This window comes from Methylobacterium sp. 275MFSha3.1 (assembly GCF_900108435.1).
In the GTDB taxonomy this organism is placed as follows: Bacteria; Pseudomonadota; Alphaproteobacteria; order Rhizobiales; family Beijerinckiaceae; genus Methylobacterium.
In genome coordinates this window covers 112,921-169,512 of record NZ_FNWP01000002.1, presented here as the reverse complement: position 1 = coordinate 169,512, position 56,592 = coordinate 112,921, and the positions used below count along the sequence as shown (strand labels likewise).

The 56,592-nt window shown below is 72.3% G+C and carries 54 protein-coding genes (1 of these 54 only partly in view); 22 read left to right on the top strand and 32 right to left on the bottom strand.

The window, feature by feature from the left end; all coding sequences use genetic code 11:
- Positions 1-168 precede the first annotated feature (168 nt).
- The 7 genes from BLW78_RS00765 to BLW78_RS00735 are packed head-to-tail and all read right to left on the bottom strand — an operon-like array spanning position 169 to position 6,781.
- Entirely contained in the window at positions 169-1,137 is a 969-nt protein-coding gene (locus BLW78_RS00765) for a glycosyltransferase family 2 protein (protein ID WP_091675724.1), read from the bottom strand.
- Positions 1,134-1,934, bottom strand: coding sequence for a polysaccharide deacetylase family protein (locus BLW78_RS00760; RefSeq protein WP_042671162.1), 801 nt, complete (start codon positions 1,932-1,934; stop codon positions 1,134-1,136). Before BLW78_RS00760 ends, BLW78_RS00765 begins: the two co-directional genes overlap by 4 nt.
- A complete protein-coding gene (locus BLW78_RS00755) occupies positions 1,931-3,067 on the bottom strand; it encodes a DegT/DnrJ/EryC1/StrS family aminotransferase (protein ID WP_091675721.1) in 1,137 nt (378 codons plus the stop codon). Before BLW78_RS00755 ends, BLW78_RS00760 begins: the two co-directional genes overlap by 4 nt.
- A complete protein-coding gene (locus tag BLW78_RS00750) occupies positions 3,064-4,095 on the bottom strand; it encodes an NAD-dependent epimerase/dehydratase family protein (RefSeq protein WP_020091186.1) in 1,032 nt (343 codons plus the stop codon). The genes BLW78_RS00755 and BLW78_RS00750 overlap by 4 nt, the downstream gene beginning before the upstream one ends.
- Positions 4,079-5,194 (bottom strand): DegT/DnrJ/EryC1/StrS family aminotransferase, encoded by a 1,116-nt coding sequence (locus BLW78_RS00745; RefSeq protein ID WP_091675719.1) that lies wholly within the window; start codon positions 5,192-5,194, stop codon positions 4,079-4,081. The genes BLW78_RS00750 and BLW78_RS00745 overlap by 17 nt, the downstream gene beginning before the upstream one ends.
- Entirely contained in the window at positions 5,191-6,219 is a 1,029-nt protein-coding gene (locus BLW78_RS00740; protein WP_020091188.1) for a Gfo/Idh/MocA family protein, read from the bottom strand. Before BLW78_RS00740 ends, BLW78_RS00745 begins: the two co-directional genes overlap by 4 nt.
- 13 nt (positions 6,220-6,232) lie before the next feature.
- Positions 6,233-6,781 carry an acyltransferase gene (locus BLW78_RS00735; protein WP_026604627.1) on the bottom strand — a complete coding sequence of 183 codons (549 nt, stop codon included), beginning with the start codon at positions 6,779-6,781 and terminating at the stop codon, positions 6,233-6,235.
- A gap of 354 nt (positions 6,782-7,135) precedes the next feature.
- On the opposite strand from BLW78_RS00735, the gene BLW78_RS00730 reads away from it, so the two are divergent.
- The 4 genes from BLW78_RS00730 to BLW78_RS00715 all read left to right on the top strand — a co-directional run bounded on the left by BLW78_RS00730 (position 7,136) and on the right by BLW78_RS00715 (position 13,768).
- The gene (locus tag BLW78_RS00730; RefSeq protein WP_091675716.1) at positions 7,136-8,425 is read left to right on the top strand and encodes a polysaccharide biosynthesis/export family protein; all 1,290 of its coding nucleotides are present in this window, start codon (positions 7,136-7,138) and stop codon (positions 8,423-8,425) included.
- Positions 8,426-8,523: 98 nt separating this feature from the next.
- Positions 8,524-10,896, top strand: coding sequence for a GumC family protein (locus tag BLW78_RS00725; protein WP_091675713.1), 2,373 nt, complete (start codon positions 8,524-8,526; stop codon positions 10,894-10,896).
- Positions 10,893-12,155, top strand: a complete 1,263-nt coding sequence (locus tag BLW78_RS00720; RefSeq protein WP_091675710.1) for a glycosyltransferase — start codon at positions 10,893-10,895, stop codon at positions 12,153-12,155. The genes BLW78_RS00725 and BLW78_RS00720 overlap by 4 nt, the downstream gene beginning before the upstream one ends.
- Before the next feature lie 785 nt (positions 12,156-12,940).
- Positions 12,941-13,768: a LuxR C-terminal-related transcriptional regulator gene (locus tag BLW78_RS00715; protein ID WP_020091193.1), complete on the top strand. Its 828-nt coding sequence runs from the start codon at positions 12,941-12,943 to the stop codon at positions 13,766-13,768.
- Positions 13,769-14,138: 370 nt separating this feature from the next.
- On the opposite strand, the gene BLW78_RS00710 is transcribed toward BLW78_RS00715, so the two are convergent.
- Positions 14,139-15,524, bottom strand: a complete 1,386-nt coding sequence (locus tag BLW78_RS00710) for a UDP-glucose dehydrogenase family protein (protein ID WP_091675708.1) — start codon at positions 15,522-15,524, stop codon at positions 14,139-14,141.
- A gap of 406 nt (positions 15,525-15,930) precedes the next feature.
- Here BLW78_RS00710 and BLW78_RS00705 point away from each other — a divergent pair, with 406 nt between their 5' ends.
- From BLW78_RS00705 to BLW78_RS00690, 4 genes are all read left to right on the top strand, one after another.
- On the top strand, positions 15,931-16,152 hold the full coding sequence (locus BLW78_RS00705) for a DUF6894 family protein (RefSeq protein ID WP_020091195.1): 222 nt from the start codon (positions 15,931-15,933) through the stop codon (positions 16,150-16,152).
- A gap of 100 nt (positions 16,153-16,252) precedes the next feature.
- Positions 16,253-16,480, top strand: coding sequence for a hypothetical protein (locus BLW78_RS00700; RefSeq protein WP_020091196.1), 228 nt, complete (start codon positions 16,253-16,255; stop codon positions 16,478-16,480).
- A gap of 317 nt (positions 16,481-16,797) precedes the next feature.
- A complete protein-coding gene (locus BLW78_RS00695) occupies positions 16,798-17,103 on the top strand; it encodes a hypothetical protein (RefSeq protein WP_020091197.1) in 306 nt (101 codons plus the stop codon).
- Between the two features lie 172 nt (positions 17,104-17,275).
- Positions 17,276-17,578 (top strand): hypothetical protein, encoded by a 303-nt coding sequence (locus BLW78_RS00690; protein WP_234081760.1) that lies wholly within the window; start codon positions 17,276-17,278, stop codon positions 17,576-17,578.
- A 31-nt stretch (positions 17,579-17,609) separates the two neighbouring features.
- On the opposite strand, the gene BLW78_RS00685 is transcribed toward BLW78_RS00690, so the two are convergent.
- Positions 17,610-18,635: a glycosyltransferase family 2 protein gene (locus BLW78_RS00685; RefSeq protein ID WP_091675705.1), complete on the bottom strand. Its 1,026-nt coding sequence runs from the start codon at positions 18,633-18,635 to the stop codon at positions 17,610-17,612.
- 206 nt (positions 18,636-18,841) lie between these two features.
- Here BLW78_RS00685 and BLW78_RS00680 point away from each other — a divergent pair, with 206 nt between their 5' ends.
- Positions 18,842-19,699 carry a glycoside hydrolase family 16 protein gene (locus tag BLW78_RS00680; RefSeq protein WP_091675703.1) on the top strand — a complete coding sequence of 286 codons (858 nt, stop codon included), beginning with the start codon at positions 18,842-18,844 and terminating at the stop codon, positions 19,697-19,699.
- Positions 19,700-20,008: 309 nt separating this feature from the next.
- Here BLW78_RS00680 and BLW78_RS00675 read toward each other — a convergent pair whose 3' ends face one another.
- Both BLW78_RS00675 and BLW78_RS00670 read right to left on the bottom strand, forming a co-directional pair.
- Positions 20,009-20,239, bottom strand: a complete 231-nt coding sequence (locus BLW78_RS00675) for a hypothetical protein (RefSeq protein WP_020091201.1) — start codon at positions 20,237-20,239, stop codon at positions 20,009-20,011.
- 54 nt (positions 20,240-20,293) lie between these two features.
- A complete protein-coding gene (locus BLW78_RS00670) occupies positions 20,294-21,031 on the bottom strand; it encodes a sugar transferase (protein ID WP_091675700.1) in 738 nt (245 codons plus the stop codon).
- 211 nt (positions 21,032-21,242) lie between these two features.
- On the opposite strand from BLW78_RS00670, the gene BLW78_RS31225 reads away from it, so the two are divergent.
- Together BLW78_RS31225 and BLW78_RS00665 are read left to right on the top strand one after the other, a co-directional pair.
- Positions 21,243-21,395: a hypothetical protein gene (locus tag BLW78_RS31225; RefSeq protein WP_020091203.1), complete on the top strand. Its 153-nt coding sequence runs from the start codon at positions 21,243-21,245 to the stop codon at positions 21,393-21,395.
- Positions 21,396-21,569: 174 nt separating this feature from the next.
- Positions 21,570-22,646: an acyltransferase family protein gene (locus BLW78_RS00665; protein WP_091675698.1), complete on the top strand. Its 1,077-nt coding sequence runs from the start codon at positions 21,570-21,572 to the stop codon at positions 22,644-22,646.
- A gap of 20 nt (positions 22,647-22,666) precedes the next feature.
- Here the strand turns inward: BLW78_RS00665 and BLW78_RS00660 are convergent, their stop codons facing one another.
- The gene (locus tag BLW78_RS00660) at positions 22,667-22,888 is read right to left on the bottom strand and encodes a DUF6894 family protein (RefSeq protein WP_020091205.1); all 222 of its coding nucleotides are present in this window, start codon (positions 22,886-22,888) and stop codon (positions 22,667-22,669) included.
- A gap of 555 nt (positions 22,889-23,443) precedes the next feature.
- Here BLW78_RS00660 and BLW78_RS00655 point away from each other — a divergent pair.
- Positions 23,444-24,463 carry a glycosyltransferase family 2 protein gene (locus BLW78_RS00655; protein ID WP_234081757.1) on the top strand — a complete coding sequence of 340 codons (1,020 nt, stop codon included), beginning with the start codon at positions 23,444-23,446 and terminating at the stop codon, positions 24,461-24,463.
- Between the two features lie 4 nt (positions 24,464-24,467).
- The gene (locus BLW78_RS00650; RefSeq protein ID WP_091675696.1) at positions 24,468-25,400 is read left to right on the top strand and encodes a glycosyltransferase family 2 protein; all 933 of its coding nucleotides are present in this window, start codon (positions 24,468-24,470) and stop codon (positions 25,398-25,400) included.
- Here BLW78_RS00650 and BLW78_RS00645 read toward each other — a convergent pair.
- The 13 genes from BLW78_RS00645 to BLW78_RS00590 all read right to left on the bottom strand — a co-directional run bounded on the left by BLW78_RS00645 (position 25,397) and on the right by BLW78_RS00590 (position 39,517).
- Positions 25,397-26,218 (bottom strand): heme ABC transporter ATP-binding protein, encoded by an 822-nt coding sequence (locus tag BLW78_RS00645; protein ID WP_091675691.1) that lies wholly within the window; start codon positions 26,216-26,218, stop codon positions 25,397-25,399. The genes BLW78_RS00650 and BLW78_RS00645 overlap by 4 nt on opposite strands.
- 2 nt (positions 26,219-26,220) lie before the next feature.
- Positions 26,221-27,264, bottom strand: coding sequence for a FecCD family ABC transporter permease (locus BLW78_RS00640; protein WP_091675689.1), 1,044 nt, complete (start codon positions 27,262-27,264; stop codon positions 26,221-26,223).
- Positions 27,265-27,285: 21 nt separating this feature from the next.
- Positions 27,286-28,164 (bottom strand): heme/hemin ABC transporter substrate-binding protein, encoded by an 879-nt coding sequence (locus BLW78_RS00635; protein ID WP_091675686.1) that lies wholly within the window; start codon positions 28,162-28,164, stop codon positions 27,286-27,288.
- Positions 28,161-28,433, bottom strand: a complete 273-nt coding sequence (locus BLW78_RS30855) for a hypothetical protein (RefSeq protein ID WP_139307663.1) — start codon at positions 28,431-28,433, stop codon at positions 28,161-28,163. The genes BLW78_RS00635 and BLW78_RS30855 overlap by 4 nt, the downstream gene beginning before the upstream one ends.
- A gap of 365 nt (positions 28,434-28,798) precedes the next feature.
- Entirely contained in the window at positions 28,799-29,929 is a 1,131-nt protein-coding gene (locus BLW78_RS00630; RefSeq protein WP_091675685.1) for an L-talarate/galactarate dehydratase, read from the bottom strand.
- A gap of 198 nt (positions 29,930-30,127) precedes the next feature.
- Positions 30,128-31,936, bottom strand: a complete 1,809-nt coding sequence (locus BLW78_RS00625) for a SpoIIE family protein phosphatase (protein WP_091675682.1) — start codon at positions 31,934-31,936, stop codon at positions 30,128-30,130.
- 54 nt (positions 31,937-31,990) lie between these two features.
- Positions 31,991-32,836, bottom strand: a complete 846-nt coding sequence (locus BLW78_RS00620; RefSeq protein WP_082557813.1) for a GGDEF domain-containing protein — start codon at positions 32,834-32,836, stop codon at positions 31,991-31,993.
- Positions 32,833-33,222, bottom strand: coding sequence for a DUF1987 domain-containing protein (locus tag BLW78_RS00615; protein WP_012321503.1), 390 nt, complete (start codon positions 33,220-33,222; stop codon positions 32,833-32,835). Before BLW78_RS00615 ends, BLW78_RS00620 begins: the two co-directional genes overlap by 4 nt.
- A gap of 13 nt (positions 33,223-33,235) precedes the next feature.
- A complete protein-coding gene (locus tag BLW78_RS00610) occupies positions 33,236-33,790 on the bottom strand; it encodes a SiaB family protein kinase (RefSeq protein WP_020091215.1) in 555 nt (184 codons plus the stop codon).
- A 200-nt stretch (positions 33,791-33,990) separates the two neighbouring features.
- Positions 33,991-35,850 (bottom strand): ABC transporter ATP-binding protein, encoded by a 1,860-nt coding sequence (locus BLW78_RS00605; protein WP_091675680.1) that lies wholly within the window; start codon positions 35,848-35,850, stop codon positions 33,991-33,993.
- A 2-nt stretch (positions 35,851-35,852) separates the two neighbouring features.
- A complete protein-coding gene (locus tag BLW78_RS00600; protein WP_091675677.1) occupies positions 35,853-36,785 on the bottom strand; it encodes an ABC transporter permease in 933 nt (310 codons plus the stop codon).
- On the bottom strand, positions 36,751-37,710 hold the full coding sequence (locus tag BLW78_RS00595) for an ABC transporter permease (RefSeq protein WP_056524908.1): 960 nt from the start codon (positions 37,708-37,710) through the stop codon (positions 36,751-36,753). Before BLW78_RS00595 ends, BLW78_RS00600 begins: the two co-directional genes overlap by 35 nt.
- A 16-nt stretch (positions 37,711-37,726) precedes the next feature.
- The gene (locus BLW78_RS00590; protein WP_091675673.1) at positions 37,727-39,517 is read right to left on the bottom strand and encodes a peptide ABC transporter substrate-binding protein; all 1,791 of its coding nucleotides are present in this window, start codon (positions 39,515-39,517) and stop codon (positions 37,727-37,729) included.
- A gap of 321 nt (positions 39,518-39,838) precedes the next feature.
- Here BLW78_RS00590 and BLW78_RS00585 point away from each other — a divergent pair, with 321 nt between their 5' ends.
- On the top strand, positions 39,839-41,260 hold the full coding sequence (locus BLW78_RS00585) for a M20 family metallopeptidase (RefSeq protein WP_091675670.1): 1,422 nt from the start codon (positions 39,839-39,841) through the stop codon (positions 41,258-41,260).
- A 12-nt stretch (positions 41,261-41,272) separates the two neighbouring features.
- Here BLW78_RS00585 and phnE (BLW78_RS00580) read toward each other — a convergent pair whose 3' ends face one another.
- The 6 genes from phnE (BLW78_RS00580) to BLW78_RS00555 form a co-directional block, all read right to left on the bottom strand.
- Positions 41,273-42,088, bottom strand: a complete 816-nt coding sequence (phnE, locus tag BLW78_RS00580; protein ID WP_020091220.1) for a phosphonate ABC transporter, permease protein PhnE — start codon at positions 42,086-42,088, stop codon at positions 41,273-41,275.
- Positions 42,085-42,894: a phosphonate ABC transporter, permease protein PhnE gene (phnE, locus tag BLW78_RS00575; RefSeq protein ID WP_091675666.1), complete on the bottom strand. Its 810-nt coding sequence runs from the start codon at positions 42,892-42,894 to the stop codon at positions 42,085-42,087. Before phnE (BLW78_RS00575) ends, phnE (BLW78_RS00580) begins: the two co-directional genes overlap by 4 nt.
- Positions 42,891-43,697: a phosphonate ABC transporter ATP-binding protein gene (gene phnC, locus BLW78_RS00570; RefSeq protein WP_244526695.1), complete on the bottom strand. Its 807-nt coding sequence runs from the start codon at positions 43,695-43,697 to the stop codon at positions 42,891-42,893. The genes phnE (BLW78_RS00575) and phnC overlap by 4 nt, the downstream gene beginning before the upstream one ends.
- Before the next feature lie 20 nt (positions 43,698-43,717).
- Complete coding sequence (gene phnD, locus BLW78_RS00565; protein WP_056524895.1) at positions 43,718-44,740, bottom strand: phosphate/phosphite/phosphonate ABC transporter substrate-binding protein; 1,023 nt, start codon at positions 44,738-44,740, stop codon at positions 43,718-43,720.
- 202 nt (positions 44,741-44,942) lie between these two features.
- Positions 44,943-45,455, bottom strand: coding sequence for a cytochrome P460 family protein (locus BLW78_RS00560; protein WP_170855059.1), 513 nt, complete (start codon positions 45,453-45,455; stop codon positions 44,943-44,945).
- Between the two features lie 65 nt (positions 45,456-45,520).
- Complete coding sequence (locus BLW78_RS00555; RefSeq protein ID WP_091675658.1) at positions 45,521-46,570, bottom strand: alpha/beta fold hydrolase; 1,050 nt, start codon at positions 46,568-46,570, stop codon at positions 45,521-45,523.
- A 203-nt stretch (positions 46,571-46,773) separates the two neighbouring features.
- Between BLW78_RS00555 and BLW78_RS00550 the strand changes: the two genes are divergently transcribed.
- Complete coding sequence (locus BLW78_RS00550) at positions 46,774-48,351, top strand: winged helix-turn-helix domain-containing tetratricopeptide repeat protein (RefSeq protein ID WP_091675655.1); 1,578 nt, start codon at positions 46,774-46,776, stop codon at positions 48,349-48,351.
- Between the two features lie 12 nt (positions 48,352-48,363).
- On the opposite strand, the gene BLW78_RS00545 is transcribed toward BLW78_RS00550, so the two are convergent.
- On the bottom strand, positions 48,364-49,260 hold the full coding sequence (locus BLW78_RS00545) for a LysR family transcriptional regulator (protein ID WP_042671102.1): 897 nt from the start codon (positions 49,258-49,260) through the stop codon (positions 48,364-48,366).
- Between the two features lie 118 nt (positions 49,261-49,378).
- Between BLW78_RS00545 and BLW78_RS00540 the strand changes: the two genes are divergently transcribed.
- The 7 genes from BLW78_RS00540 to BLW78_RS00510 form a co-directional block, all read left to right on the top strand.
- Complete coding sequence (locus BLW78_RS00540; RefSeq protein ID WP_091675653.1) at positions 49,379-50,329, top strand: ABC transporter substrate-binding protein; 951 nt, start codon at positions 49,379-49,381, stop codon at positions 50,327-50,329.
- A complete protein-coding gene (locus BLW78_RS00535; RefSeq protein WP_020091229.1) occupies positions 50,326-51,186 on the top strand; it encodes an ABC transporter permease in 861 nt (286 codons plus the stop codon). The genes BLW78_RS00540 and BLW78_RS00535 overlap by 4 nt, the downstream gene beginning before the upstream one ends.
- Positions 51,179-51,961, top strand: a complete 783-nt coding sequence (locus BLW78_RS00530) for an ABC transporter ATP-binding protein (protein ID WP_020091230.1) — start codon at positions 51,179-51,181, stop codon at positions 51,959-51,961. Before BLW78_RS00535 ends, BLW78_RS00530 begins: the two co-directional genes overlap by 8 nt.
- Entirely contained in the window at positions 51,961-52,875 is a 915-nt protein-coding gene (locus tag BLW78_RS00525; RefSeq protein WP_091675650.1) for a polysaccharide deacetylase family protein, read from the top strand. Before BLW78_RS00530 ends, BLW78_RS00525 begins: the two co-directional genes overlap by 1 nt.
- 15 nt (positions 52,876-52,890) lie before the next feature.
- Positions 52,891-54,702 (top strand): allophanate hydrolase, encoded by a 1,812-nt coding sequence (gene atzF, locus BLW78_RS00520; protein ID WP_091675647.1) that lies wholly within the window; start codon positions 52,891-52,893, stop codon positions 54,700-54,702.
- Positions 54,703-54,817: 115 nt separating this feature from the next.
- Entirely contained in the window at positions 54,818-55,825 is a 1,008-nt protein-coding gene (locus tag BLW78_RS00515) for a dienelactone hydrolase family protein (protein WP_056524875.1), read from the top strand.
- Positions 55,826-56,494: 669 nt separating this feature from the next.
- Positions 56,495-56,592, top strand: the start of a protein-coding gene (locus tag BLW78_RS00510) for a hypothetical protein (RefSeq protein WP_244526693.1). Its footprint extends 430 nt past the window's final position; 98 of the gene's 528 nt are visible here — the first part of the coding sequence; it begins with the start codon at positions 56,495-56,497; its stop codon lies off the right edge, out of view.

Genomic DNA, 56,592 nt, shown 5'->3' with positions numbered 1-56,592 from the left:
TCACCGGTCTGCGTGACGAAGGCCCGCGCGCCGCCGCAGGGGCGGCGGAGCCGCCAGGACCGCGTGGAATCCTGGGCGGCCCGCCGAACACCACAGGGACAGCGCGAGCGCGCTCCGCGGCGCGGGCCCTGGGAGGGTCCGCGCCGCGGAGCGACAGCCTTGTCGGCCTCAGCGCGTCTTCGGCTCGGCGGTCAGCGGCCGGGCGGCCGGCCCGGTGGCCAGGGCCAGCAGGGCCGCGCGCACGCGCGTCGGCCGGAACGCCTGCCGGATCGCCCGGTGCGGCATCAGGCGGAATGCCGTGAGGAACGCTCCCGCGGCGGCGCGGCGGTCGCCGCGGGCCATGTGGGCCTCGGTGGCGTCCAACAGGGCGTCGTAGTAGCCCTGCACGGTCCCGAAATAGAGCCGCAGGGCCGCGAGCCGCGAGACGCCGAGCGCCGGCGCGTGGCGTCGGAAGACCAGGCGGGTGAAGTGGATCCGGCGGGCGATCAGGCGGTCGAAGGTCCCTGCCGGCCGCTGCCGGAAATGCACGCAGGGCGCGGCGACGAAGCCGACGCCGTGGCCGCGGACGGCACGCAGCTGCCAGTCCCAGTCCTGATCGCCGAGCAGGGCTTCGTCGAACAGGCCGATCGCGTCCACGACGGTCCGGCGCACCACCGTCGCCCCGATCTGCGGGAAGTAGCCGCTCAGCATGCGGCGCAGCAGCGCGCCCTTGTCGGTCGGAAGTTCCGGCGGCCAGGGGCCGTAGGTCGGCACGAGGTCGTGGTCGGCGGTGACGATCTGCCCGAACACGACCCCGAGTTCCGGATCGGCCTCGAACAGGCGCAGATGCTCCCGGATGTGCGCCGGCTGCCAGACGTCGTCGTCGTCGAGGAACGCCACGTAGGGCGCGCTCGCCCGGGTCAGGCCGGCATTGCGGGCCGCGCCGGCGCCGGGCCGGTCGACGGGGACGTGGATCGCGCCGAACGCGGCGGCGACCTCGGCGGCGGGGCCCGCCGCGCCGTTGTCGCCGACGATGATCTCGAAGACGAGGTCGGGGCCTTCCAGCGCGCGGATGCTCGCCAGGGCCTCGCGCAGGAAGGCGGGCCGGTTGCAGGTGGGCACCACGACGGAGACGCGGCGCTGCGCGGGTCGGTTCATACCCACTCCTCCCAGGCGTCGTAGGCGCCTCGGAGCAGGGCACCGAAGACCAGATCGTTGTCGAACTGCGTGACGAAGCTGCGCGCCACGGTTCCGGCGGGACGGGTCTCCACCGCCTGCGCGTAGACGATCCGGTAGCCCGCCTCCCGGGCCGCGTGGGCGGCCGCCCGCGTCCAGTTCGCCGACTGCCCCAGGGGGATCGCGAAGGAGTCGGGCAGGACGCCGAGGCGGGCCCCGATGGCGCGCCGGGATTCCTCCAGCTCCTCGGCCGCCTCTTCCGCGCTGAGGCGCCCGAAATCCGGGTGGGTCACGGAATGGCTGCCGATCTCGACCCCGTTGGCCGCGAGCGCCTCGATGGCGCGCCAGCCCAGGATGCCCGGCGGCGCGCTCTCGGGCCGGTCGAGCCAGCCCGACACGATGAACAGGGTCCAGGGGATCCCGAGATCGCTGAGGACCGGCGCCGCCCCGCTGAGGACGCTGCGCCAGCCGTCGTCGAAGGTGATGGCGAGATCCCGCGCGCCGCCGCGCCCGTCGGCGATCGTGGCCGCCGGCACGAAGCGGTAGCCGAGGCTGAGGGCGCGCTCGAGCTGGTGGCGGAAGCGCGCGGGAGAGACGTCGTTGACGCCGCATTCCGACTGGCCGACCGAGTGGTAGCAGAGGATGCGGCCGCCCGGCGCCGGGCGCCGGATCCGGGCGAGGGCGAGCGTCGTGCGCTCGCAGGCCATCCGGGCGGCGGCGACGCGCGGGCGCGTCAGGCCGACCGTCCGGGCGAGGCTCTTGACCGGTGCGGGGATCATCGCAGGGCGTCGCGCAGGCCGTCGACGACCTGGTCCTGCTCCGCCTCCGTCATCGCCGCGTAGAGCGGCAGCAGGATCGCGTGGTCGCGCGCCCGCTCGGATTCGGGCAGCGCGAACCGCCGCGGCGCCTCCGCGTAGGGCGGCTCCAGATGCGCGCACATGATGCCCCGGCGGGTGGCGATGCCCCGGTCGAGCATCGCCTGCATGACCGCCTGCTGGTCCGCGTCGTCCGGGAGGCGGACGCAGTAGCTCTGCCAGTTGCTGCGCAGCCCCATCGGCTCGGGCGGCGGCGTCACCCCGGGGAGATCGGCGAGCCGCGCGCGGTAGCCGTCGGCGAGGTTGCGGCGCCGGGCGATCAGGTCGGGCAGCCGCTTCAGCTGCTCCCGGCCGATGGCCGCCTGCACGTCCGTCATCCGGTAGTTGAAGCCCGCGATGGAGTACGCCTCGACCACCACCTTGGCGCTGCCGTGGCGGGCGATGTCGGAGACGCTCATCCCGTGCTGGCGCAGCAGCCGGAAGGTCCGGTCCCACGCGGCGTTGGCGGTGGTGATCATGCCGCCGTCGCCGGTGGTCAGCACCTTGCGCGGGTGGAACGAGAAGCAGGCGATGTCGCCCGCCGGGCTGCCGATCGGCCGCCAGACGTCGCCCTGGAGCCGCTCGGAGCCGATGGCGCAGGCGGCGTCCTCGATCACCGGGATGCCGGAGCGGCGCCCGATCGCGGCGATCGCCTCCAGGTCGCAGGGCATGCCCATCTGGTGGACGCAGACGATCGCCTTCGTCTTCTCGGTGATCGCCGCCGCGGCGGCGTCCGGGGCCATGTTGTAGGTCGCCGGGTCGATGTCGACGAAGATCGGCGTCGCCCCGCACTGGGCGATGGCGTTGGCGGTGGCGATGAAGCTGTGGCTCACCGTCACCACCTCGTCGCCGGGGCCGACCCCGACGGCGAGCAGGGCGAGATGCAGCGCGGTCGTGCAGTTCGAGACCGCGCAGGCGTGGGGCGCGCCGACGATCGCGGCGAACTCCGTCTCGAAGGCCGCGACCTGCGGCCCCTGGGTCAGCCATCCGGAGCGGACGACGGCGGCGGCGGCCTCGGCCTCGGGGGCGCCGACTTCGGGCTTGGCGATCGGGATCATGCGAGCGCCCGCCGCAGGTGTTCCGAGCGGGACTCGTCCTGCCACCAGGCGACGAGGTCGGCGAGGCCCTCGGCCGCCCCGATCTTCGCCTCGAAGCCGATCAGCTCCTTGGCGAGGCTCGTGTCGCAGAGGCGCCGGGGCACCGGGTTCACGGCCCGCTCGGCCTCGTGGACCAGCGGCGTGCCGTCCCGGCCCATGATCCGGGTGAGGTGGCCGGCGAGGTCGACCAGCGAGGTCTCGACGCCGGTGCCGACGTTGAGCACCACGTCGGTGGCGGGCGAGATCGCCGACAGGATGTTGGCCCGGGCGATGTCGCGGACATGGACGAGGTCCATGGTCTGCAGGCCGTCGCCGAACACGATCGGCGACTGGCCCTCGGCCAGGCGCTGCATCCAGCGGACCATGACCTCGGTGTAGCGGCCGGTCAGGTCCATCCGCGGGCCGTAGGCGTTGAAGTACCGGAGCGCCACGTAGTCGAGCCCGTGCATGTCGTTGAACGAGCGCAGGAGGCCCTCGCCGAAGGACTTGGCGGCGCCGTACAGGGTCCGGTTGTCGTAGGGGTGGTGCTTCTCGGTCGTCGGGAAGACCTCCGCCATCCCGTAGACCGAGGCCGAGGAGGCCATCACGACCTTGGCGACGCCGGCCTCGACGCAGCTCTCCAGCAGGTTGAAGGTCGCGGCGGCCATCACCTCGAAGGCGTGGCGGGGCTCCGCGGCGCACTGCGTGATCCGGAGGGCCGCCTGGTGAAACACCACGTCGGTGCCCTTGACCAGCGTATCCATCAGGGCGCGGTCGCGGATGTCGCCCTGGACGAGGCGGACGCGGCCGGAGCCGAGGGCGTCCCCGAGGTTCTCGGGGCGGCCGCGGATCATGTTGTCGATGGCCACGATCTCGTCGCAGCCGGCCTCGACCAGCAGGTCGATGATGTGGGAGCCGATGAAGCCCGATCCGCCCGTGACCAGGATCCGGGTCCCGCGCAGGTCGCCGCTGAACCGGCTTCCCTTGGTGACCTCACGCAGCTTGGGCATCGGCGACCTCGCAGTAGCTGGCGACGGCCCGGCAGACGGTGTCGATCTGCGCGGACGTCATCTCGGGGAACATCGGGAGGGACAGGGTCCGGGCGGCCAGCCGCTCGGTGACCGGCAGGCGGCCGGCACCGTCGTCGAGGTGGCTGTAAGCGGGCTGCCGGTGGACCGGGACGGGGTAGTGGATGCCGGTGGCGATACCGGCCGCGTTGAGGTACTGGCGCAGCCCCTCGCGGTCCGCCGTCGACACGGCGTAGACATGGAACACGTGGTCGAGGCCGGCGGGGGCCGGAAGCTCCAGGCCGAGGCCCGCGAGCCGCGCCCCGTACTCCGCCGCCGCCGCCTGGCGGGTGCGGGTCCAGCCCTCCAGGTGCGGGAGCTTGACCCCCAGCACCGCGCCCTGGACGCCGTCCATGCGCAGGTTGAAGCCGTGGCGGACGTGGTTGTACTTGCCCTGCTGGCCCCAGTCGCGCAGGCAGCGGGCCGCCTCGGCGAGGTCGTCCCGGTCCGTGACGATGGCGCCGCCCTCGCCGTAGGCCCCGAGATTCTTGCCGGGATAGAAGCTGAAGCAGCCGAGATCCCCGATCGTGCCGGCCTTGCGGCCGCCGCGCTCGGCGAGATGCGCCTGGGCGGCGTCCTCGACGAGGGCGATCCCGTGGCGCCGGGCGATGGCGCCGAGCGCGTCGAGATCGGCCATCCGGCCGTGCAGGTGCACCGGCAGGATCGCCTTGGTGCGGGGCGTGATCGCCGCCTCGACCAGGGCCGGGTCCATGGTCCAGTCGACCGGGTCGATGTCGACGAGGACCGGGGTGGCGCCGGCGTACAGCACCGCCGCCACCGTCGCCACGAAGGTCGACGAGACCGTGATCACCTCGTCGCCCGGACCGATGTCGAGGGCGAGGAGGGCGAGGTGCAGGGCCGCGGTGCCGCTGCTGACGGCGACCGCGTGGCGGGCGCCGCAGGCTTCGGCGAAGGCCGCCTCGAAGGCGCTGACCGCCGGGCCGAGGACGAAGTCGCCGCTGCGCAGGACGTTGAGGACCGCGGTCTCGACGTCGCCGCCGATCGCCGCGTACTGCGCCTTGAGGTCGAGGAAGGGGATCACGAGGCCCTCGCAAGTGGCATGAGGTCGATGGGGGTGCCGTTCTGTCGCAGGGAGCGCATGGCGGCTTCGAGCATCTCGACGACGCGCAGGCCGCTGTGGCCGTCGGTCATGGGCGCGGTGCCGTTCTCGATGGAGTCTGCGAAGTGCTCAATCTCGACGATCAGCGCCTCGCGGAAGGACAAGTGCGGCGACCACATGTCGCCGGTCCGGTAGGAGACCATCAGCTCGGTGATGTCGTCCGAGCCGCCGCCGACGGTGACGCCGCGGTCGTAGACCTTGACCTTCTCGATCGGGTCGAGGTCGTTGTAGACGATCATCTTCTTGCTGCCGCCGATCAGCGTCTGCCGCACCTTCACGGGCGCGAGCCAGTTGACGTTGATCTGCGCGACGACGCCGCGCGGGTAGAAGACGGTCAGGTGGGCCATGTTCTCGGGGCGGCCGCTGAAATGGCCGGTGCCGCTCGCCGAGATCGCCACCGGGGCGAGGTCCAGGATGTGGTCGAGGATGGCGAGGTCGTGGACCGCCAGGTCCCAGATCACGTTCACGTCGCGCTGGAACAGGCCGAGGTTCACCCGGGTCGAGTCGTAGTAGAACACGTCGCCGATGGCGTCGGTCGTGATGAGTTCGTGGATCTTCTCGACCGCGCCCGTGTAGACGAAGGTGTGGTCCACCATCAGCCGCAGGTTGCGCTTGGCCGCCTCCTCGATCAGCAGCCGGGCCTCGAAGGCCGAGGGCGTGATCGGCTTCTCGATGAAGACGTGCTTGCCGGCCCGCAGCGCGTTGATGGCGATCTCGAAGTGCGAGCTCACCGGCGTCGCCACCATGACGGCGTCGATCGCGGGATCGGCCACGAGGTCGCGCCAGTCCTGATGGAGCTGGACGGCGGGGTAGCGCTTGCCGGCCCGGCCGAGCGCGGCGGGCGACTGGTCGGCGATGGCCACCAGCTGGCAGCGCTCGCTCTCCGAGGTGCACCGGGCGAGGTTCGGCCCCCAGTAGCCGTATCCGACGATACCGATCGAGATCATGACTGCATTCCCCTCAAGCAACCTGCAGAGGCTCGGCCGGCTCGGGCCGCGGCGACTGGACGGAACGGGCGCGCGCGGCGCTCTCGGCGCGCTTGGTGCGGGTGTCGCCGACGACCCGCGCGGGGCATCCGGCGACGATGGCGAAGGCCGGGACGTCCCGGGTGACGACGGCACCGGCGCCGACCAGGGCGCCCTCGCCGATGGTGATCCCCGCCACGATGGTGGCGTTGGAGCCGATGGAGGCGCGGGCCTCGACCACGGTCTCGACGAGCTCCCACTCGCCGTCCCGCTTCAGGCTCCCGTCCGCGTTGGTGGCTTCCGGGTAGAGCTCGTTGGTGAAGACCACGCCGTGGCCGACGAACACCTCGGCCCCGATCGAGACGCCCGCGCAGATGAAGCTGTGCGAGGAGATCTTGCAGCGCGGGCCGATCCGGCTGCCGCGCTGGATCTCCACGAAGGGGCCGATGCGCGAACCGCTTTCGATTCGACATCCATAAATATTGACTAGATCCGGGTAGAAGATCCCCACATCCGCCCCAATATCTGCATCGGTAATCGGCATACCCGCCGCTCCTTCCGCCGAACTTCTGTGCGTCAAAACTGCACAGAGCTGCGGACGGCCGGGAACCCAGGCTTTCGATGCGGTTCGTCCGTCGAAAGGCGAACGGCGCCCGTCCGGTGTGACCCCTCCCCGGCCCGGCGCACCGTTCGGGCCAGGGGGCCTACGTCGAAAGGCGAAGCCCCCGCCCCGGCAAGGATGCCCGCGCCCGCCATTTGGAGGAGTCCCGGCTGGCTCGGCCGTTACGCATCATGCCGTCTCAGCCCTCATGAGCCCGTGAGGCCGGCGCGGTCCTGCCGCTCGACCGCCGCGCCCGGGTTCCGAGGGCGAGCCTTAAGGGGACGATGCGTGTCGAAGATGTCGACGAAGACCGCGGGAAGACGCGCAACCACCCGCGCCGGCCGCGCCGGCCTCGCGGCGTGCCTGCTCGCCCTGTCGGCGCTGCCGGCGGCCGCGGAGTACCGCATCGGGCCCGGCGACACGATCGAGGTCACGGCCCTCAGCATCCCGACCTTCAAGCAGGAGGCGACGGTCTCCACCGACGGCACCGTCATGGTCCCGCTGCTCGGGGACGTGCCGGCCGCCGGGCTCACCGTCGCGGAGCTGCGCCAGAGCCTGCAGAAGTCGCTGCCCGCCAAGGCGGTGCGGCAGCGCAACTCCGAGGGCAAGGAATCGATCGCGGTGCTCGAGCCCGACGAGATCGGGGTGCGGATCTCGAAGTACCAGCCGGTCTACCTGAGCGGCGACGTGACCAAGCAGGGCGAGCACCCGTTCCATCCGGGCATGACCGTGCGGCAGGCCATCGCCCTGGCGGGCGGCTACAACCTCCTGCGGTTCAGGATGGAGAACCCCGTCGTCGAGACGGCGAACCTGCGCGCCGAGTACGACAGCACGTGGGCGAGCATCCAGCGGGAATCCGCCACGATCTGGCGCCTGAAGGCGGTCGTCGCCGCGTCGCGGGGCGACAAGTCCCCGCCGCCGGCGGACGTCGCCCCGGGCAGCCGCGCGACCCCGGCGCAGAAGCTCGCCGAGCAGCAGCTCCGGGTGCAGATGACCGACATCGCCAAGGAGAAGGACCATCTGCAGCGCTCCCTCAACCGGACGCAGACGCAGTTCACCAGCCTCAGCGATCAGCAGGTCAAGGAGAAGGAGGGCGTCACCGCCGACGCCGAGGATTACGACACCGTGCGGGCGCTCTTCCAGCGCGGCGCCGTGGTCACGACCCGGCTGACCGACGCGCGGCGCGCCGTCCTGCTCTCCTCGACCCGCGCGCTGCAGACGACGGTCCAGCTCACCCAGCTCGAGCGCGACAAGAGCGACGTCGCCCGCAAGCTCGAGCGGGTCGACGACGTGCAGGCCATGGACGCCCTGGAGAAGCTCCAGGTCGCGGAGAACAACCTGGCGACGTACCGGTCGCGCCTGAACAGCATCAACGACAAGCTGGTCTATACCGGCGCCCTCCGGGCGCAGCTCCTGTCCGGAAGCCGCGCGCAGGCGGCGATCGCGGTCTTCCGGCAGAGCGGACCGGCCAAGACGCAGATCGACGCCGCCGAGGACACGGAGCTCCTTCCGGGCGACGTCGTGGAGATCGCGCTCAAGCCGGATCCCGCCATGCGGGGCGTCGGCGACGGGGCCGGCCAGAACTGACCCACCCGCCCCGGCTCGACGCGCCCATCGGGCCGAGCCGGCGTCCCCTTTGACGGATAGCGCCCCGAGGCGGTGACCGCCGCGGTGAGGAGAGATCCATGAACCGACACTCGACCAGCGCGTCCTTCCTGCCGATCGGTGCGACCCGCCCCGGTGGGACCGGAGCCTGGCGCGGCCAGCCCTTCTCGCCCGAGACGGAGTCCCAGGTCTCGATCCTGACCATCGCGCGGCAGAACTGGCGGTCGATCCTGGCCTTCGCCGCCGTCGGGCTGGTCTGCGCCGGGATCTACGTCGCGACGGCGCCGGCCATCTTCACGGCCCGGGCCCGCGTCTACATCGAGAGCCGCTCCAGCCCGGTGACGGCCCGCGACACGCCCAATGCCGGGACGCCGCTCGAGATCGCCGAGGTCGAGAGCCAGGTCGAGTACATCCGCTCGGAGAAGATCGCGCTCGCCGCCGTGCACCGGCTCGACGAGTCGGCCCTGAAGGATCTGGCGGCGCCGACGCACCCGCTCGTCGCGAAGGTCCGGGAGTTCGTGAAGGCCGCCAAGGCGCTGCCCCTCCGGCTGATCGGGGCCGAGCGGCCGGTCCAGGAACCCGCCCCCGTCAGCCCGGACCTGCGCCAGGCACGGACGCTGCGCGAGAACGTCGAGGCCAGCCGCATCGGCGCCGCCTACGTGATCGAGGTCGGCTACAGCGCGGACAATCCCGCCACGGCGGCCGCCGTCGCGAACGCGGTGGCCGGGGCCTATGTCAGCACCGAGCTGGAGAACCGGGCCCAGGTCTGGAAGGTCGCCGGCGAGTGGATGCTGCCGCGCCTGAAGGAACTCCAGCAGCGCGCCAGCCAGGCCTCGCGCGAGGCCCAGACCTACAAGGCCGAGCACACCATCATCGACCTGGGCAAGCGCGGCCTCGTGGGCGAGCAGCAGGTCGAGGAGCTCAACACCGCGGTGGCCGCAGCCCGGTCCAAGACCGTCGACGCCCGCGCGGTGCGCGATCAGATCCGCGGGCTCCTCGATTCCGACATCGCCGATCCGGGGATCACCGAGGCGTTCAAGGACAGCGTCATCATCCAGCTGCGCCGGCAGTACGTCGACCTCGTGCAGCGCGCCGACGACCTGAAGCGCCGACTCGGCCCCGACCACGAGGCGGTCCAGGCGATCCAGCGGGACATCCTGGCGGCCAAGCAGTCGCTGCGCACCGAGCTCGAGCGCCTCGCCGTGTCCCTCGACCACGATTACGAGGTCGCCAAGGCGCGCGAGGACAGCATGACGGCGGCCTTCGACGCGCTGATCTCGAAGACGCTGATCATGAGCAACGCCCGCGTCAAGGCGCGGGAGCTCGACCGCACCGCCGAGACCTACGACCAGATCTACACCAACCTGCTCCAGCGCTACATCGACGCCGTCAACCAGCAATCCTATCCGCAGCCCTCCGCCCACGTGATCACGCCCGCGACCGTGCCGGAATCCCCGAGCGCGCCTCGCGGCAGCCTGATCATGCTGCTCGGCCTCCTGGTCGGCACCGGGTTCGGCGTGAGCGGCGCCTTCGCGCGGCACTGGTTCGACCGGACGATCCGCACGCCCCGGCAGCTGACCGGACACGGCCTGACCTGCCTCGCCGCCCTCCCCGAGCTGCGGCGCGAGCCCGGCTTCCGGGCGGCGCTGGCCCTGGCGCAGGCCCACGCCAACGAGGCGCAGCGTCCGGCCAGCATCGAGGCGTTCCGGGCGAGCGCCGTGCGGTTCATGCCGCAATCGGTGTTCGTCGAGCGCCTGCACAGCCTCAAGGCGCACGTCCTGGGCAGCGACCGTCGCGGCCCGGTCTTCGCGATCGGCGTCACCTCCGTGGGGGCCGGCGCGGGCAAGACCCTGTTCGCGAGCAATCTCGGCCAGCTCCTCGCCCGCGCCCGCGCGAGCTCCGGGCGGGTGCTGATGATCGACGCCGACGTCCGGCAGGGGACGCTCTCGCGGCTCAGCCAGGCCACCGAGCAGCGCGGCCTCCTCGACGTGCTCGCCGGCCGCTGCGGCGCCACCGAGGCGGTCCGCCCCCAGCCCGGCGAGGTCCGCCTGCTCGCCTGCGGCAACCGCCACCCGAACGATCCCCATTTCAGCGATCTGATGACCCCGGAGGGCGTCGCCGCGGTGCTGGGGGACGGACGCCCCGCCCTCGACCGCCCCGCCCTCGACCGCGTCGTCGTCGACCTGCCCCCGGTGGACGAGCTCCCCACGCTCCGGCCGCTCCTCGACACGCTCGACGGCCTGATCATCGTGGTGGAGGCGGGCCGGACCAGCATCGACGACGTCGCCACCGCCGTGCACGATCTCGAGTCGAGCGGCAGCACCGTCCTGGGCGTCGTGCTCAACAAGACCAACGACGGCCAGACGGTCCGGCGCGGCGGACTCCGCGGCGCGCTGAGCCGCTGGACCGCGGCCCGGCGCAGCGCCCGCGGCGCGACCCAGGCAGCCTCGTGACCGGCCCGCGCGCCGAAGGCCTCGACCGGGTGGCGGCCTTCGCGCCGGCCCGGGCCGCCCCGACCCCGGCCTTCGCGGTTTCCGCGACGGCCTCCGTCACGGCCTCCGAGACCCCGCGCGGTCGCCGCGTCGCCTTCTTCGGGCACGACCGGGCCGAGCCCACGGTCCGGAAGCGGGTCGACGCCATCCGGGACGCCGGGTGGTCGGTCATCGTGTACGCCTTCGAGCGGGACCGCCCCGGCGCGGTGCCGGCCGAGGCCCCGGTGGCCGACGACATCGTCCCCCTCGGCCTGACCGTCGACCGCAACTACGCCCGCCGCCTGCCGCGCCTCGCCGTCGGCATCGCCCGGGCGCTGCGCCGCCGGCGCGACCTGCGCGCGGCGGACGTGATCTACGTGCGCAACCTCGACATGGCCCTCGTGGCCTGGACCGCGGCGCGCCTCGCCGGGAGCCGCGCGCGCCTCGTCTACGAGGTGCTCGACATCCAGCGGCTGATGGTGCGGCCGGACGCGCCGGGACGGATCGCCCGCGCGGTCGAGCGCTGGATCCTCGGCCGCAGCGACCTCCTCGTCGTCAGTGCCCCGGATTTCATCGACCGGTACTTCCGGCCGGTCCAGGGCTTCGCCGGCGCGTGGCACCTCCTCGAGAACAAGGTCATGGGCCACCGCCTCGGCGAGGTGACGACCCGGCTCGACCGCACCCGGACGGCGGAACCGCCCTGGGTGATCGGCTGGTTCGGGACGCTGCGCTGCCGCCGGAGCCTGACGATCCTCGCCGCCATCGCGGACGCCCTCGGCGACTCGGTGCGGATCGTTCTGGCCGGGCGCCTCTCCGAGGAGGACATCGCCCCGCGCGCCCTGGCGGACACGCTTGACGGCCGGCCGAACATGTCGTTCCGCGGCCCCTACGCCAATCCCCGCGACCTTCCGGAGATCTACAGCGGGATCCACTTCAGTTGGGCCGTCGATTACCTCGATGATGGACTGAATTCGGACTGGCTACTGCCGAACCGGCTCTACGAGGGCGGCCTGTGCGGCGCCCTGACGCTGGCGCGCGCCGCGACGGCGACCGGACGCTACGCGGTGTCGGAGCGCCTGGGCTGGGCGTTTCCCGAGCCGCTCGCCGATTCGGTGACGGCGTTCCTGCGGACGCTCACGCCGGAGGCCTACGCGGAGCGACATGCCGGCCTGCTCGGCCGCGACCTCAGCACGTTCGTCGATGTCGGCGGCATGCGCGATCTCCTGGTCCGGCTGGACTAGAGCCGTGCCCGATCGCGTTGCAATCGGGCACGGCTCTAAACCTTTGTCTCGACGCGCTCTCTCACGCCGAACCGGTATCCACTTCGGCGGAGAGCGCTCTCGATCGCCGCCGCGGCGATTCCGGATCCCGACAGGGATCCGCCAGTGATTCGCCCGTCGCGTCGGACGGCGCGCGGGGCGGCCTCTCCTTCCGCGCAGCGTGCCGTTTGGTACAGCGCCGCACCGACGAAATCAGTACTCGGACCCCAACAGGGTAAACAACCGAGTACGCATGTTGCCTTTTAGCCTCAGTCAGGTACAGCGGGCCCTCATCCCTCGAATACTCGCGTCACGAATACCTACATCGCACCGAGATCATTGAATTGCCCTCGAAGTCCCACCGATACGACCACGCAACAAGTAGTTCCGAATAAGACAAAGTTTCGATATTCTTAAAACCGACATCTGAGCGACTACATTCGAAAAGATCTTGAATCGGACCATCACAGACGGCGAATGATCTTGCGAATGCATCTCTCCACCAGCACCGTCGTGCGCAATCAAACAAATCACTATGTACGTACGTAGTGCGCGATGATTGTATTTAGCCCTGCAATTTAAGGGTTAAGATTCAAATAGGGTATTTACAGACGATTTTACGAAAGCTAGCATTGTATCCGTGGTCATCGGCAATCGCCCCAAGGCGACCGGCGCCACCGCGTATCTCAGTGTCACGCCGTCGGCGAGCGCATTGGGTATCCCGTCATCGCTGACATTCGGCTTCCTTCGAAAGGAGGTAATTTTCTATGGCCAGTCTTGGTACTCGAGACGCGCTCACCCTCGTTGAGCGGGACACGGCCGAAAGCCGCCGCGGCTTTTCGGGTGCACATGCCGGTGACAACCCGGTCGTCGTCGAGCAACGGGACCAGTCCCGGGGCCGCGCGAGCCGCATCGTCATCATCGATCGACGCCAGCTCGTCGGCCGATGCCTCGCCGCCTCGCTCAGCGAGGCCGACCGGCAGACGTCGTTCGAAGTCTTCGCGGACATCGAATCGTGGAAGCGGCAGACGCCGTTCGTCGCCGCGAGCGTGGTCGTTCTCTGCCGGCCCGACGGCAACCTGACCGAGACCGAATGGACCGAGATCACGCGGGAACTGGCGTTCCTGCAGGGCGAGGCCGGTGCTCCGCCGGTGGCCGTCATCTCGGACGGCGAGAACCTCGACCAGATCGTGCGGATCATCAAGCTCGGCGTCAAAGGCTACATCCCGACGACGACCTCCGTGGACATCGCCCTGCAGGCGCTCCAGCTCGTGCAGGCCGGCGGCGTCTACATCCCGGCCGAATGCCTCCTCCCCCTGCTGGCCAACATCAAGGTGGACGAGCCGGTCGAGGCCGGGGACGACGACATCTTCTCGCCGCGGCAGCTCTGCGTGGCGCGGGCGCTCCGGAAGGGGACGCCGAACAAGATCATCGCGTACGAACTCAACATGTGCGAGAGCACCGTGAAGGTTCACGTCCGCAACATCATGAAGAAGCTCAAGGCCAAGAACCGGACCGAGGTCGCCTACCTGACCAACAAGTACTTCCTCCGGGAAGATTCCAGCCTGGCGAGCGTGAAGGCCCCGGCGGCCTGATCGCTCGGGCGCCGGCCCCGCCGCGGCGGGGCCGCCCTGGCAGAAATTCGGTCCGGCGCGGCCGGACGGAGCTTCGGGGTCTCCTCGTGGATCGCCTGCCCGGGCGGCCCGCGAGGGGACCCGTTTCGCGTCGGACCGCCCCGCCAAGCGGTCGGCGGATCGGCGCGGCGCCACCGGCCCGGTCCCGACGCCGCGGATCGGCCTCCCCGTCCTCTCGCCGCCACGCGCCGGCGCGGTCCCCGCGGCCGGAGCGGCCGCGCGCCGGGTCGCCCGTACGGGGGATCGTCCAGCGGATCGGCGGGGCTTCCGTCCGCCGCCCTCATCGGCGCCGGGCGACGACGGGCCCGCGTTCCGCGGGCCCGGCCGCGCCTCACGCGGTCCCGGCGACGGCGTCGGCGGGGGGCAGAGCCGGCGGGATCTCGGACTCGTCGCCGGGCTGGTCACCGGGTTCGTCAGGGCGGCCCACGCTGCTGTAGGCGAAGCCGTGCGCCCGGACGTCGGCGGCCCGGTAGACGTTGCGGAGATCCACGAGGACCGGTCGCTGCATCGCCGCCCGCAGCCGGTCGAGGTCGAGGGCCCGGAACGCGTCCCACTCGGTGACGAGGACCAGAGCGTCTGCGCCCTCGGCACAGTGGTAGGCGTCCTCCGCGAAGGCGACGCCGGGCAGGAGCGGGCGCGCCTGCTCCATGCCCTCGGGATCGTAGGCGCGGATTACGGCGCCGGCGTCCTGCAGGCCCGCCACGATCGCCAGCGCGGGCGCGTCGCGCATGTCGTCGGTGTTCGGCTTGAAGGTCAGGCCGAGGAGGGCGATCGTCTTGCCGCGCACCGACCCGCCGCAGGCCTTGATCACCTTGCGCGCCATCGCGCGCTTGCGCTGGTCGTTGACCGCCACCACCGTCTCGACCAGCCGCAGCGGCGTGCCCGCATCCTGCGCGGTCTTGACCAGGGCCAGCGTGTCCTTGGGGAAGCACGAGCCGCCGTAGCCCGGCCCGGCATGCAGGAACTTCGACCCGATCCGGTTGTCCAGGCCGATGCCGCGCGCCACCGCCTGCACGTCCGCGCCCACCGCCTCGCACAGGTCCGCCACCTCGTTGATGAACGTGATCTTCGCCGCCAGGAACGCGTTCGCCGCGTACTTGGTCAGCTCGGCCGTCCGGCGGCTCATCGCGACGATCGGCGCGGCGTTGAGGTAGAGCGGGCGGTAGATCTGCTCCATGACCGCCACGGCCCGCGGCTCGTCGGTGCCGACGACGATGCGGTCGGGGCGCTTGAAGTCGGCGATGGCCGCGCCCTCGCGCAGGAACTCGGGGTTCGAGACGACCGCGAACTGCGCCTCGGGGTTGGTCTCGCGGATGATGCGCTCGACCTCGTCGCCGGTGCCCACCGGCACGGTCGACTTGGTCACCACCACCGTGAAGCCGCGCAGCGCGCGCGCGATGCTGCGGGCGGCCGCGTAGACGTAGCTCAGGTCGGCGAAGCCGTCGCCGCGGCGGGAGGGCGTGCCCACCGCGATGAAGACCGCGTCGGCCTGACCGACCGCCGCCTCCAGGTCGGTGATGAAGGACAGGCGGTCCTGGCGGACGTTCTCGGCGACCAGGGCCTCGAGGCCCGGCTCGTAGATCGGCATCCGGCCGGCATTCAGCGCGTCGATCCGGCCGCGATTGCTGTCGACGCACACGACCGTGTGGCCGAAATCCGCAAAGCACGCGCCAGAGACCAGACCGACATAGCCCGACCCGACCATCGTGATGTTCATGGAATCCTCGCCGCGATCGCACCGACGCTCGGGTCTACGGCGGCCCGACAGGGCCACCAACATCATATCTTAGGCGTACGCGGCTCGGCCGATCGGGCGTAGCGGCGACGATTCGGCCCGACCGGCCCGACCCCGCCGCGGCCCGTCCCGAACCGGCAGCCGGGCCGCCCCGAACCGCGCCTTACATCGCCATCCGGCCATGGCGGCGGCCGGGCGGCTACGCCATTCGGCTGATCCGGCGGCGCCGGTCGACGTTCGCGCGAATATTTTCCCGGCGCATCACCCGAATTGTCAAAGACAGGCTGCTTTTTCCCGACCGCTTTGTCCGGGAGCGCGAACGGCTAAGATGCTAACACCGGTCTATAGAACTGAACTCCCCGAAGAGTTCCGGCGGAGGAGAACCCTGTTGGCGGCGCGTTTCTACTTCGAGATCGCAAATGCCGAGGAGACGATCCACGACCACGTGGGGGTCGAGGCCGCTGGCCTCGAGGAAGCCCTGATCGAGGCGCGTAGCGTGATCGCCGAGATGGCCGACGAGATTACGGGAAACGGCCGGGAGCCGCCCTGGACCCTCCTCGTGCGCAACGAGGAGGGCTGGCTGGTCGGCCGCCTGCCCATCCGGAAGTGACGGCCCGCGCCGCTCGGACGGCGCGGGGGTGCGGCCATTAAGATATCGTTAACGGATCGTCCGGAGGATCGGCTGAGCCCTCGAACCGTGGCCAGCCGGAATGCCCCTCTCCCAGAACGTCCCGCACGCCGCCCGCCAGGCGGACGCGATGGCTGCCCAGATGGCGCTGGCCGCCCACGCGCTGCGGATGCGCGGCGATGTCGGGACCGCCGAGTCGCTCCTCGCGATGGCGCGACACAACCGGATCCTCGCGCTCAAGCTGCGGATCGCGCAGGATCTGGCGCCGGGCCAAGACCGCGCCGAGCGCCGGGCTACCGCCGGCCGTTAACGCCGCGCGCGATCGGCCCGGGACGGTCACGGAGCCCGCGCCGCGCGCGACGGGACGCGTCTCACCACCCGAGCCGGGCTAACCCGGGCCGGCCTGCCGGCGGTCCGTCCATCACTGTGGCGAGGATCGCTGGCAGGCGCGGCGCCCGCGCGCGTCGTGTCGGCGCTCCGACCGGGCACCGACCGCCCCGCCGAGGACCGGCCCACGGTCGACGGGAATCAATGCAGAATCCACATCACCGATCATCGGCGCGGTTGGCGCCGAATAAAGTCCGTGATAGTGTAAATAACTAACATCCGACAGGAAATTCAGTCGTCGTGTCGCCCCCGGACGCCGGACATTCTGAGGTCAGCACGACCCTGGCGCTGGACATGGTGGGGCGCGCCTACCTGGCCCTGGCGCTCCTCTACGAGACGGCCCATCCGGGAGAGTTCGTCGACGTCCAGCAGAAGATCCGCGCGTTCGTCGAGGACAATTTCCGCATCATCCAGGAGACGAGCCGCGACGAGAGCCTGACAACCGGTACAGTTGACGGCGCCCTTCACCTTGTGAACAGCGTTTTGGTCGAGGTCGAGACCAAGATCGCCACAATGATCCGGCCGACGCGGCAGCTCCGCGGCTAGACGAGACCTTGAATTGCCCCCCGCTATTCAGCGACTGTTGCAGTCGAGCCATGGCGCGCGGATAAACGGCCCCGCGCCATAGGGGATCGAAGATTGCAATGGCTCCCGACGTCGACAGTCTTAAGTGGGCATGTTACCCGGCGGACGGGGCAGCAATAAATTATCAAGCACGATGATGGGCAACGATGATTGCGATCGGGGGGCGCGCAGCGCGGATGTCGCGCTCGAGGTTCTCGTCCGAGCCTATCACGCTCTCGCGGTCGTCTACGAGTTGTCCAGTCCCGGTGCCTACACGGCGCTCCACGGCAAGATGATGCCCTACCTGCTGGACGGCTTCCGTCACGGCACGGCGCCGGACGCCGTCGATCCGGACCTGGACGCGACGGTCTCGACGGCCCTGGAGCGGGTCCGCAGCGCGCTGGACGAGGTCCGGTCCGACGTGGCGGCCGTGCGGGCGCGCAGGGAGGAGCGCTGACGCGCCGCTGTCGGCCCGGCCCGGCGCCGGCTCAGCGCGCCGGCTCGAGGCGGCGCTCCGGTCCGAGGAGCAGGCGCGGACCGGTCTCCCGCTCCGGCACGGACGCGGGCACGAGGCGCGCGAGCTTGTCCGCCAGGGTCACCGACAGGATGTGGCGCCACGCCAGGGGCGTGCCGAGCAGCTCCCGCAGGGCCGCCGCGTAGCCCTGGGCGCGCCGCCGGTCGAGGACGCGCCGGTGCTGCCAGCGCCGCGCCGTGGCGGCGCGGTGGGCCCGGAGGGCCACCCGCGCCTCCGGGGCGAGACCCGGCCGGCCCAGCATGGCGTCGTCGAAGGCCAGCATCGCCCCGAGGTCGTCCGTCCGGTGCTGCGCGCTCAGCGAGTTCGACCGCTCGACCGCGACGTAGCCGCAGGGCGCGGTCACGGCGAACACCGCCCCGGCCGCCAGCGCCTCGACGTAGAGGGCGTAATCCTCCCCGAGCCGCAGGCGCGCGTCGTAGCGCAGCCCCTGCCGGTCCAGGAAACCCCGCCGCATGATCGGCTTCAGGAAGCCGAGCTCGCGCCGGCTCGCGCCGGGACGGGGGATGTTGCCGCTCACGAAGGCCGCGAGGGTGAGCCGCTGCGGCCGCCCGGGCCCGGTGACGAGGCCGGCGGCGGAGGCCGCCTCGCGGCCGCGGACCATGACGATGTCGTCGGCGATCAGATCCCAGGTCCGGGGCGCGGAGAGGAGCCGGCCGAGCCGGCCCTCGAGGAAGTAGTCGTCGGCGTCGAGGATGCAGAGCAGCGGGGCGCGGGCGGCCGCGATGGCGCGGTTCCGGGCCTCGGCGGGTCCGACATTCTCGGTGAGCCGGATAATCCGCAGGCGGCCGGTACCGTCGTCGGCCGCCGCGGCGGCCGCGCCGGTCGGGTCCGCGGAGGCGTCGTCCACCACGATGACCTCGGCGACCTCCGGCTGCCGGAGCGCCGAGGCGACGGCGGTCGCGATCGTGTCCGCGGCGTCCCGGGCCGCGATGATGACGCAGACCTCCGGGACGGGGGACGAGGCCTCTAAGCTGCGCACCGGACGACTCCGCGACTCTCCGGCCGGTCCGCGCCGCGGCCGGTCCGCCGGCACGGTAGGGCGATCCCGGCACGGCGCGCGAGATCGTCCGAAAGGAGGGGGCCGGCCCCGGGCCGGATCGTCCGAATGATCCCCGGCCGGAGCCGCCCCCGCCGCTACGATGCGCGCCGCCGCGATCCTGCGGCGACTGGTTTGAGGACGTGCGCATGACGATCTGGTCCGGCCCGGGCCGCCGCCTCTGCGTGGCGGCGACGCTTCTCCTGCAGGCCTATCCCGCGAGCGCGGGCGAGACCGCCGCGCCGCCGGCCGCGGCCCAGGCCGCCTCTCCCGCCGCGGCCCAGGCTGCCCAGGGCGGCGCATCCTTCGTGGAGCTGTTCAGCACCCTGAACGAACGCCGCTGGTACGTCTCGGACGGCTGGGTCAACGGCGACTGGCAGGGCTGCACGTGGTCGAAGCACCGCGCCCGGATCGCGACGCCCGGCGAACTCTCGCTGTCCCTGACGGACATCACCTACAAGGAGCGCCCCTTCAGCTGCGCCGAGATCCAGACCCGCGAGCGCTACGGCTACGGCACCTACGAGGTCCGGATGCGGGCCGGTACCGGGTCCGGCATGGTCTCGGCGTTCTTCACCTATAACGGCCCCGACAACGGCGACCGGCGGACGAACGACGAGATCGACTTCGAGTGGCTCGGCAAGGACACGAGCAAGGTCCAGCTCAACTACTTCGTCGGCGGCGTCGGCGAGCACGTCAGCCTCGACGCCCTCGGCTTCGACGCCGCGACCACCACCGCGGACTACGCCTTCGAGTGGCTGCCCGACCGCCTGCGCTGGTACGTCAACGGACGCCTGCTGCGCGAGGTCGTCGGCACGCCCGACCGGCCGCTTCCCTCCCATCCGAGCAAGATCATGCTCAGCGTCTGGTCAGGACAGGGCCCGGACTTCGCGTCGTGGCTCGGACCGACGGAGTATTCGGGACAGCCGGTCACCGCGCTGTTCGAGCGGGTCGCGTTCACCCGGATGGGCGATCCGTGCGGCTTTAAGGAATCGATCGTCTGCCGCTAGCCGCACCGGCGGGCGGACGCCGCACCGGCGACCGCCCCGGGCATCGGACCACACATGACACCGCGCCGGGCACCGGGCCCTGGAACCGGACCCGACACCGGGCCGGGCTAAATCTTAACGTCTCCGCGGCAGGCTGGGCCCTCGAACGCGCCCGGAGCCACGCGATGCATTGGTCGAGCCTCGTCATCGCCGCGTACGCCGCCGGCTTCGTGGAGTTCTGGCGGCTCTGCCTTCAGGCGCCGGCCGCCGAGGAGGATCCGGCCTGACGTGTCCGCTTCGCCGCGCCGGGCCGCACCGGGCCCGGACGGCTCACCGCTCGTTGGCGATGGGCCGCAGCAGGGCGCCGAGCAGGAAGGCCAGCTGCCCGCAGACCAGCAGCGCCGTCCCGCGCCGCAGGCACGCGCCGGCGCTCAGGTTGTAGACGAGGAGGCCGTAGCCGACCTCGGCCGCGACGATCGGGACGAAGACCAGCAGCCGCCAGACCGAGCCGAAGCGGCCCAGCATCACGCCCAGCAGGGCGTTGAGCATCATGCCCTTCATCGGCGCGCTCCGCGGCGGGCGCGGCGGGCGCGGCGCGGCCGCCCGGTCATGGCCCTAGCGGCTGCCGCGCTGGCTCAGCACGGCCGGAACCGTCTTGAGCAGGATGGCGAGGTCGCGGCGAAGGCTCCACTGGCTGGCATAGGCGCAATCGAGGGCGACGCGCTCGGCGTAGCCCGTGTCGCTGCGCCCGGAGACCTGCCAGAGGCCGGTCAGGCCCGGCGGAACGGAGAAGCAGGCGGTGAAGTCGGCGCCGTAGCGCACGACCTCGGCCTGGACGATCGGCCGCGGCCCCACGAGGCTCATCTCGCCGCGCAGCACGTTCCAGAGCTGCGGCAGCTCGTCGAGGGACGTCTTGCGCAGGACATGGCCCAGCGCCGTGACGCGGGGATCGTGGGTGAGCTTGAAGGACGCCTCCCACTCCGCCCGGGCCTCGGGATTCTCGGCGAAATGCCGCGCCAGCACCGCGTCGCCGTCCGCGACCATGGACCGGAACTTCAGGCATCCGAAGGGGCGCCCGTGCCGGCCGAGGCGCTTGTGTCGGAAGATCGGCGACCGGCCGTCGCTGCCCCAGATCAGCAGGGCGATGAACAGCAGCAGGGGCAGAAGCAGGAAGAGCGCCGTCAGCGCGATGGTCGCGTCGAGGAGGCGCTTCATCGCCCAGCTCACCCGGAGGCCGGGGCCGGCCTGCCGCGGGGCCGGCAATGTCTTGACCAACGCCTCGTTCAGCGTCTCGACCATATCCTGCGGCGTCGACGACTCGATCGGCGTCGGGGTCCCAGCCGGGCGCAACATGTCGGCTCCTTGACTCGGGGTGAGACGGGATCGGAACTTGCGGAGCGACGTGCGCAGCCGGCCGGTTCGGCCAGCCTCGCCGCAGCCGGCTTCGGCGGCGCTCGGCCGGTCCGAAGGGGCGTCGATCGCAGGCGGAACCCCTGCGACAACACTGGGCCCACGACCGGTTCGGCAACAAGACGGCCGCCGATCCATCAATGGAGGTAAGGCGTTGCTGGTCGTGCTGGTGTTCGCTGCACTGATTGGAGGAGCGATCGGTTTCGCGGTTGTTCTACCGAAGGGGTTCCTGCTCGCGCTGCTGGCTGCCCAGGCCGGGGCGGCCGTCGCCGTCGGCCTCGTCGTCCTGCTCATCCGCCGCCGCTGACGGCCCTACCGGGCGGCGGGACCGCTTTCGGGGAGGTCCCGTCCGCCGATCGAGGTAAGGGCCCCCGCGCGGGGGCCGGTCTAAACCGGGCTGCCCGGCCCTCCCGGCCGGACCCGGCCGCGCGGGCGCGTTCTGCCCCGGCGCGGCGCGGTCGATCACCGGACAGGACGCGCCGTGGCCCCTTCAGAGCGCCGCATCAACGGGTTCGACGGCCTGCGGGCCCTGGCGTTCCTGATGGTCTTCGTCAGCCACAAGGCGCCGAGCCCGAGGACCGAGGCCCTCGGCACGGCCGGCGTGTGGCTGTTCTTCGTCCTGAGCGGCTTCCTGATCGTCCGGATCCTCGCCGCGGCCCGCACGGCCGTGGAGGTGGGCGCGTCGACCCCGCTCGGCAGCCTCGGGCTGTTCTACCGGAATCGCGTCGCCCGGATCGTGCCGGTCTACTACGTCTTCCTGTTCGTGCTCTACACGGTCCGGCCCGGCGACCCGGCCAGTCTCGGCAACGACGCGTTCAAGCTCGCGACGTGGTTCTACGTCACCAACATCTACATCGCGCTGAACGGCTGGGGCACCGAGCTCGGCCATCTCTGGAGCCTCGCGGTCGAGCAGCAATTCTACCTGCTGTTCGCGCCGGCGGCCCTGTTCCTGCCGCGGCGCCACCTCGGCACGCTGTGCTGGCTCCTGGTCGGGATAAGCGTCCTGGCGCACGGTGCCCTGTGGCGGGCGGGCGCCGCGCCGCGGTGCTTCGACGTCGACACCCTGGCCAATGTCGGACTGATCGCGCTGGGCGGCCTCGCCGGCCTGCGCACCCGTCCGCTCCCGGCCTGGCTCGCCCGCGACGCCGCCCTGGCCGGCGTGCTGGCCCTGTTCGTGGCCCTGCCGCTCCTGATCGCGCCGACCGGCTGGTGGCTCGTTCTCGGCCGCCTCAGCGGCGTCCTGGCGGCGCTGCTGCTGCTGCAGGTGGTCGAGGCGCGGGAGGGCCGCGCGGTCGCCCTCCTGGAGATCCCGTGGCTGCGCCGGATCGGCGTGATCAGCTACGCCGCCTACCTGTTCCACGTGCCGCTCCACGCGGAGCGCGTGCTGGCCCTCGTCGGCCTCGACGTCGCCGGACCGCGCTCGGTCTCCATGGCGCTCGACCTGATGCTGACGCTGCTGCTGGCCGAACTGTCGTGGCGGCTCCTGGAGCGGCCCGCACGCCGGCTGCTGCGGGCCCCGCGCCGGCGGGTCGGCGCCTCCGCGCTGGTCGGCCCGTAATCCGCTCGCGCGTCCCCGGCTCAGCCCTTGATCGGCACCCGGCCGACCTCCGCGCCGGTGGCGTCGCGCACGACGAGCGTCCACGCGCCGGCCGGTCCCGCGACCTCCAGTTCACCCGCCATTTCGTCGATCACGCTGCGGGCCTCCGCGAGCGCCTCGGCCAAGTCCGCGGCTTCCACGCCCTGCGCGTCGCGGATCGTCTCCTCGCCGTTCTCGATGTCGAAATAGAAGCGACTGGGCACTCATCTCCTCCCTGATTTCCGCCCTCGGGAGGGCCCTCGGATACTACCTACGTAGTTCGCCCACGTCCGACAATGCTCAGTAGGAGACATAAACCTTAACAAACATCAAAACTGTTTTCGTTGGTTGCGTTGCAATAATGTCGAGATTCCAGCCAAATAATCCATTATAGGTATCGCCGATCACCCTTGCGGCCGCTTCGGCGATGGCGGCGCGCGGTGACGGGCCTCAGGGGCGTTCGACATGGCAGCCTCCGGCGATTCGAGCCTCAAAAAAGATTCTCCTGCCTCGGCGGAGAGAAAACAAAAATTGCGCGCCCACGTCCGGACGATTCTGGCGAAGGGCCTCAGCGTCCGGAATTCCCGCCCCGCGGGCGACACAGCCCCCGACACGCACTGACCTGTTCCGGCCGTCGGGGCCATCCCCCGCAATGGGAGGGGATGGCGGCCGCCCTACGCCCTTTGAGCGTCGTGCGCGCCGATCGCTTCCGGCCAAAGTCGGGGGCGGTCTCGGAGGCCGCGCCCGGCGGCCCAGGAAGCGCGATGGCGGATCAACTCTTGTCCGATGCTCGGGGCACCTTCGTGGACGTCTCGTTCATCATGGCCGCGCACGATGCGGCGCCCTGGATCGAGACGGCCATCCGCTCCGCCCTCGCCCAGACCGGCGTCGCCGTGGAGGTGGTGGCGGTCGATGACGGCTCGCGGGACGGGACCGCCTCCGTGCTGGCGCGCCTGGCGGAAGCCGATCCGCGGGTCCGCGTCATTCCTCTCGCCGATGCCGGACCGGGCACGCCCCGGGGCCCGTCGAGCGCCCGGAACGCGGCGCTGAACGCCGCCCGGGGCCGGTGGATCGCGATCCTCGACGCCGACGACCTGATCCTGCCCGACCGCACCCGGACCCTGCTCGATCTCGCGCTCGCGGCGGATGCCGACATCGTCGCCGACAACCCGATCCCGTTCACCGACATGTTCGACCCGCAGGGGCCGGGGATGCTGGAGGGGGGCCGGGAGCCGTACCTGTTCGAGATCGACCTCGCCAAGTACATCGCCAGCAACCAGCTGCTCAGCCGGGTGACCAAGCTCGGCTACCTCAAGCCCATGATGCGCGCCGAGATCCTGCGCCGGCACGGCATCCGGTACGACGAGGGCGTCCGGATCGGGGAGGATTTCCTGCTGTGCCTGGAAGCTCTCGCGGCCGGGGCGCGGTTCGTGGTCACCACCTACGCGGGCTACGGCTACCGGCGCGGACCCACCTCGCTGTCGCACCGGCTGCGCCAGGCCGACATCGCGCGCCTCGACGCGGCCTTCGCGGCCCGGGCCGAGCACGGCCGCCTCGCCGAGGCGCGGTCGCGCTCCGCCGAGATCCGCCACGGCAGCCGCGCCTACCGCGACGGCCTCGCGGTGACGCGGCTGATCGCCCAGGTCATCGAGGCGGCCCAGGCCGGCCGCTGGCGCGCGGGCGCGACCCTGGCGCTCCGGCATCCCCGGATCTGGCGGTTCCTGGCCGCGACGCTGCTGGCGGCGGCGGGCAAGCGCCTGCGGCCGCGGCCGCACGCCCACCCGATCGGACAGAGGTAAGACGATGCGCCTGTGCATCTGCATCTGCACCTGCGAGCGGCCCGTGGGGCTGGCGCGCCTGCTCAAGGCCCTGGACCAGCAGCGGCTCGGCAGCCTCGCCGAGACCGCCCTGCGCATCCTGATCATCGACAACGGGCGCAGCCGCGCCGCCGTCCCGGTGGTGGAGGCCTACCGGGCGACCGGCCGCTTCCCCGTCACCTACGCCCGGGAGGAGACCCGCGGCCTCGCCGCGGTCCGCAACCGCAGCCTCGCTGAGGCCTCCGCGGCCGGCGCGGACTGGGTCGCTCTGATCGACGACGACGAGTTTCCCGACCGCGACTGGCTCCACAACCTGCTCGAGACCGCCCTCGCCGCGGGCGTCGCGGCCTGCGTCGGGCCGGTCGTGCCGTTCTTCGACCGGGTTCCGCCCGCCTGGGCGGCCGCCGGGGGCTTCTTCGCCAAGCGCCTGCCGGTCCGCGACGGCTACGTGGAGGACGGCTACACCGCCAACGCGCTCCTGGACCTGCGGGTGATCCGGGCGCTGGGCCTGTCCTTCGACATGCGCTTCAACACGATGGGCGGCGAGGACACGTTCTTCTTCCGGGCCCTGATGCTCGCCGGGCACCGGATCGCCTGGGCCGAGACGGCCGTGGTCTACGACAGCATCCCGACGCACCGGATGCGGGTGCGCTGGCTGCTGGCGCGCTGGTACCGCAGCGGCAGCGTCGAGGCCTATCTCGGCCGGCTCCGCCCGGAAACGGTGGGCGGCCGTCTCGCCAACGCGGGCCGCGGCTTCGTGCGCCTCGGCGGCGGCCTTCTGCGGCTCGGGATCGCCGGCCTGTCCCTCAGGCCGGCGACCCTGATCGGCGGCGGCTACACGCTGTGCCGGGGAGCCGGCCTGCTCGCGGCCGTGATCGGCCTGAGCTACCGGGAATACCACCCGTCGCGCTATCGCTAGCCGCGCCGACCGGGCGCGCCCCGGTGCGGTAGCAGGAAGGGCTGACCGCCCGGCGGCACCCGCCCGACCGGCCAGCGGACGCCGAAGACCCCGGCGATGAGGTCGTCGGTCAGGACCTCGGCCGGCCGCCCGCCGGCGACCAGCCGACCCCCGTCCAGCACCAGCAGCCGGTCGGCGTAGGCGGCCGCGAGGTTGAGGTCGTGGAGGATCGCCACCACGGCGACGCCGGTCGCCGCCAGCCCGGCGGCGGCGTCGAGCAGCGCGCCCTGGTGCCGGAGGTCGAGGCTCGCGGTCGGCTCGTCCAGGAACAGCACCTGCCGGTCCGCCACCGTGCGGCCGGCCTCCAGCTGGCAGAGCACGCGGGCGAACTGCACCCGCGCCTGCTCCCCGCCCGAGAGGGTCGGGTAGGCCCGGTCGGCGAGATGCGCCACGTCGGCCCGCGCGAGGGCCCGGGCCAGGATCGCCGCCCGGTCGCGGGCCCCGAGGCCCCGGCCGATGCCGTCGAGGCCGATCCGGGCGACCTCGGCCGCCGCGAACGGGAAGGCGAGGCGCGCCGCCTGCGGCAGCACCGCCCGCGTCGCGGCGAGGCGCCAGGGCGGGATCGTCGCCACGGGCGCACCGTCATAGGCGACGCTGCCCCGGGTCGGGCGCAGGGCGCCGCTGAGCAGGCGGACGAGGGTCGACTTGCCGGCCCCGTTGGGGCCGACGATCACCTGCAGGGTGCCGCCCGCCACCGCCAGGGAGACGTCGCGCACGAGGTCGCGCCCCGCCACCGTGACGGTCAGGTCGCGGGCCGTGAGCAGGGCCGGATCAGACATTGTCAGACATCGTCCGGTCGCACCCGGCCGAGAAGCAGCCACAGGAAGACCGGCGCGCCGACCAGCGCGGTGACGATCCCGATCGGCAGCTCGGCGGGCGCGGCGACGCGGCGCGCCACCACGTCGGCGAGGACCAGGAAGGCGCCGCCGAGGAGTGCCGAGGCCGGCAGCAGCAGCCGGTGCCCCGGGCCGATCAGCAGCCGCAGGGCGTGCGGCACCACGAGGCCGACGAAGCCGATCACCCCCGCCGCCGCCACGCTGGCGCCCACCGCGACCGCCACCAGCACGATGCAGGCGCGCTTCAGCCGCTCCACCGGGACGCCGAGATGGAACGCCTCGGCCTCGCCGAGGACGAGGGCGTTCAGGCCGCGGCCGAGGAGCGGGACCGCGGCCAGCACCGGCAGGATCAGCGGCGCCGAGGCCGCGACCTTGGACCAGGTGGCCCCGCCGAGGCTGCCCAGGGACCAGAAGGCGAGATCGCGCAGTTGCCGGTCGTCGCTGACAAAGGTCAGCAGGCCGGTCAGCGCGCCGCTCAGCGCCCCCAGCGCGATCCCCGCGAGCAACATCGTCGCCACCGCGGTGCGCCCGGACCGGGTGGCGAGGGCATAGAGGATGAGGGTCGCGCACAGGCCGCCGAGGAAGGCCCCGGCCGGCAGCGCGGCGTAGGGCAGCGGCCCGGGAAGCCCCAGCCCGGCGAGGATCCGGTCGCCCAGGACGATGATCACCGCGGCCGCGAGCCCCGCCCCCGACGAGACCCCGACCAGCGCCGGATCGGCCAGGGGGTTGCGGAACAGCCCCTGCATCAGCGCCCCCGAGACCGCCAGCCCGGCCCCGACCAGCAGCCCCAGCAGGGTGCGGGGCAGGCGGATCGAGAGGATCACCAGCCCGTCGCGGGCGCGGGCCGGATCGCTCCCCTCCCCGATCAGGACCGCGAGGACCCGGTCCGGCGGGATGGGGATCGCCCCGAGGCTCACCGAGAGCAGGGCGGCGGCGAGCACCACGGCCGCCAGGACACCCAGCACCCAGGGCGCCGCGCGGCGGCTCACGCGCCCCGCCCGCCGCGCGGCTCAGTCACGCGGCAGGTCCGGGTATAGCGCCCGCATCAGGTCGGTGGCGGCCTCGGGCGTGCGCGGCCCGAACCCGAGGAGGTAGAGGCCGTCCATGGCCACCAGCCGCCCCCGCGCCGCCGCCGGCGTCTGGCCGAGGGCCGTGCCGGGGGCGAAGATGCTATCGGGCTTCGGCGGCTCGGGCCCGTTCTGCATCATCACCACCGCGTCGGGGGCGGCGGCCACGATGGCCTCGTCGGTCATCGGCTTGAAGCCCTCCAGGCCCGCGGCCGCGTTGCCGATGCCCGCCAGGGCCAGGATGCCGTCCGCCGAGGAGCCGGTGCCGCCGACGACGGTCCGGCCGCCCTGGACCGACAGGACGACGAGGGCCCGGGCCGCCCGGGCGATCCGGGCGCGCCGGGTCGCGAGGTCGGCGAAGCGCGCGCGGACCTCGGTCTCGAGCGCCTCGGCCTCGCGCTCCAGGCCGGCGAGGCGCCCGACCGTCTCGATCTTGTCCAGCACGCCCTCGGGATTCGGCGGCTCTGTCACCGTCTCGACGCGCAGCCCGGCCTCGCGCAGCTGCGCCAGGACGGCCGGCGGCCCGGCCCCCTCGGCGGCGATGATCAGGTCGGGCTGCTGCGCCAGAAGGCCCTCGGCCGAGAGCGCCCGCAGGTAGCCGACACTCGGCTTCTCGCGCAGCGCCTCGGGCGGGTAGAGGCTGGTCGTGTCGACCGCGACGATCCGGCCGCCGGCGCCGAGGCGGTAGAGGATCTCGGTGACGGCCCCGCCCAGGGCGGCGATGCGGGTGGCCGCCTGCGCGGCGGCGGCGCGCGGGGCGAGCGCCCCGGCCGCCGCGGCGGCCAGGAGTGCGCGGCGCGACAGATGGCCGGGGGCGCTCATCGGGTCAGCATCGGCGCGGCGCCGGCGGTCAGCCGCAGGCGACAGGCGTGATCGCCGTGGCGGTTGACGATCTTGCCCGCCGCCTCGGAACGCGCGACCGGCCGCGTCGCGCCGGGCCCCGCGCGCGTGCCGCCCGGGACGCGGCGATGACCTTCTCCTTCGACACACGACATGGACCGGTCACTCCAGATCTGTTCTTTATAAATTTTCAAATGAGAGGATCGCGACGACAGAAACGCAGCGTATCGGCAATCGATCGCGGACGCCACCCCGCGACAAGGTCACGGTTTTACTTCGCTGATCGGCTTGAAAAAGCGGCCTATGTCATTTTCCAGGTCAGGATATCGTCGCGCGCGCACCGGCGGTCGATTCCGGGCGGCGGACACTGGTACAGGCGGCGCCGGTCCACGGCCCCGGTGGGCCGCCCGACGGCGTGGTCGGGACAGAACGGGCCTTCGCTGTGCCCGCTCGGGCGGAGCGCGGCACAACGAGGTCCGACCCTCGTCCTGAGGTGACGCGTCGCGGCCTCGGCGGAGAGCTCCTTCGAGGCGGCCGCCGGACGACCGCACCGCAGGATAGGGGAGGATCGGACAATCCGGGTCGGGCGGGTCCGAGCGTCCCCTCCCCCGCGCGCTCAGCTCAGGCTGCCGAACCCGGCGGTCTCGCGCGTCCAGGCCAGCGCCTTCTCGCTCAGGGAGAGGCCGAGGCCCGGCCGGGTCGGCACGCGCATGCGGCCGTCCTCCAGCTCCAGCCGCTCGTTGAACAGCGGCTCCAGCCACTCGAAATGCTCGACCCAGGGCTCCCGCTGCAGCGCGGCGGCGAGGTGGATGTGCAGCTCCATCGAGAAGTGCGGCGCGATCGTCAGCCCGGCGAACTCGGCGAGCGCCGCCACCTTGAGGAACGGCGTGATGCCGCCGACCCGCGGCGCGTCGGGCATCAGGAAGTCGGCGCCGCCCTGGCGGATGAAGTCCCAGTGCTCGGCGACGCTCGTCAGCATCTCGCCGGTGGCGATCGGCGTGTCGAGGGCGGCGGCCAGGGCCGCGTGCCCGGCGGCGTCCAGGCAATCGAGGGGCTCCTCGATCCAGATCAGGTTGAAGCGCTCGAAGGTCCGGCCCATCCGCATCGCGGTCGGCCGGTCCCATTGCTGGTTGGCGTCGACCATGAGCGGGAAGGCGTCGCCCAGATGCTCACGCACCCGCGAGACCCGGCGGATATCCTCGGCCCAGTCCGGCTGGCCGACCTTCAGCTTGATGCCGCCGATGCCCTTCGCCCGGGCGCGGTCGGTGTTGACGAGCAGCTCCTCCAGCGGCGTGTGCAGGAAGCCGCCCGAGGTGTTGTAGCAGCGCACCGAGTCGCGCTCCGCCCCGAGGAGCTTGGCGAGCGACAGGCCGGCCCGCCGCGCCTTGAGATCCCACAGGGCCACGTCGAAGGCGCCGATCGCCTGGACGGCGAGGCCGCTGCGGCCGGCCGAGGCGCCGGCCCAGGCGAGCGTGTCCCAGGCCTTGGCGATGTCGCTCGGATCCGCCCCGAGCAGCGCCGGAGCGATCTCGCGGGCATGAGCGAACTGGCCCGGCCCGCCGGCGCGCTTGGAATAGCTGATCCCGAGGCCGCGATGGCCCTCCCGGCTCTCGACCTCGCAGAACAGGATCGCGATCTCGGTCATCGGCTTCTGGCGGCCGGTGAGCACCTTGGCGTCGCTGATCGGGGTCCTCAGCGGCAGGGCGACGGACCGCAGGCGGATCCCGGTGACGGCGTCCTCAGCCATGGCTTCCTCCAGGTCTTGTCCGCGGGGGCGCGCTGGAAGCCCCGGAGGCGGTTCTTGGCGGTGCCTCTCGGCGGCGACCGCGACGGCTCTCCCGGGGCCGGGCCCAGGAGTGGCGCAGGCCGGACGGCCTGTCCAACGTCATTGTTGGATCGATCGATGCGCACCTGGCATCGATGGCCCCGAGGGGGACGGCCGGTCTCAGCCGGCGGCGGTCGCCGGAGGAAGCCGGAACGCCACCAGGGTCATGTCGTCCCGCCGGGCCTCGGTCCCGCGATAGGCGTCGAGATCGGCCTCGAGGGCCACGGTCTGGGCGGCGAGGGGCAGGTCGGCGTGGCGCAGGAGGCTGTCGGCCACGCCGCGCCGGCCGAGGAGCCGCGGCGCCCGGTCGGGCGCCGCGCGGCCCATCTGGTCGGTGATGCCGTCCGTCATCAGGTAGAAGGTGGCGCCCGCCACCGGAACGGCGATGTCCGCGACGACGTCCTCCGGCTGCCCGTCACGGGCGGGGCGCGGGTAGCCGAGCCCCCGGCGGCCGCCGCGGACGCGCTCGGCCACGCCGTCCCGGACCACCGTGAGCGACAGGCCGGCGCCGGCGAAGTGCAGCGTCCCGGCCGCGCGGTCCCAGACGCACAGGCCGCAATCGAGCCCGTCATCCGATTCGGCGCCGCGGCCGTCCTGGCGGAGCTGCGTGCGGACCATCGCGTCGAGCCCGGCCAGGATCGCGGCCGGCGCGCGCAGGCCGCGCTCGTGCAGCAGCCGGTCGAGGGCGGTCGCGACGATCAGGGTCAGGAACGCGCCGGGCACGCCGTGGCCGGTGCAGTCGGCCACCGCGATCACGCAGAGGCCGTCGATCTCCTCCAGCCAGAAATAGTCGCCGCCGACGACGTGGAGCGGCTCCCACAGCACCGCGACCTCGACCCCCGCGCCCGCCAGGGCGTTGCGGTCCGGCAGCACCGAATCCTGGATGCGCCGCGCGTAGCCGATGCTCTCGACCACCTGGCGGTTGGCGCGCTCCAGCCGGTCGTGGGCCTGCTCCAGCTCGACGAGGAGCTGCTTGGCGGCGTCACCGCTCCGCAGGCCCTCGACCATGCGGTTGAAGGCCTGGCTGATGACGTCGATCTCGTTGCTCGGCCGGTAGGCGCCCCCGAGCTCCACGGTCGTCCAGCGCTTGTGCTCGATCTCCCGCATGGCGAGCAGCAGCCGCATCAGCGGCGCCATGACGTGGCGGCGCACGGTGGCGTGCAGGGTAACCACGAAGGCGATCATCAGCCCGACGCTGGCGCCGAGGGCGAGCATCACCTGCCACGCCGCGTTGTCCCGCAGCGCCTTCGTGGAGACCGTGACGGTCAGGCTGCCCGCCGGGCCGGCGCGGCCGGGCACCGACAGGTCGGCCTGGGCCGAGAGGGTGGACCAGCCCCGCGCGGGGGGCGCCGCGCCCGCCATCCCGACGACGTGGCCCGCGGCGTCGCGCAGGACGGCGTGGGCGAAATCGGGCTCGGCGGCCAGGGCCTTGAGCGGGCCGTCGTAGGCGTCCGGGTCGCGCGCCCAGTCGGGCCGCGCGATCGCCGCGGCGGTGAGCCGGGCGAGGAGATGCGCCCGGTCGCCGTACAGCCGGAGCTGGTCGGTGTAGGTCACCCAGGCGATCCCGAGCTGGGTCAGCAGCAGGAGGGCGCCGATCACCGGGTAGATGCGCAGGAACAGGGTGTGGGACAGGCTGTCGAGGTCGCGGCCTCGGGCCGCCCCGCGCAGGGCGCCGGGCTTCATCAGCTCGTCCGCGGGCGCGCCCGCGGTCAGCACGTCGGCGAAGCCGCGCTTCGACAGGGGATCGCCCCGGCGGATCGGGCCGGCCCCGCGCAGGCCGCCCGCGCGCCCGGCGCCGCCGGCGGCCGGGACCGGATCGATGTCGGCGAAGCCGAGCCGCGCCAGGGCATCCCCGGTCCGCAGCGGTCGCGCGCCGCGGATCCCCCCGGCGGGACGCGGGCTGTCCAGGGCCGTGTCAGGTCCGCTCACGCGACGTCACTCCGTGTCACAGCGGTTCCGCTCCGAGGCCGGGCGCGCGGCGCCTCAGGTCAGGGACGCGCCCGGTTCGGCCGCGCAGCGCACGCAGTCGCGGCCGGCATGCTTGGCGGCGTAGAGCGCCGCGTCGGCCCGCCGGAGCGTCGCCGACATCGACTCGCTCGGGCCGAACGCCGCGAGGCCGATGCTCACCGAGATCGGCAGCGGGCCGTGCTCCAGGCGCACCGGCCGCTGCGCCACCGCGCGGCGGAGCGCCTCGGCGATGACTTGCGCCTCGGCCATCACGGTGCCGGTGACGAGGATGGCGAATTCCTCACCACCCATGCGGCCGATCACGTCGACCGCGCGCAGGCTGTCGCGGCAGGTCTCGACGAAGGCCTTGAGGACCGTGTCGCCCGCGCTGTGGCCGTAGCGGTCGTTGATCAGCTTGAAGCGGTCGAGGTCGAGCATCAGCACGCTGGAGGGCGTGTCGCCCGACTGGGTCCGGGCCCAGACCTCCTCGCAGATCTGCAGGAAGCGGCGGCGCGACAGGGCGTCGGTGAGGTGGTCGGTGTCGGCGAGGCGGCGGAGCTCGGCCTCGAGGCGCGCCCGGTGCTCGATCTCCGCCGAGAGGGCGTCGTTGAGGTGTCGCAGGGCGCGCTGCTGCTCGGCCATCCGCTGGTTGGCGCGGTGCAGGTCGAGCTGCATCCGGTCGCTCAGCCGCACCAGCCGGCGCTGCTCGTGGTAGCTGCGCCGGTAGGCACCGGCGAGCTCCCGCACTCCGTCGCCGACCTCGGCGAGGCGGGCCAGCATCACCTCGGATCGGCCGAGAACGGCCTCCTCGGTGTCGAACAGGCTGAAGGCGTCCGCCGGCTCGGACAGGAGATCGTGGGCCGGCGCCCGGTGCGGGCTCACGCGGGGACGCTCGCGATCATCTCGAACCGGGCATGCGCGAAGTCGGCCGCGAAATCCTCGCCGGCCTCCTGGATCACGTCGTCGTCGGCGCCGAACATCCAGCGGATCGTCACCGGGCGCCCCTCGGCGGCGGCGTCCTCCAGGGGCATGAACAGGTTCATCAGCGCCTTGGCGCTCGACGAGTTGAAGTAGGCGAGCGCGACGTCGAAGGTGATCGGGCTCGCCTCGGTCGCCGCGAGGTGGCCGCGCAGGGCCTGCAGCAGCGGGCCGAAGAACGCGGCGGCGTCCTCCGGGTAGGATTCGCCGCGCAGGACGAGCCGCCCCGACGCGAAGTCGAAATCGACCTCGGGCGAGCGCTCGGTCCGGGGCAGCGTGATGCGGTCCATGTCCGTGCGATCCTCAGATGAAGGCTTTGAGGCAGAACAGGCTGCGCTCCGCGCCCAGATCCTGGAAGTCGTACTCGACCGGGGCGCTCGACCGGCGGGCGATCTCGATCAGTCCGATGCTGCCGCCAAGGCTGCCCTCGTCCGGCGGCTGGCGCAGCTTCTCGCGGTAGACCTTCCTGAGCTCGTCGCTCGACAGGGTGGCGATCTCGTCGAGCCGCTCGCGCAGCCGCGGCACTTCGGTCCTGCCGACCTCGTTGCCGCAGACCACGAAGAACCGCCCCTCCTCGGTGCCGACGGCGATCATGCCGGCGCTGACCCGGGCGGGGCCCGGCGGCTCGGCGGGCGCGACCTTGTCGGCCGAGTAGCGGATCACGTTCTGGGCCTGCTCGACGAAGATCGAGAAGACGCGCTTGGCGACCGCGGCGTCGGTCTCCTCGTGCCGCATGCGCAGCTTCAGCACTTCCCCGAGCGAGAACAGGATGTTCTCCGAGAGATCTCCGCCGAACGACAGGATCACGCCGCTGCGCTTCGACGCCTCGTGGAAGGATCGGAAATCGCTCGCGCGCAAGGAAGCCTCTCGACCGCTTCATCGCGGCAACACACCGCGTGTGTAGGGCCGACATTAATGCGGAAATAATCAAAGATTTCTTACCGGTACTGATCGCTTTCTGAGCAACATTGCCCGTATTGCGAGCAGCGCCGCAAGCTTTACGCTGGATCCTGTTGCGGACCGCGCGGCATCGCGCGCGAGGGTCCGGGCCGCCGGCTTCAGGCGGCCGCGCCCTGGCGGGCGCCCGCGTCCCACTCGGTGCCCCAGTCCTGCACGACGTGGCCGGGCGCGACCTCCCGGTAGAGGCGCTCCGGCGGCACGTAGTCGGGGGTCCGGATCGGGCTGCGGATCTCGTCGTCCGGCAGCGCGTGCCGCTCGCCCCGCCGGGCCGGATCCGGCACGGGCACCGCGGCGAGCAGCTTCTTCGTGTAGGGATGCCGCGGATCGCCGAAGATCGCGGCCCGGGGGCCGATCTCCACGATCTCGCCGAGATACATCACCGCCACCCGGTGGCTGACCCGCTCGACCACCGCCATGTCGTGCGAGATGAACAGATAGGCGAGGCCGAACTCCGCCTGCAGGTCGAGCATCAGGTTCACGACCTGCGCCTTCACCGAGACGTCGAGCGCCGAGACCGCCTCGTCGGCGACGATCAGGCGGGGGTTCAGGGCGAGCGCGCGGGCGATGCAGATGCGCTGGCGCTGGCCGCCGGAGAACTCGTGCGGGAAGCGCGCGGCGGTCTCGGGCGGAAGCCCGACCCGGGCGAGCAGATCCTCCGCCCGCCGCCGGGCCTCGCGGGGCGCGGCGAGGCGGTTGATCAGCAGCGGCTCCGCCACCGCCGCACCGACGCTCAGGCGCGGGTCGAGGCTGGCGAACGGGTCCTGGAAGATCATCTGCATGCGCTGGCGGCGGGCGCGGAGGGTGCCGGCATCGAGGCCCGTGATGTCCTCGCCGTCGAGCAGGACCGAGCCCGAGAGCGGCTCGACGAGGCGCAGGATCGAGCGCCCGGTGGTGGACTTGCCGCAGCCGGATTCGCCGACGAGCGCCAGGGTCTCGCCGGCCGCGAGGCTGAACGAGACCCGCTCCACCGCGTGGACGCGCCCGGTCACGCGGCCGAGCAGCCCGGAGCGGATGTCGAACCGGGTCGTCAGGTCGCGCACCTCCAGAACCGGGCGCTCGGCGGCCCTGACGGTGTCGGGGGTCTCAGGCGTCGGCGCCGCGAGGCCGGTCCCCCGGTCGACCACCGGGAACCGCATCGGGCGGGCCCGGCCCGCCATGGTCCCGAGGCGCGGGACCGCGGCCAGCAGCGCCCGCGTATAAGGCTCGGTGGGTTCGGAAAAAATCCGCGCGGTCGGGCCGGCCTCCACGGCGCGGCCCCGGTACATCACCACGGTGCGGTCGGCGATCTCGGCGACCACGCCCATGTCGTGGGTGATGAACAGGACCGACATGCCCTCCTCGTCCTGCAGGCTCTTGATGAGGTCGAGGATCTGGGCCTGGATCGTGACGTCCAGCGCCGTGGTCGGCTCGTCGGCGATGAGGAGCTTCGGCCGGCAGGCGAGCGCCATGGCGATCATCACCCGCTGGCGCATGCCGCCGGAGAAGCGGTGCGGGTACTCGTGCAGGCGCGAGCGGGCGGCCGGGATCCGGACCTTGTCGAGGAGCCGGAGCGCCTCCGCCTCGGCCGCGGACCGCGACAGGCCCCGGTGCCGGATCAGCGCCTCGGCGATCTGGAAGCCGATGGTCAGGACCGGGTTCAGGGAGGTCATCGGCTCCTGGAAGATCATGGCGATGGAATCGCCGCGCACCCGCCGCATCTCGGCCTCGGGGGCGGCGAGCAGCTCGCGGCCCTCGAAGCGCACGCGCCCGCCGATGCGGCTCGCGTCCCGCGGCAGGAGGCGCAGGATCGAGAGGGCGCTGACGCTCTTGCCGGAGCCGGATTCGCCGACGAGCGCCACGGTCTCGCGCGGGCCCACGTCGAACGAGACGCCGTGCACGACCTCGCGCCAGCGCCCGTCCGAGCGGAAGGAGACGGTGAGGTCTGAGACCGAGAGGATCGGGTCCACTGAATCCGTCATCGCTAGAGACCCCGTCGCGGGTCGAGGGCGTCGCGCAGGCCGTCGCCGATGAAGTTGATCGACAGCACCGTCAGGAAGATCGCGCCCCCTGGGAACAGCGCCCAGTGCGGGGCGACGTCGAGATGGTCCTTGGCGTCGAACAGGAGCCGCCCCCAGGTCGGGATGTCGGGCGGGAAGCCGAGCCCCAGGAAGGACAGGGTCGATTCCGCGATGATCGCGGACGAGACCTCGATCGAGGCCGCCACGATCACCGGACCGAGTGCGTTCGGCAGGATGTGGCGGCGCACGAGGTGCCCGGTGGTCGCGCCCTGCGAGCGGGCCGCCTCCACGAACTCCTTCTCGCGCAAGCTCAGGAACTGCGCCCGCACCAGCCGGGCCACCGGCATCCAGCGCAGGCCCCCGATCACCGCGACGATCATCAGGAACACGCCGCCCTGGCTGCCGAACACGGCCTTCAGGCTGTCGCGGAACAGGTAGATCACGAGGAGCAGCAGCGGCAGCTGCGGCAGCGACAGGAACAGGTCGGTCAGCCACATCAGCACCGGGTCGAGGAGCCGGCGCGACATGCCGGCGAGCGCCCCGACCAGCACGCCGATCAGGCTCGCCACCGCCATGGCGGCGAAGCCCACGGCCAGCGAGATCCGGCCGCCGTAGATCATCCGGGCGAGCAGGTCCTGGCCGAGATCGTCGGTGCCGAACGGGTGGTCCCAGGACGGGCCCTGGAGCTGGGCCGCGAAGTCGATGTCGTCGATGGCAACCGGCCAGAGCAGGCCGCCGAACACCACGCCGGCGACGAGGAGCGCCAGCACGCCGACGCTGGCGAGCGCCAGCCGGTGCCGCCGGAAGCGCCGCCACGTCTCCCGCCCCGGCGAGGCCGGCGCGCGGGCGACGGGCACCGCCTCATCGGAGGGCGATGCGAGGGTCGAGCCAGCCATAGAGCAGGTCCGCGACGAGGTTGAACAGGATGACGAGGCCGGCGAACACGAAGGTCACCGCCATCACCACCGGCGTGTCGTTGGACAGCATCGCGTCGATCAGCAGCGAGCCGATGCCGGGGATCCGGAAGATCTGCTCGGTGACGATGGCGCCGCCGAACACCGCGGGGATCTGGAGGGCGACGAGCGTCACCACCGGGATCAGGGCGTTGCGGGCGATGTGCCGGCGGGTCACCGTGCCCTCGGTCAGGCCCTTGGCCCGGGCCGTGGTGACGTAGTCGAGCCGGGCGACGTCGAGCGCCGAGGCGCGCACGTAGCGTGTGTAGGAGGCGGCCTGGAAGAAGCCCAGCACCGCCACCGGCATGATCGCCTGCCGGACATTCGCCCAGAGCCAGGGCAGGCCGGAGCCCGGCAGGTCGGCCTGGTAGACGAAGGGCAGCCAGCCGAGCTTGATCGAGAACAGCAGGATGAACAGCAGGCCGGTGAAGAAGGTCGGCAGCGAGAAGCCCACGAAGGCCAGCGTGTTGGCGACCTGGTCGGCGAGCGAATAGGGCCGGCGCGCGGCGTAGAGGCCCACCGGCACGGCGATCAGCAGCGCCAGCACCTGGGAGGAGCCGACGATGAACAGGGTCGTGGGCAGCCGCTGCAGGATCAGCGTGTCGACATTCACCCGGCTGGCGAAGGAGAAGCCCCAGTCGCCCTGCAGCATGGCGGTGAGCCAGTGCAGGTAACGGGTGAGGATCGGGTCATCGAGGCCGAACTTCACCCGCAGGGCCGCGCGCACCTCCGGGGGCACGTTCGGGTTGCTGGCGAGCTCGCCGAACGGGTCGCCCGGCGCGAGCGCCAGGACGGTGAACAGGATCAGGCTGATGCCAAGCAGGCTCGGGATCGCGATCAGGAGCCGTCGCAGGATGTAGGCGCCCATGGCGCGGCGCTCCCGCTCAGGCCTCCCTGTACCAGTCGGGCAGGAACGACAGGTCGTTGTCCCAGCCGCTGCGGGGCGCCGTCAGCGTCGCGCCCACCGCCGAGACCTCGGCGCGGTGGATCAACGGCAGCACGTTCTCGGAGACCGCGAGGTCGTTGCAGGTGATCAGCAGCGCCGCGCGCTTGACCGGGTCGAGCTCGCTCTGGGCGGCGTTGTAGGCCTTGTCGTAGGTGTCGTTGCGCCAGCGCACGACGTTGCGGCCCTGCCACTTGTTGGCCTTCTGGGCCACCTCCCAGGAGGCGTACATGAGCAGCCAGATCGCCGGATCGGCCTGCGTCATGCTGTAGGCGTACATCTCCATGTCGGCGTAGAAATGCGTGCAGGTGTCGGGGTTGGCCGGGTCGGAGGAGAAGAACACCGAGCCGGTCACCGATTTCAGCTCGATCTCGATGCCGGCCTTGGCGGCCGCCTGCTTGATGATCGCCTGGGTCTTCTGGCGCGGGGCGTTGATCGAGGTCTGGAAGACCAGCTTGAGCTTCTTGCCGTCCTTGGCGCGGATGCCGTCCGAGCCCTTCTTCCAGCCGGCCTCGTCGAGGAGCGCGTTGGCCTTGACCGGGTCGAAGGCGAAGCTCGTGTTCTTCGAGACGAAGCGCTCCGGGCCGTTGACCGTGTTGCCGGTGGGCTTGCCGGTGCGGCCGTAGATGTAGGTCTGGATCGACTTGCGGTCGACCAGCAGGTTCATCGCCTGGCACACCTTCGGGTCGGAGAAGGCGGGGTGCTTGGTGGTGATCGAGGCGCGCTCGCCGTCGACCTCGACGTTCGGGTCGGCGGCGTTGAGAAGCAGGAACTCGAGCTTGCCGCCGTAGACCACGTCGACCCGGCCCTTGCCGCCGGTCTCCAGGCGCTTCAGCACCTCGTCCTCGATCAGCATGTTCCAGGCGTAGTCGTACTCGCCGGTCTGGAGCACGGCTCGGGCGGCCGAGACCGCGTCGCCGCCGCCCTTCATCTCGACCGTGTCGAAGTACGGGCGGTTCGGCAGGTGGTAGTCGGGGTTGCGCTCGCCGCGGACGATGTCGCCGGGCCGGAACTCCACGAACCGGTACGGGCCGGTGCCCACCGGGGCGAGGTTCTGGGGCGCGTCCCGGGACTTGGCGCCGCTGTAGGGTCCGAACAGGTGCTTCGGCAGCACCATCCCGACGATGCCCACGTAAGCGTCGCACCAGTAGGGCGTCGGCTTGTCGAACAGCACCCGGACGCTGAGGTCGTCGACCTTCTCGACCTTGCAATCCTTGTAGGAGCCGGCCGTCACCGCGGCGGTGGCGGGGTCGCGGGCGTATTCCCAGGTGAAGACGAGGTCGTCGGCGGTGAGCGGCTTGCCGTCGTGCCACTTGACCCCGGGCTTCAGCGTCCAGACCACCGAGCGGCCGTCGGCGGCGAGCGCGCCGTTCTCCTTCGACGGGATCGAGGCGGCGAGCACCGGCACGAGGTTGCCGTCCGCGTCCCAGGCGGCGAGCGGCTCGTAGAAGATCCGCGAGGCGTCCTGGTCCTTGGTGCCGACGGCGAAATGCGGGTTGATCAGCGTCGGCGCCTGCCACCAGAGGAGCTTCAGCGCGCCGCCGCCGCCGGCCTTGGTCGGCTTGTAGCCGGCCCGGATATCGGCCGCCATCGCGACCCCGTTCCCGGCCAGCATCAGCCCGGCCATGGGCGCGGTGAGGCCCACAGCCACCATCCGCTGCACGAAAGCGCGCCGCGACAGGCGGCCGTCCTTCACCTGCCCGATGAGGCCGCGCAGATCCCGCTCGTCCATGTACGCTTTCCCGTTTACCGCCGTGACAGGCACAGCAACATTCCGGCAGCGGCCTTGGCAAGGGGCGGGCCAGTGACGGTTCAATCGGAACGTGTTGACGGACGCTTGGTTCGGGCAGCAGCATGGCCTGGGCGGTGCATGCGGTCAGGCAGCAGCGGGGCGCGCGCCGTATCCGTCCTTGCGAGCGGAGCGAAGCAATCCAGCAGCGCCACGCTTCCCGAGGGCGCGCAACCCTGGGTCGCTTCGCTGCGCTCGCGATGACGGCGCGGAGCCCGCTATGGTGGCGCGACCTCGACGCGCAGCTTTCCCGGAGTGGACTCGATGGACAACCGCAACGCCGTGTGGCGCCACGTCGACGCGCAGTCGGAACGGCTGATCGCCCTGTCCGAGCGGGTCTGGGGCATGCCGGAGGTCTGCTACACGGAGAGCCGCTCCTGCGCCGAGCACGTCGCCGAGCTGCGCCACCAGGGCTTCCGGGTCACCGAGGCGGTCGCCGGCATCCCCACCGCCGTGATGGGCGAGGCGGGAGACGGCGGGCCGGTCATCGCGTTCCTCGGCGAGTACGACGCCCTGCCGGGCCTGTCGCAGGAGGCCGGCGTCGCCGAGCACCGGCCGGTGGAGGCGGGCGGGCACGGCCACGGCTGCGGCCACAACCTCCTCGGCTCGGCGGCTCTGCTCGCCGCCACCGCGCTGAAGGACTGGCTCGCCGAGACCGGGACGCCCGGCCGCGTGCGCTACTACGGCTGCCCGGCGGAGGAAGGCGGTGCCGCCAAGGCCTTCATGGTCCGCGCCGGCGCCTTCGCGGACGCCGACATCGCGATCACCTGGCATCCGGGCAGCTTCTGGGAGGTGGCACCGCCGGTCGCCCTCGCCAACACCCGGGCCGACTTCGTCTTCACCGGCCGCACCGCCCACGCGGCGGCCGCGCCCCATCTCGGGCGCTCGGCGCTCGACGCCGTCGAGCTGATGAGCGTCGGCGTGAACTACATGCGCGAGCACATGCCGTCCGACGCGCGGGTCCACTACGCCTATCTCGACGCCGGCGGCATCGCCCCGAACGTCGTCCAGGCCGGCGCGACGGTGCGCTACTCGATCCGGGCCCGCGACCTGCCCGGCATGCTGGCGCTGGTCGCGCGGGTGAAGAAGATCGCCGAGGGCGCCGCCCTGATGACCGAGACCGCGGTCGAGGTGCGGATCGTCAGCGCGGTGTCGAACCTGCTGGGCAACGATCCCCTGGAGCAGGCGCTGCACGGCGTGATGGAGGAACTCGGGCCGCCGCATTTCGACGCCGCCGACCGGGACTTCGCCGGCAAGATCCGGGCGACGCTCACCGACGGCGACATCGACGCCGTGTTCCGCGCCATCGGGATGCCGCGCACCGAGGCGCCGCTCGCCGACTTCCTCGTGCCCCTCGACGCGCCGCGCAACCCGGCGGTGGGGTCCACCGACGTCGGCGACGTCAGCTGGGTGGTGCCGACCGTCCAGGCCCACGCGCCCACGGTGGCCATCGGCACGCCGTTCCACACCTGGCAGGTGGTGGCGCAGGGCAAGACCCCCGCGGCCCACAAGGCGATGGTGCAGGTCGCCAAGGCGATGGCCGCCACCGGGGCCCGGGCGGTGACCGACGCGGCCCTCCGCGACGCCGCCAAGGCGGATCTCGCCCGCCGGGTCGGCGCAGCGGGCTACGTCTCGCCGCTGCCGCCGGAGGTCGAGCCGCCGCTCGGCATGTCGCTGGGGCGCTGACCGGGGCCCGTCTCAGAGCGTCCGGGCGCGGAGCGCCGTCACGACGATCTCGGCCAGGATGACGACGCCGAAGATCGCGGCGAGCACCACGGCGACTTGGTCCCAGTAGAGCAGGTTCAGGGCGGTATCGAGCGCGACGCCGATGCCGCCCGCGCCGACCAGCCCCAGCACGGCGGATTCGCGGATGTTGATGTCCCAGCGGAACAGCGCGATCGACCAGAAGGCCGGTTTCACCTGCGGCCAGTAGCCGAGCAGCAAAGTCGACATCCGGCCGGCACCCGCGGCCTGCAGGGCCTCGATCGAGCCGCGATTGGCCTCCTCCAGCGCCTCGGCGAACAGCTTTCCGGTGAAGCCGACGGAGCGGAGCGCGATCGCCAGGGTCCCGGCCAGCGGACCGGGGCCGAACACCGCCACGAACAGCAGCGCCCAGACCAGGGAGTTCACCGAGCGCGAGGTCACGAACACGAACTTGGCGAAGAGGTTCAGCGCGCGGTTGGGCGTGACGTTGCGGGCCGCCATCAGCCCGATCGGCACCGCGATCGCGATGGCGATCAGGGTGCCGAGCGTTGCGATGTGGAGCGTCTCCACCAGCGCCCGCAGGGTCGGCCCGACATAGCCGGCATCCATCGGCCACATCCGGCCGAACAGGTCGGCCAGCTGGTCGGGGGCGTCGTAGAGGAATTCCGGGATCACCTCGATGGTGCGCAGGCTCGCCACGAAGGCCGCCACCGCGCACAGCGTGAAGGCGAGCCGCGCCAGCCGCTTCCACAGGGGGAAGCGCTGCCAGCGGCGCGGGTCGGCGGACGCGGGCGCGAGGGCGACGCTCACTGGAACACCTTGCGGGCCCAGCCGGAGACGATCTCGGCCACCATGATCAAGGCGACGATGACGATCAGGATCGCCAGCACCACGTCGAAGTCGAAGCGCTGGTAGGCGGTGAACAGCGTCGCTCCGATGCCGCCGCCGCCGACGATGCCCACCATGGTCGAGTTCCGCAGGTTGGAATCGAGCTGGTAGGTGGCGAAGCCGATGAAGCGCGGCAGCACCTGCGGCTGCACGCCCATGATCAGCGTCGACAGGAAGCCGGCGCCGGTCGCGCGCACCGCCTCGACCTGCTTCAGCGAGATCTCCTCGATCGCCTCGGCGAACAGCTTGGCGATGAAGCCCACCGAGGCGACGATCAGCGCCATGACGCCGGCGAGCGCCCCGAAGCCGATCGCCTTCACGAACAGGATCGCCACGATGATCGGGTGGAACGACCGGCAGAGCGCGATCAGGATGCGGGTCGGCCACGTCACCCAGGGCGGCATCAGGTTGCGGGCCGCCAGGAAGCCGATCGGCAGGGCGACCGCGATGCCGACCACCGTGGCGATCACGGCGATCTGCAGGCTCTCGAGGATCCCCGACTGGATCAGCTCCCAGCGGGAGAAGTTCGGCGGGAACATCCGGGCCAGGAACTGCTGCCCGTGGGCGAGGCCGCCGGCGAAGCGCTCGGGCGAGAAGCCGAGCTGGGTCGCCGCGTAGACCGCGTAGACGGCGAGGAGCGCCCAGCCCGCGCGGGCGGTCCAGTTGGGCCGGAACGCGACGCGGTCGGGGGAGGCGTCGGGGGAGGCCGGGCGGGCGGGCGCGCTCATTCGAGCCAGTTCTCGCCGCCGTAGATGCCGCGCAGGTCGGCCTCGCTCAGCCGGTCCGGCGGCCCGTCATAGACCACGTGCCCGCCCGACATGCCGACGATCCGCGCGGCGAAGCGCTGGGCGAGCGCCACGTTGTGGATGTTGACCACCACCGGCACGCCGCGCTCGGCCGCGAGCCGGGACAGGATCTCCATGATCTCGACGGAGCTCTTCGGGTCGAGGGACGAGGTCGGCTCGTCGGCGAGCACGATCTCGGGCTCCTGCATGATCGCCCGGGCGATGCCGACGCGCTGGCGCTGCCCGCCCGACAGGGCGTCGGCCCGGCGGGTGGCGAAGCCCGACAAGCCGACCGCGTCGAGGAGGTCGAAGGCGCGGGCGATGTCCGCCTCGGGGAAGCGCCGCAGCCACGCGCGCCAGGCCGGCACGTAGCCGAGGCGGCCGCAGAGCAGGTTCTCCATCACCGAGAGGCGCTCGACCAGGTTGTACTCCTGGAACACCATCCCGATCCGGCGGCGCGCCCGGCGCAGGGCGGGGCCGGAGAGCCGGGCGAGGTCCTCGCCCCGGAACAGGATCTCCCCCGAGGTCGGCTGGACCAGCCGGTTGATGCAGCGGATCAGGGTGCTCTTGCCGGTACCGGACGGCCCGATGATCGCCGTGAGCCCGGTGCCCGGCACCACGAGGTCGATGCCCTTCAGGACCGGCTGGCCGGCCCGGTACGCCTTGGTCAGTCCCCGGATCACCAGGGCGCGGGGATCGCCCTCGAGTCCGGCCGCCACCGCGCGCGCCGCGCTCCTCGCCGTCACGGCCGACGTCAACGCCTGAGTCACGGCTTGGGCGCGCCCGCGGCCTTCTTGCGCGCCGCCTCGGCCTCGCGGGCGGCCTCGCGCTCGTAGGCGACCTTGTTGTACGGCGTGCCCGATTCCTCCGCGACCTTGCGGACGATCGCCCAGTCCTTGAGGTAGGTGATCGGCGCGAACCGGTCGTCGCCCTCGAAATCCTTCACCATGTCGGGCGGGAAGCGGAAGTCGTAGAAGCACTGTTTCAGCTTCTCGGCGAGTTCCGGCTTGAGATCGTGGGCGTAGGCGAAACCCGAGGTCGGGAACTTCTCGCTCGTGTAGATCACCCGGTAATCGTCGCCCTTGATCGTCCCGCGGGCGACCATCCGGTAGAACACGTCCGAGGCCACCGGGGCGGCGTCGTAGTCGCCGGTGCCGACGCCCAGCGCCGACTTGTCGTGGCCGCCCGAGTAGATGAGCTTGTAGTCCTCGCCGGGCTTCAGCCCCTGCTCGGGGAACAGGGCCTTGGGCGCGAGGTTGCCGGAATTCGACGACGGCGCCGTGTGGGCCACGCGCTTGCCCTTGAGGTCGGCCAGCGTCTTGTACGGGCTGCTCGCCTTCACCACGACGATCAGGTTGTAGCCCTCGGCACCCTTCTCGGTGCCCTTGGCGGCGAACGGGATCGCGCCGGCCATGTTCACCGCGAAGCCGAGAGGTCCGGTCGAGAAGCCCGCCACCGTGAGCCGGCCGGAGCGCATCGCCTCGATCTCGGCGGAGTTCGACTGGACCGGGTAGTAGACGACGCGCTTGCCGGTGCACTGGCTCAGGTAGGTCGTGAACGGCTTGAACGAGTTCTCGTAGACCGCGGGATCCTCCACCGGCGTGTAGGCGAAGACGATGACGCTCGGGTCGCGGGTCTTGGCCGGAACGTCGGCGACGAGGTCCTTGTTGGCGTCGCAGTAGGCGTCGTCGAGTTGGCCGCGGTTGGGGCACTCGTCGGCCCTGAGGGGCGAGAGGGAACCGAAGCCGCAGAGCAGCGCCAGGGCTGCGCCGTATCGGGCGATCGTCACGCGCTATCCTCCCTGCGGGGCCGTGCCTCGGGCCGGCGCCGTCATGTCCCGCCCGGTCCGGGCCGAGCTTGAGCCGGCAAAGGTGTAGGCGCCGGCTGACGGGAGACGCAAGGCGCGACAGCGAGCGGACGTTGAGGGAAGCCGCGCGCTGACAGGGGCGTCGTGGCGTCCGTCCGGGCGTCCGTCCAGTTTGCGGCCGGCCTCAGGGCGCGAGCCGCGTGAACACGAAGTCGTGGTCCCGGACATTGGCGCTGTGGCAGGCGAAGCAGGTCTCGTGCTGTGCCGCGTCCGCGGGCTTGCCGTCGACGAAGCGCCCGAACCCCCAGCCCCCCGTCGCCGCGTAGCGCCGCGAATCCTTCACCATGACCTGAACCGTCGTGGCGCCGCCGGGCACGAAGGCCGGGGCGAACTCCGCGGACGGCACCCGCGTCCAGGCGCGCTTCACCAGCACCGTCCCGTCCGGGAACGGCAGGGTGCCCGACCGGTAGGCGTCCAGCGCCCGCGCGTTGCCGACCACGGCGCGCAGTTCGTCGAGGGCCCCGGTCTCCTGCGCGACGCCGACGAGCTGCCAGGCGCGGTACCCGTCCGGGACGGTGACGCCGTAGATCGGCGAGGCCGCCGGGGCGGTCCCGGCATCCACGGCGCGCACCGCGGAGCCTCCCAAAATCAGGCCCGCAGCGAGCAGGGCCGGCAGCGCGACAGCCAGGAACCGCATGGCAACCTCCGTCATCGTCTCGGGATGATCGTGTGTCCGGGGATGATCCGGCCGCGCCGGCGCGGTCAGGCCGCGGCCGCGTCGATCACGGCCTGCGCGAAGGCGCGCGGGGCCTCCTGCGGGAGGTTGTGGCCGATCCCGCCGGTGATCAGCCGGTGCGCGTAGCGTCCGGTGAACTTGGCCGCGTAGCTGGCGGGGTCGGGATGCGGGGCGCCGTTCGCGTCGCCCTCCAGGGTGATGGTCGGCACGCCGATCGTGGGCGCCTGCGCGAGGCGGCTCTCCAGCGCGTCGTACCGGCGCTCGCCCTCGGCGAGGCCCATCCGCCAGCGGTAATTGTGGATGACGATGCTGACGTGATCCGGGTTGTCGAGGGCCGGGGCGCTCCGCGCGAAGGTTGCGTCGTCGAAGCGCCAGCGCGGCGAGGCGGTCTGCCAGATCAGCTTGGCGAAGTCGGCACGGTAGGCCTCGTAGCCGGCCCGCCCCCGGCTGGTGGCGAAGTAGAACTGGTACCACCAGGACAGCTCGGCCCGCGGCGGCAGCGGCTTCTTGCCGGCCTCCTGGTTGCCGATCAGGTAGCCGCTGACCGCCACCAGCGCCCGGCACCGCTCCGGCCACAGCGCCGCGACGATGTCGGCCGTCCGCGCGCCCCAGTCGAAGCCGCCCAGGACGGCCTGGGGGATCTTCAGGGCGTCCATCAGGGCGATGACGTCCACCGCGAGTGCCGCCTGCTCGCCGTTCCGGACCGTGTCCGACGCCAGGAAACGGGTGGTGCCGTAGCCGCGCAGGTACGGCACGATCACCCGGTGCCCGGCCGCCGTGAGGATCGGAACGACCTCCGCGAAGGCGTGGATGTCGTAGGGCCAGCCGTGCAGCAGGATGACCGCCGGCCCGTCGGCGGGACCGGCCTCGACGTAGCCGACGTCGAGCACGCCGGCCTCGACCTGCTTCAGGACGCCCGGCACGGCGCCGGGGACCGGGGCGCCGGGGGCCGAGCCGCCCTGCGCCCGCGCGGTCCGGCCGAGGCCGAGCTCGGCGAGGGCGGCGGTGGCTACCGCGCTCTTCAGGAGGCGGCGGCGGCTCCAGGCGGATGTGTCGGGATCGGTCTCGCGGGCCATGGACGGCTCCCTCGTCGGAAAGTCTTCGATGGAGCGAAATCTATCCCGATGCTCGACACCGCGCTTTGAGAGGACCTTGAGGACACTTTCAGAGGCCCATGATTTATGCTCGCCCGAGCCCGTGCTAGAGCGCCCTCCGCCGCGGAGACCGGTTCGGTGAGCAGGGCGCGGAACGCGGACATGGCCCCGCCCAGGAACGCCCCGTGATCTACCGGTTCGGATCCTTCACCCTCGATTCTGCGCGGCGCGAGCTCAGCCGGGACGGCGCCGAGATCGCCGTCGAGCCGCAGGTCTTCGACCTCCTGCGGGTGCTGATCGAGCGGCGCGACCGGGTGGTGAGCCGCGACGACCTGCTGGAGGCGGTCTGGAACGGGCGCATCGTCTCCGAGGCGACCCTCGGCAGCCGGATCAACGCGGCCCGGACGGCGATCGGCGACACCGGAACCGAGCAGCGCTGGATCCGGACGCTCCCGCGCAAGGGCGTGCGCTTCGTCGGCGCCGTGCGGGAGGCCGCATCGGAGGTCTCGCCCGGGATCGCTCCGGAAGACGCGGCGGAGGCGAGCGTCACGTGGCGCACCGGGCCGCGCCTGCCCGCGGTGGCGGTCCTGCCCTTCACCAACATGAGCGCAGATCCGGATCAGGCTTACTTCGCCGACGGGATCACCGAGGAGATCATCACGGCGCTGTCCCGCGTCAGCGGCCTGTTCGTGATCGCGCGCAACTCGACCTTCACCTACCGGGGCGCGGCGATCGACGTGCGCCGGGTCGGGCAGGAGCTCGGCGTCGGCTACGTGGTCGCCGGCAGCGTGCGCCGCGGCGGGTCGCGCCTGCGGATCACCGGCCAGCTGGTCGATGCCGGGACCGGCGCCCATCTCTGGGCCGACAGCTTCGACGGCGGGCTCGACGACGTCTTCGCCCTGCAGGAGCGGGTCGCCGCGCGCGCCGCCGCCGCGATCGAGCCCACCCTCCAGTTGGCGGAGATCGGACGGCTCGGCCGCGACGCGCCGGCCCATCCGGACGCCTACGACCGGCTGCTCCGGGCCAATGCCCGGCTCGCCGACTTCACCGCCGCCGGCATGGCGGCGGCGCTCGATCACCTGGACGAGGCCCTGGCGCTCGACCCGGGCTACGCCCCGGCGATGGCCGCCGCGGCCTATTGCCGGGCGCAGTGCCATTTCCAGGGCTGGATCGCGCAGGGCGACGCGGAGCGCGCGGCGGCCGTGCGGCTGGCCTGGGGCGCGGTCGAGCGCGCGCCCGGGGACGCGCAGGTGCTGTGGATGGCGGCCTTCGCGGTCTGGAACATGTCGGAGACCGGGCGGGACCGGGCACGCGACCTGTTCGGCCGCGCGCTGCTCGTCAACCCGAACTCCGCCCTGGCGCTTACCCTCGCGGGCTGGATCGAGACCATGTGCGGCCGCGCGGAGGCGGGACGCGCCATGGTCGAGCGGGCGCTGCAGCTCAACCCGCGGGATCCGCGCGGCTGGCTGATGTCGGGCGTGATGGCGGTCGCGGCGGTCAGCGAGGCCGACTATCCCGAGGCGATCCGGTGGGCCGAGCGGGCGCTGGCGCAGAACCGACGCTTCGCCGTCGCCCTGCGGGCGCTCGCCGTGGCCCATGTCGGGCTCGGCCAGCCGGAGCGCGCCCGGCAGGCGGTCGCCGAGCTCCTGGCGATCGAGCCCGGATTGACGGTCTCGGGCTTCCTGGCGCGGATCCCCTTCCCGGTCGCCGCCCTGGGGCAGCGATACGCCGCGGCGCTGGCCGAAGCCGGCCTGCCCGCCTGAGCGGGACGCCGGTCAGGCCCCTTCCCGGTTCAGCCGGACGACGAGCTGATCGGCGAACTTGGCGGCGGCCACCGACAGCGAGCGCCCGCGCAGCTGCGCCAGGACCAGCGTCATCGGGGTGAGGTCGCGGGTGTCGATCGGCCGGCTGTGCAGGCGCGGGTCCTCCGGGATGCCGCTGGGCACCTGCAGGCTCACCACGTCCTCCCGCAGGGTGAGGTTGCGCAGGAACTCCAGCGAGCCCGACTCCACGACCGGCCGGAGCTCGACGCCCCGCCGGGCCAGCGCGTGCTCGATGTGGTGGCGGATGGCGAGCGATCGGTCGGGCAGCGCCAGGGCGTGCGCGAGACAGTCGCGCAGCCGCACCGGCCCGCTCTCCGCCGCCAGCGCGTGGCCTCTGCGCATCAGCGCGCACAGGGTCTGGTGGCCGGAATAGAGCGGGTGCAGCTCCGCCGAGGGCGGCGGCTGCAGGATCAGGGCGAGGTCGGCCTCGAATTCCGCCAGGGCGGTGACCGCCTGAGCGTGGTCGCGGACCTGCACGGTGAAGCCGACCTGCGGAAAGCGGGCGCGGTAGGCCTCGACCTCCTCGGGCACCACCTGGGTGACGAAGGCTTGGCTGCAGGCGAGCGCCACGTGCCCCCGCCGCACGCCCGACAGGTCGGCGATCTGCGAGCGGACCCGGTCGAGATCGGCGGCCTGGTCGCGGATGTGCCGGGCGAAGAGCTCGCCGGCCGCGTTGAGCCGCATCCCCTGCGGCAGGCGCTCGAAGATCGGCGTGCCGAGCTCGTACTCGAGATCTTGGATCTGCCGGGTCAGGGCCGAGGGCGTGAGGTTCAAGCGCTCCGCGGCGCGCCGGATCGAGCCGGCGCGGGCGACCTCGGCGACGTAGGTGACGGTGCGCAGGTGCTTCACGCCCCTACCCTGCCGGGCTGTTGCGTTTATGGCAACGGCACGCTCAGAAAATAGCACTTCCTCGCAACAGGTTGGTGCCCGTAGCCTCGGCACATCGAGACCCTGCAGGAGCCGTTCGATGATCCGCCGCCGCACCCTCCTGGCCGGTCTCGGGGCCGGCCTCGCCCTCGGACCCCTGGCCCGGGCCCGCGCCCAGAGCGCGCCCGTCACGATCCGGATGGGCTCGCTCAAGCTGATCCACTCGATCGCGCCGAGTTTCTACGCGCGCTTCACCCCGCCCGGGGTGAACGTGGAGGTTGTGCCCTTCGAGAGCCCGACCGAGTGCAAGAACGCCGTGGTCACCAAGTCGGTGGATTTCGGCACCTTCGGGATCGCCGCCGCGACGCTGGGCGCCGCCGCCGGCGAGCCGCTCGTGGTCATCGCCTCCACCTGCAACCGCGGGATGGCGGTGATCGCCAAGAAGGGCTCCGACATCCACGCCATCAAGGACCTGCGCGGCAAGCGCGTCGCGATCTGGCCCGGCAGCACCCAGGAGGTCTTCGTCCTGGAGCGGATGCGCATGGAGGGGCTCTCGGTGAAGGACATCACCCCCGTGCGCGTCTTCTTCTCGGAGATGCACATCGCGCTCGCCCGCGGCGACGTCGACGCCTATGTCGGCGCCGAGCCGGGCCCCGGCGTCAGCCTCGCCTCGGGCGTCGGCCAGCTCGTCGAGTACCCCTACGGCACCGAGATGGGCGCGCTGAACATGGTGTTCGGCGCCCACCGCGACACGCTGGCCGAGCGGCCGGACCTCGTCCGGACCATGCTGGAGATTCACCGCAAGGCGACGGACTTCGCGGCCGGCGACCGCGACGCGATGATCGCCATGGCGGTGGCGAAGCTCGGCCAGAAGCGCGAGGCGCTCGAGCTCTCGGCCCCGAACGTCGAGCTGACCTGGCGCCTCGGGCCGAACGAGATCCGGCAGGCCGATGCCTACGCGCAGCACATGCTCGCGCTCAAGCAGATCAAGCGGCTGCCGGAGCCCGGTTTCATCGATACCCGCTTCGTCGACGCGCTGGGGCGGGCGTGAGCACCGGGATCGAGGCCGGCGCCCTGCCGGCGGCGGTGACGCCGGCGCCCTCCCGCCGGGCCGGATCCGGGCCCGGACTCGCCCACCTGCGCCGGCTGGCGCTCGCCTGCGTGGTGCCGGCCGCGCTCGTCGCGGTCTGGCAGGTCACCACCGCGGGCCGGCCCTACAGCCTGATCCCGCCCCCCGCGGAGGTCTGGGCCGAGATGCGGGATCTCGCGGTCGGCGGCGTCAACGACGACGCGTTCAGCGGCACGCTCTGGACCCATCTCGCGGCGTCGCTGAGCCGGGTCTACGGCGGCTTCGCGCTGGCGGCCGCCGCCGCCCTGCCGCTCGGCCTGCTGATCGGCCGCGTGCCCCTGATCCGGGCGCTGCTCGATCCCGTCCTGCAGGTCCTGCGGCCGGTGCCGGTCACCGCGTGGCTGCCGCTGGCGATGATCCTGTTCGGCCTCGGGCCGCGCTCGGCCTTCTTCCTCGTGTTCCTCGGGGCGTTCTACCCGATCCTGGTCAACACCGTGTTCGGGGTCCGCTCCGTTGAGCCGCGCCTGTTCGAGGCGGCAGCGATGCTGGGCTGCACCGGGCCGGCCCAGTTCGTCCGCGTGGTGCTGCCGGCGGCGCTGCCGTCGATCTTCACCGGCCTGCGGCTGGGGCTGGGCTTCGCCTGGGTGGTGATCGTGGTCGGCGAGATGACCGGCGTCCAGACCGGCCTCGGCGCGATCATCATGGAGGCGCGCCAGCTCTCGCGCACCGAGATCGTGATCTGCGGCATGGCGGTGATCGGGGTCGCGGGCTTCGTCTCCGACTGGCTGGTCATGCAGCTCGGCCGCCGGCTGCTCGCCTGGAGCCCGAATCATGGCTGATCCGACGATCCCGATCCTCGACATGCGGGCGGTCTCCAAGACCTACACGGCGGGCGGCCGCCGGACCGAGGCCCTGCGCGAGGCGAACCTCACGGTGTCCCGCGGCGAGTTCGTCTGCCTGCTCGGCGCCTCGGGCTGCGGGAAGTCGACGCTGCTGCGGGTCGCCGCCGGCTTCGAGGCCCCGACCGCCGGGCAGGCCCTGATGTGGGGCAAGCCGATCGCCGGGCCGGGGCCGAGCCGCGGCATGGTCTTCCAGGATTACGGCCTGTTCCCGTGGCTCACGGTGCGGGACAATATCGGCTTCGGCCCGAAGGCCCGCGGGCGGCCCGCCGCCGAGGTGCGCGACACCGCCGAGCGCTACATCGCCCTGGTCGGCCTCCAGGCCTTCGCCGACGCTTACCCGCACCAGCTCTCGGGCGGGATGAAGCAGCGGGTCGCCATCGCCCGGGTGCTCGCCAACGAGGCCGAGGTGGTGCTGATGGACGAGCCCTTCGGGGCGCTCGACGCCATGACCCGCGAGCGACTGCAGGACGAGCTGCTCGACCTGTGGTCGCGGACGGGGCTGACGATCCTGTTCGTCACCCACGCCATCGAGGAGGCGATCTTCCTGGCCGACCGCATCGTGATGATGTCGCCCGGCCCCGGCCGGATCGAGGCGATCCACCCGGTCGAGTTGCCGCGGCGGCGCGACGTGTCGAGCCCGGCCTTCAACGACCTGCGCCGGATGCTGGCGGCCCAGCTCCACAGCCACCACGCCCCGCGGGCCGCCGCCTGATGGACACCGCGCCCGACGATCCCCGCCGGCCCGAGAACCGCCTCGCCTACCGCGCCGCCGTCGACCGGCCGCGCCTGACGCTGCCGGGCGGCAAGCACGTCGCGGTCTGGCCGGTGGTCAACGTCGAGCACTGGCTGATCGACAACCCGATGCCGCGCCAGATCCTGGTGCCGCCGACCGCCGCGAGCCTGCTCCCGGATATCCCCAACTGGGCGTGGCACGAGTACGGGATGCGGGTCGGGTTCTGGCGCTTCCTCGAGGCCTTCGCCAGCCGCGGAATCCGCCCGACGCTGTCGATCAACGGCTCGGTCTGCACGGCCTATCCCCGCGTCGCCGAGGCCGCCCACGCGGCCGGCTGGGAGTTCATGGCCCACGGCTTCCACCAGGTCCCGACGCACCGGATCCCGGACCAGCCGGCGATGATCGCTCGCACCATCGCGGCGATCACCCAGACCACGGGGCGCCCGCCGCGCGGCTGGCTGGGACCGGGCCTCACCGAGACCCTCGACACGCCCGACCACCTGCGCGCGGCCGGCCTCGAGTACGTCGGCGACTTCGTGGTCGACGACCGCCCCTGCCGGGTGGCGACGCGCACGGGCGACCTCGTCGCCCTCCCCTACTCCGTCGAGCTCAACGACATCCCGCTGCTGGCCATCCAGCACCACCGGGCCGACGAGTTCGTAGAGCGGGCGCTCGCCCATCTCGACCGGCTCGCCGCCGAGGCCGCCGGCTCCGGCCCCCTCGGCGGCGCCAAGGTGATGGGCTTCGCGATCCACCCCTACATCACCGGCGTGCCGCACCGGATCGGCCTGCTGGAGCGGCTGCTCGACGCCGTCCTGGCGCGCAGCGACGCGGTGTTCATGCAGGGGGGCGAGATCCTCGACTGGTACCGCGCCACCGGCGACGAATCCTGAGCCTCGCTGCGAGGAATGACCGTGCCCCCCTTCCCGACCATCCCGCTCCTGCACGCGGCCTACGCCGGAGGCCTCGACCCGCGCGCCGTCGTGGCCGAGGCCTACCGGCGGCTCGCCGCGGTGGACGATCCCGGCATCTTCCTCGCGCTCGTCCCGGAGGCGGATGCTCGCGAAGCCGCGGCGGCGCTCCCGCCCTTCGACCCCGCGGCGATGCCGCTCTGGGGCGTGCCCTTCGCCGTCAAGGACAACATCGACGTCGCCGGGCTGCCGACCACCGCCGCCTGCCCGGACTTCGCCCACACCCCCGCCGAGACCGCGCCCGCGGTGGCGCGGCTCCTCGCGGCCGGCGCGATCCTGATCGGCAAGACCAACCTCGACCAGTTCGCCACCGGGCTCGTCGGCCTGCGCACCCCCCACCCGGCCCCGCGCAACGCGATCGATCCGGCCTACGTGCCCGGCGGGTCCAGTAGCGGCTCGGCCGTGGCGGTGGCCCACGGGATCGTCGCCTTCGCGCTCGGCACCGACACGGCGGGGTCGGGCCGGGTGCCGGCGGCGCTCAACAACGTCGTCGGGCTGAAGCCCTCCCTCGGGGCGATCTCCAGCCGCGGGATGCTGCCGGCCTGCCGGACCCTCGACACGCTCTCGGTCTTCGCCGGCACCGTGGCCGACGCCGACGCGGCCTTCCGGGTCATGCTGGGTCCGGATGCCGCCGATCCCTGGTCGCGGGCCCTGCCGGTGCCGGCCGCCCCCGCCGCCCTCCCGCCGGGCCTGCGCCTCGGGCTCCCGGACGGGGCGAGCCTCCGCTTCGGCGGCGACGGGCTCTCCGAGGCGGCCTTCGCGGCGACGGTCGCCGATCTCGAAGCCCTCGCCGGGGCGGCGGCGCCGGTCGATCTCGCGCCGATGTTCGCCGTTGCGGCCCTGCTCTACGACGGCCCGTGGGTCGCCGAGCGCTACGCAGCGATCCGCCCGGTGATGGAGACGCGCCCCGATATCCTCCACCCGACGACGCGGGCGGTCATCGCCTCCGCCGAGCGCCACAGCGCGGCCGACGCCTTCGCGGGCCTCTACCGCCTCGCGGCGCTGCGCCGGGCCGCGGACGCGGTCTGGGACCGGATCGACGTCCTCGCCGTGCCGACCTACCCGCGCCCGCAGACCTGCGCGGCGGTCGCGGCCGACCCGATCGGGCCGAACAGCGAGCTCGGCACCTACACCAACTTCGTCAACCTGCTGGACTGGTGCGCCCTGGCGGTGCCGGGCCGGCCCCGCGCCGACGGCCTCCCCGCCGGGATCACCCTGCTGGCGCCGCGCGGCTCGGACGGGCTCCTCGCCGCCCTCGGGGCACGCCTGCACGCGGCCTCGGCGCCGCGGATCGGCGCGGGTACGATGCCGGTGCCGGTCGTGGAGCCGGGGCCGGCCGCGGCCGGACCGGACGCGATCGAGCTGGCGGTCGTCGGGGCGCATCTCTCGGGACTGCCGCTGAACCGCGAGCTGGCCGGCTGCGGCGGGCGCTTCCTGCGCGCCGTGCCGACAGCCCGGGACTATCGGCTCTACGCCCTGCCGGGCGGCCCGCCGCAGCGCCCGGGGTTGCTCCGGGTGGCGGCCGGGGACGGCGCCCCCATCGAGACCGAGGTGTGGGCCCTGCCGCCCGCCGCGTTCGGACGCTTCGTCGCCGCCATCCCGGCACCGCTCGGCATCGGCACGCTGCGGCTCGCCGACGGCACGGCGCCCAAGGGCTTCCTGGTCGAGCAAGCCGGCCTCGACGGGGCGGCCGACATCACGCGCTTCGGCGGCTGGCGCGCCTACCTGGCCGACCGCGCGGCCGCGTAGCCCTCGCCCCCGGGGCCTGACATCGGGCAGCGAGAGGAAACCGGTTCCGGTCCCTCGCGCGGCGACAGGCCGCCCGCGCCGCTGCTAGGCTGCCGCCCGGTGGAGGAGCGTTCCGATGCGGCGATCGATCCTGTTCCTGGCGGCCTGTCTGCTGGCCGGCATCACGCCGGCGGCCTCCGCCGGGCCCGCAGCGGACGGCGTCGCCGATCTCGGCAGCTACGCCGCCCGCGTGGAGGTTCACCCGTTCGAGAGCCTGACGCTGACCGACCGGCAGTTCCTCACCGGCACGTCCGAGGGAGCGAAGCCGGTCACGGTCGCGGGGATCCTGCGCATCGCCAAGGCGGGGACCGAGCGCCTGCCGACCGTGATCCTGATGCACGGCTCCGGGGGTCTGGGCGGCAACATCGAGTTCTGGCAGCGGGCGCTGGCGGCGCGCGGGATCTCGACCTTCGCGATCGACGGCTTCACCGGGCGCGGCCTGACCAGCGTCAACACCGACCAGAGCCTCCTGGCGCGCACGAACCTGATCCTCGACATCTACCGGGCGCTGGGCGTGCTGGCGAAGCATCCGCGGGTCGACCCGGCGCGGATCGCCGTGATGGGCTTCTCGCGCGGCGGGCAGGCCGCGCTCTACGCCAGCCTCAAGCGCTTCGACGCGGCCTGGAACCGCTCCGGCGTGATCCCCGCCCTCTACCTGCCGGTCTACCCGGACTGCTCGATCCGCTTCCGGGACGACACGGCCGTGGCGGATCGGCCGATCCGGATCTTCGGTGGCGGGGGCGACGACTACAATCCCGCCGCCACCTGCGCGGCCTACGCGGAGCGGCTGAGGGCGGCCGGCGCCGATGTCGACCTGACCGTCTTTCCCGGAGCGCAGCACGTCTTCGACAACCCGGCCGGGCCGACCCAGCCCGTGGTCGCCCGGGGCGCGCAGACCGTCCGCGCCTGCGCGATAAGCGAGGCGGCGGACGGCGCCCTCGTGGCGGGCCCGGACGCTACGCCGTTCACCTACGCGGACCCGTGCGTGCAGCGCGACCCGCATATCGGCTCCGACGCCGCCGCCCGCGCCGGGATCCTGGCGCGTGTCTCGCACGCGCTGGACGCCGCGTTCCGGGGACGGTGACCGACGGAGCGCGGTGCGGATCTGCGCGGCCCCTGCCTGCCCGCCGCGCGCTCGCGCTGCGGCCGACTCGGTCAATTGACGTCGTCGGCTTGCCCCGCACCGCCCGGGCCGCGCCCAACCTGCGTGTCGCGTGGCGTCCTACCTGCAGGCAGCATCATGAATGCTCACAGATCGAACGTGCTCGGCCGAACTGTGCCGATCTCGTACCCACCTGGGCCAGTAGGCGCAGCCTCTTCGACGGCGAGGACGATCTATCGGGGCTATCTTTAACTGCCCGGAGACCCGCGACCCCGCTCTCGCGGGCACGGACACCTTCCGACCCGGACACCGCAACCAACTTCGCATGAAGGACAGGGACAACCGAGAGCGTAGCTGTGCGCTTCAATCGACAAATCTACTGCGTTAGATACATCATCGAAATTCGATTTGTCTTAGATGCACGGAAATCGGAGCTGTTCATATCAGGGCCGAAAGTCACTTGTCGCGAGACGGAGCCCATCGCCGGGATCCGTCGGCAAGAATGGCCACTGAACCCCTATACTACTTTTGGTCATTGCGTACTTCGGAGATTGCTGTAGCCAGTTTATAGGGGTTGGACTCACCCCGCCCAACACTGGTATGTCATGTGCAAGCTTGGCTAGAATGGCCCGGCGCAGCGCGAGGGCGACCATGGCTTTCAGACGAATCGGAACGCTCGTGGCGGTGCTCACTCTAGGCGCGTGCTCCCACGCGCCGCTGATGCCGACTGCCTACAGCGCCTTGCCGCC

Coding starts and splice junctions, on each gene's coding strand:
- BLW78_RS00725 (WP_091675713.1), top strand. CDS start 8,524: ATGAACCGACACTCGACCAGCGCGTCCTTCCTGCCGATCGGTGCGACC.
- BLW78_RS00560 (WP_170855059.1), bottom strand. CDS start 45,455: ATGCGGTTCCTGGCTGTCGCGCTGCCGGCCCTGCTCGCTGCGGGCCTG.
- BLW78_RS00755 (WP_091675721.1), bottom strand. CDS start 3,067: ATGATCCCGATCGCCAAGCCCGAAGTCGGCGCCCCCGAGGCCGAGGCC.
- BLW78_RS00680 (WP_091675703.1), top strand. CDS start 18,842: ATGACGATCTGGTCCGGCCCGGGCCGCCGCCTCTGCGTGGCGGCGACG.
- BLW78_RS00760 (WP_042671162.1), bottom strand. CDS start 1,934: ATGATCCCCGCACCGGTCAAGAGCCTCGCCCGGACGGTCGGCCTGACG.
- BLW78_RS00595 (WP_056524908.1), bottom strand. CDS start 37,710: ATGGGCGCCTACATCCTGCGACGGCTCCTGATCGCGATCCCGAGCCTG.
- BLW78_RS00715 (WP_020091193.1), top strand. CDS start 12,941: ATGGCCAGTCTTGGTACTCGAGACGCGCTCACCCTCGTTGAGCGGGAC.
- BLW78_RS00710 (WP_091675708.1), bottom strand. CDS start 15,524: ATGAACATCACGATGGTCGGGTCGGGCTATGTCGGTCTGGTCTCTGGC.
- BLW78_RS00740 (WP_020091188.1), bottom strand. CDS start 6,219: ATGATCTCGATCGGTATCGTCGGATACGGCTACTGGGGGCCGAACCTC.
- BLW78_RS00590 (WP_091675673.1), bottom strand. CDS start 39,517: ATGGACGAGCGGGATCTGCGCGGCCTCATCGGGCAGGTGAAGGACGGC.
- BLW78_RS00735 (WP_026604627.1), bottom strand. CDS start 6,781: ATGCCGATTACCGATGCAGATATTGGGGCGGATGTGGGGATCTTCTAC.
- BLW78_RS00525 (WP_091675650.1), top strand. CDS start 51,961: ATGGACACCGCGCCCGACGATCCCCGCCGGCCCGAGAACCGCCTCGCC.
- BLW78_RS00540 (WP_091675653.1), top strand. CDS start 49,379: ATGATCCGCCGCCGCACCCTCCTGGCCGGTCTCGGGGCCGGCCTCGCC.
- BLW78_RS00615 (WP_012321503.1), bottom strand. CDS start 33,222: ATGGACCGCATCACGCTGCCCCGGACCGAGCGCTCGCCCGAGGTCGAT.
- BLW78_RS00585 (WP_091675670.1), top strand. CDS start 39,839: ATGGACAACCGCAACGCCGTGTGGCGCCACGTCGACGCGCAGTCGGAA.
- BLW78_RS00600 (WP_091675677.1), bottom strand. CDS start 36,785: ATGGCTGGCTCGACCCTCGCATCGCCCTCCGATGAGGCGGTGCCCGTC.
- BLW78_RS00630 (WP_091675685.1), bottom strand. CDS start 29,929: ATGGCTGAGGACGCCGTCACCGGGATCCGCCTGCGGTCCGTCGCCCTG.
- BLW78_RS00700 (WP_020091196.1), top strand. CDS start 16,253: ATGCCCCTCTCCCAGAACGTCCCGCACGCCGCCCGCCAGGCGGACGCG.
- BLW78_RS00530 (WP_020091230.1), top strand. CDS start 51,179: ATGGCTGATCCGACGATCCCGATCCTCGACATGCGGGCGGTCTCCAAG.
- phnE (WP_091675666.1), bottom strand. CDS start 42,894: ATGAGCGCGCCCGCCCGCCCGGCCTCCCCCGACGCCTCCCCCGACCGC.
- BLW78_RS00650 (WP_091675696.1), top strand. CDS start 24,468: ATGCGCCTGTGCATCTGCATCTGCACCTGCGAGCGGCCCGTGGGGCTG.
- BLW78_RS00730 (WP_091675716.1), top strand. CDS start 7,136: ATGTCGACGAAGACCGCGGGAAGACGCGCAACCACCCGCGCCGGCCGC.
- BLW78_RS00670 (WP_091675700.1), bottom strand. CDS start 21,031: ATGTTGCGCCCGGCTGGGACCCCGACGCCGATCGAGTCGTCGACGCCG.
- BLW78_RS00515 (WP_056524875.1), top strand. CDS start 54,818: ATGCGGCGATCGATCCTGTTCCTGGCGGCCTGTCTGCTGGCCGGCATC.
- BLW78_RS00675 (WP_020091201.1), bottom strand. CDS start 20,239: ATGAAGGGCATGATGCTCAACGCCCTGCTGGGCGTGATGCTGGGCCGC.
- BLW78_RS00645 (WP_091675691.1), bottom strand. CDS start 26,218: ATGTCTGATCCGGCCCTGCTCACGGCCCGCGACCTGACCGTCACGGTG.
- BLW78_RS00555 (WP_091675658.1), bottom strand. CDS start 46,570: ATGGCCCGCGAGACCGATCCCGACACATCCGCCTGGAGCCGCCGCCGC.
- BLW78_RS00635 (WP_091675686.1), bottom strand. CDS start 28,164: ATGAGCGCCCCCGGCCATCTGTCGCGCCGCGCACTCCTGGCCGCCGCG.
- BLW78_RS00605 (WP_091675680.1), bottom strand. CDS start 35,850: ATGACGGATTCAGTGGACCCGATCCTCTCGGTCTCAGACCTCACCGTC.
- BLW78_RS00750 (WP_020091186.1), bottom strand. CDS start 4,095: ATGCCCAAGCTGCGTGAGGTCACCAAGGGAAGCCGGTTCAGCGGCGAC.
- BLW78_RS00690 (WP_234081760.1), top strand. CDS start 17,276: ATGATGGGCAACGATGATTGCGATCGGGGGGCGCGCAGCGCGGATGTC.
- BLW78_RS00765 (WP_091675724.1), bottom strand. CDS start 1,137: ATGAACCGACCCGCGCAGCGCCGCGTCTCCGTCGTGGTGCCCACCTGC.
- atzF (WP_091675647.1), top strand. CDS start 52,891: ATGACCGTGCCCCCCTTCCCGACCATCCCGCTCCTGCACGCGGCCTAC.